Annotated in this window: 60 protein-coding genes and 1 pseudogene (2 of these 61 running past the window's edge); 34 read left to right on the top strand and 27 right to left on the bottom strand. The window is 71.6% G+C overall.

All coding sequences use genetic code 11. The features are described from left to right. The 3 genes from S1361_RS07590 to S1361_RS07580 all read right to left on the bottom strand — a co-directional run. Positions 1–1,920 carry the 5' portion of an APC family permease gene (locus S1361_RS07590; RefSeq protein ID WP_208031077.1) on the bottom strand. 39 nt of this gene lie to the left of the window's left edge, so only the first 1,920 of its 1,959 coding nucleotides appear in the window; it begins with the start codon at positions 1,918–1,920; the stop codon falls past the left edge of the window. 241 nt (positions 1,921–2,161) lie between these two features. Beyond that, a complete protein-coding gene (locus tag S1361_RS07585; protein ID WP_208031076.1) occupies positions 2,162–2,719 on the bottom strand; it encodes a hypothetical protein in 558 nt (185 codons plus the stop codon). Between the two features lie 118 nt (positions 2,720–2,837). Continuing rightward, positions 2,838–3,368: a universal stress protein gene (locus S1361_RS07580; protein ID WP_208031075.1), complete on the bottom strand. Its 531-nt coding sequence runs from the start codon at positions 3,366–3,368 to the stop codon at positions 2,838–2,840. Positions 3,369–3,743: 375 nt separating this feature from the next. Here S1361_RS07580 and S1361_RS07575 point away from each other — a divergent pair, with 375 nt between their 5' ends. Genes S1361_RS07575 through S1361_RS07560 form a run of 4 tightly spaced genes read left to right on the top strand, consistent with a single transcriptional unit; the run spans position 3,744 to position 7,954 of the window. Next, on the top strand, positions 3,744–5,039 hold the full coding sequence (locus tag S1361_RS07575) for an extracellular solute-binding protein (RefSeq protein WP_208031074.1): 1,296 nt from the start codon (positions 3,744–3,746) through the stop codon (positions 5,037–5,039). A gap of 6 nt (positions 5,040–5,045) precedes the next feature. Continuing rightward, positions 5,046–6,044: a carbohydrate ABC transporter permease gene (locus tag S1361_RS07570; RefSeq protein ID WP_208031073.1), complete on the top strand. Its 999-nt coding sequence runs from the start codon at positions 5,046–5,048 to the stop codon at positions 6,042–6,044. Beyond that, positions 6,041–6,874, top strand: a complete 834-nt coding sequence (locus S1361_RS07565) for a carbohydrate ABC transporter permease (RefSeq protein WP_208031072.1) — start codon at positions 6,041–6,043, stop codon at positions 6,872–6,874. The genes S1361_RS07570 and S1361_RS07565 overlap by 4 nt, the downstream gene beginning before the upstream one ends. A 36-nt stretch (positions 6,875–6,910) precedes the next feature. After that, complete coding sequence (locus S1361_RS07560; RefSeq protein ID WP_208031071.1) at positions 6,911–7,954, top strand: endo-1,4-beta-xylanase; 1,044 nt, start codon at positions 6,911–6,913, stop codon at positions 7,952–7,954. A gap of 94 nt (positions 7,955–8,048) precedes the next feature. On the opposite strand, the gene S1361_RS07555 is transcribed toward S1361_RS07560, so the two are convergent. Continuing rightward, positions 8,049–8,255: a DUF5999 family protein gene (locus tag S1361_RS07555; protein WP_059248121.1), complete on the bottom strand. Its 207-nt coding sequence runs from the start codon at positions 8,253–8,255 to the stop codon at positions 8,049–8,051. A 307-nt stretch (positions 8,256–8,562) separates the two neighbouring features. Then, the gene (locus S1361_RS07550; RefSeq protein WP_208031070.1) at positions 8,563–9,162 is read right to left on the bottom strand and encodes a hypothetical protein; all 600 of its coding nucleotides are present in this window, start codon (positions 9,160–9,162) and stop codon (positions 8,563–8,565) included. 571 nt (positions 9,163–9,733) lie between these two features. Between S1361_RS07550 and S1361_RS07545 the strand changes: the two genes are divergently transcribed. Both S1361_RS07545 and S1361_RS07540 read left to right on the top strand, forming a co-directional pair. Next, on the top strand, positions 9,734–11,251 hold the full coding sequence (locus S1361_RS07545; protein WP_208031069.1) for a glutamate-cysteine ligase family protein: 1,518 nt from the start codon (positions 9,734–9,736) through the stop codon (positions 11,249–11,251). A gap of 291 nt (positions 11,252–11,542) precedes the next feature. Further along, positions 11,543–12,340, top strand: a complete 798-nt coding sequence (locus tag S1361_RS07540; RefSeq protein WP_425087987.1) for a CPBP family intramembrane glutamic endopeptidase — start codon at positions 11,543–11,545, stop codon at positions 12,338–12,340. Positions 12,341–12,347: 7 nt separating this feature from the next. On the opposite strand, the gene S1361_RS07535 is transcribed toward S1361_RS07540, so the two are convergent. Together S1361_RS07535 and S1361_RS07530 are read right to left on the bottom strand one after the other, a co-directional pair. Continuing rightward, the gene (locus S1361_RS07535) at positions 12,348–13,160 is read right to left on the bottom strand and encodes a PhzF family phenazine biosynthesis protein (RefSeq protein ID WP_208031067.1); all 813 of its coding nucleotides are present in this window, start codon (positions 13,158–13,160) and stop codon (positions 12,348–12,350) included. A 45-nt stretch (positions 13,161–13,205) separates the two neighbouring features. Continuing rightward, the gene (locus S1361_RS07530; protein WP_208031066.1) at positions 13,206–13,643 is read right to left on the bottom strand and encodes a hypothetical protein; all 438 of its coding nucleotides are present in this window, start codon (positions 13,641–13,643) and stop codon (positions 13,206–13,208) included. 92 nt (positions 13,644–13,735) lie between these two features. Here S1361_RS07530 and S1361_RS07525 point away from each other — a divergent pair, with 92 nt between their 5' ends. Then, on the top strand, positions 13,736–14,101 hold the full coding sequence (locus tag S1361_RS07525; RefSeq protein ID WP_208031065.1) for a MerR family transcriptional regulator: 366 nt from the start codon (positions 13,736–13,738) through the stop codon (positions 14,099–14,101). A 126-nt stretch (positions 14,102–14,227) separates the two neighbouring features. Continuing rightward, entirely contained in the window at positions 14,228–14,854 is a 627-nt protein-coding gene (locus tag S1361_RS07520) for a PadR family transcriptional regulator (protein WP_208031064.1), read from the top strand. 79 nt (positions 14,855–14,933) lie between these two features. Here S1361_RS07520 and S1361_RS07515 read toward each other — a convergent pair whose 3' ends face one another. After that, positions 14,934–15,362 carry a type II toxin-antitoxin system Rv0910 family toxin gene (locus S1361_RS07515; protein ID WP_208031063.1) on the bottom strand — a complete coding sequence of 143 codons (429 nt, stop codon included), beginning with the start codon at positions 15,360–15,362 and terminating at the stop codon, positions 14,934–14,936. Positions 15,363–15,606: 244 nt separating this feature from the next. Between S1361_RS07515 and S1361_RS07510 the strand changes: the two genes are divergently transcribed. From S1361_RS07510 to S1361_RS07500, 3 genes are all read left to right on the top strand, one after another. Continuing rightward, entirely contained in the window at positions 15,607–16,242 is a 636-nt protein-coding gene (locus S1361_RS07510; protein WP_243769117.1) for a Clp protease N-terminal domain-containing protein, read from the top strand. 46 nt (positions 16,243–16,288) lie between these two features. Next, positions 16,289–17,293, top strand: a complete 1,005-nt coding sequence (locus tag S1361_RS07505; protein ID WP_208031062.1) for an EamA family transporter — start codon at positions 16,289–16,291, stop codon at positions 17,291–17,293. Between the two features lie 207 nt (positions 17,294–17,500). Further along, positions 17,501–18,466, top strand: coding sequence for a DMT family transporter (locus tag S1361_RS07500; RefSeq protein ID WP_208036513.1), 966 nt, complete (start codon positions 17,501–17,503; stop codon positions 18,464–18,466). 41 nt (positions 18,467–18,507) lie between these two features. On the opposite strand, the gene S1361_RS07495 is transcribed toward S1361_RS07500, so the two are convergent. Both S1361_RS07495 and S1361_RS07490 read right to left on the bottom strand, forming a co-directional pair. Further along, on the bottom strand, positions 18,508–19,611 hold the full coding sequence (locus S1361_RS07495; RefSeq protein WP_341829288.1) for an ISAs1 family transposase: 1,104 nt from the start codon (positions 19,609–19,611) through the stop codon (positions 18,508–18,510). Positions 19,612–19,760: 149 nt separating this feature from the next. After that, positions 19,761–20,474 carry a hypothetical protein gene (locus tag S1361_RS07490; protein WP_208031060.1) on the bottom strand — a complete coding sequence of 238 codons (714 nt, stop codon included), beginning with the start codon at positions 20,472–20,474 and terminating at the stop codon, positions 19,761–19,763. Between the two features lie 354 nt (positions 20,475–20,828). On the opposite strand from S1361_RS07490, the gene S1361_RS07485 reads away from it, so the two are divergent. Further along, positions 20,829–22,361: a MauE/DoxX family redox-associated membrane protein gene (locus S1361_RS07485; RefSeq protein ID WP_208031059.1), complete on the top strand. Its 1,533-nt coding sequence runs from the start codon at positions 20,829–20,831 to the stop codon at positions 22,359–22,361. Between the two features lie 248 nt (positions 22,362–22,609). Here the strand turns inward: S1361_RS07485 and S1361_RS07480 are convergent, their stop codons facing one another. From S1361_RS07480 to S1361_RS07465, 5 genes and pseudogenes are all read right to left on the bottom strand, one after another. Continuing rightward, positions 22,610–23,515 (bottom strand): transposase, encoded by a 906-nt coding sequence (locus S1361_RS07480; protein WP_243769116.1) that lies wholly within the window; start codon positions 23,513–23,515, stop codon positions 22,610–22,612. A gap of 82 nt (positions 23,516–23,597) precedes the next feature. Next, positions 23,598–23,699 (bottom strand): annotated as a pseudogene (locus tag S1361_RS39055) (transposase family protein); the annotation flags it as partial. Positions 23,700–23,811: 112 nt separating this feature from the next. After that, positions 23,812–24,033, bottom strand: a complete 222-nt coding sequence (locus tag S1361_RS07475; RefSeq protein ID WP_208031058.1) for a helix-turn-helix domain-containing protein — start codon at positions 24,031–24,033, stop codon at positions 23,812–23,814. After that, positions 24,033–24,524, bottom strand: a complete 492-nt coding sequence (locus S1361_RS07470; protein ID WP_208031057.1) for a DUF2975 domain-containing protein — start codon at positions 24,522–24,524, stop codon at positions 24,033–24,035. Before S1361_RS07470 ends, S1361_RS07475 begins: the two co-directional genes overlap by 1 nt. Positions 24,525–24,750: 226 nt before the next feature. Next, complete coding sequence (locus S1361_RS07465; RefSeq protein ID WP_208031056.1) at positions 24,751–25,431, bottom strand: pyridoxamine 5'-phosphate oxidase family protein; 681 nt, start codon at positions 25,429–25,431, stop codon at positions 24,751–24,753. Between the two features lie 49 nt (positions 25,432–25,480). On the opposite strand from S1361_RS07465, the gene S1361_RS07460 reads away from it, so the two are divergent. Then, on the top strand, positions 25,481–26,812 hold the full coding sequence (locus tag S1361_RS07460; RefSeq protein WP_208031055.1) for an aminotransferase class I/II-fold pyridoxal phosphate-dependent enzyme: 1,332 nt from the start codon (positions 25,481–25,483) through the stop codon (positions 26,810–26,812). A 58-nt stretch (positions 26,813–26,870) separates the two neighbouring features. Here the strand turns inward: S1361_RS07460 and S1361_RS07455 are convergent, their stop codons facing one another. Next, entirely contained in the window at positions 26,871–27,806 is a 936-nt protein-coding gene (locus S1361_RS07455; protein WP_208031054.1) for a DMT family transporter, read from the bottom strand. Between the two features lie 75 nt (positions 27,807–27,881). Here S1361_RS07455 and S1361_RS07450 point away from each other — a divergent pair, with 75 nt between their 5' ends. Further along, positions 27,882–28,784, top strand: coding sequence for a LysR family transcriptional regulator (locus tag S1361_RS07450; RefSeq protein ID WP_208031053.1), 903 nt, complete (start codon positions 27,882–27,884; stop codon positions 28,782–28,784). Between the two features lie 94 nt (positions 28,785–28,878). Here S1361_RS07450 and S1361_RS07445 read toward each other — a convergent pair whose 3' ends face one another. Beyond that, positions 28,879–29,349 carry a pyridoxamine 5'-phosphate oxidase family protein gene (locus S1361_RS07445; RefSeq protein ID WP_208031052.1) on the bottom strand — a complete coding sequence of 157 codons (471 nt, stop codon included), beginning with the start codon at positions 29,347–29,349 and terminating at the stop codon, positions 28,879–28,881. 98 nt (positions 29,350–29,447) lie between these two features. Between S1361_RS07445 and S1361_RS07440 the strand changes: the two genes are divergently transcribed. After that, positions 29,448–30,092: a cysteine hydrolase family protein gene (locus S1361_RS07440; protein ID WP_208031051.1), complete on the top strand. Its 645-nt coding sequence runs from the start codon at positions 29,448–29,450 to the stop codon at positions 30,090–30,092. 6 nt (positions 30,093–30,098) lie between these two features. On the opposite strand, the gene S1361_RS07435 is transcribed toward S1361_RS07440, so the two are convergent. Next, complete coding sequence (locus tag S1361_RS07435) at positions 30,099–30,584, bottom strand: Rieske (2Fe-2S) protein (RefSeq protein WP_208031050.1); 486 nt, start codon at positions 30,582–30,584, stop codon at positions 30,099–30,101. Positions 30,585–31,128: 544 nt separating this feature from the next. On the opposite strand from S1361_RS07435, the gene S1361_RS07430 reads away from it, so the two are divergent. After that, the gene (locus S1361_RS07430; RefSeq protein ID WP_208031049.1) at positions 31,129–31,830 is read left to right on the top strand and encodes a LuxR C-terminal-related transcriptional regulator; all 702 of its coding nucleotides are present in this window, start codon (positions 31,129–31,131) and stop codon (positions 31,828–31,830) included. Positions 31,831–31,894: 64 nt separating this feature from the next. Here S1361_RS07430 and S1361_RS07425 read toward each other — a convergent pair whose 3' ends face one another. Beyond that, on the bottom strand, positions 31,895–33,265 hold the full coding sequence (locus S1361_RS07425; protein WP_208031048.1) for a TrpB-like pyridoxal phosphate-dependent enzyme: 1,371 nt from the start codon (positions 33,263–33,265) through the stop codon (positions 31,895–31,897). Positions 33,266–33,404: 139 nt separating this feature from the next. Then, the gene (locus tag S1361_RS07420) at positions 33,405–34,355 is read right to left on the bottom strand and encodes a DMT family transporter (RefSeq protein WP_208031047.1); all 951 of its coding nucleotides are present in this window, start codon (positions 34,353–34,355) and stop codon (positions 33,405–33,407) included. 243 nt (positions 34,356–34,598) lie between these two features. Here S1361_RS07420 and S1361_RS07415 point away from each other — a divergent pair, with 243 nt between their 5' ends. The 13 genes from S1361_RS07415 (at position 34,599) to S1361_RS07355 (ending at position 46,167) form a co-directional block, all read left to right on the top strand. Beyond that, complete coding sequence (locus S1361_RS07415) at positions 34,599–35,765, top strand: aminotransferase class I/II-fold pyridoxal phosphate-dependent enzyme (RefSeq protein ID WP_208031046.1); 1,167 nt, start codon at positions 34,599–34,601, stop codon at positions 35,763–35,765. After that, positions 35,755–36,336, top strand: coding sequence for a DUF6190 family protein (locus S1361_RS07410; protein WP_208031045.1), 582 nt, complete (start codon positions 35,755–35,757; stop codon positions 36,334–36,336). Before S1361_RS07415 ends, S1361_RS07410 begins: the two co-directional genes overlap by 11 nt. Continuing rightward, on the top strand, positions 36,333–37,256 hold the full coding sequence (locus S1361_RS07405) for a dihydrodipicolinate synthase family protein (RefSeq protein WP_208031044.1): 924 nt from the start codon (positions 36,333–36,335) through the stop codon (positions 37,254–37,256). Before S1361_RS07410 ends, S1361_RS07405 begins: the two co-directional genes overlap by 4 nt. Beyond that, positions 37,253–38,116 (top strand): iron-containing redox enzyme family protein, encoded by an 864-nt coding sequence (locus S1361_RS07400; protein WP_243769115.1) that lies wholly within the window; start codon positions 37,253–37,255, stop codon positions 38,114–38,116. The genes S1361_RS07405 and S1361_RS07400 overlap by 4 nt, the downstream gene beginning before the upstream one ends. Beyond that, the gene (locus tag S1361_RS07395) at positions 38,113–38,391 is read left to right on the top strand and encodes a Rieske 2Fe-2S domain-containing protein (RefSeq protein ID WP_243769114.1); all 279 of its coding nucleotides are present in this window, start codon (positions 38,113–38,115) and stop codon (positions 38,389–38,391) included. Before S1361_RS07400 ends, S1361_RS07395 begins: the two co-directional genes overlap by 4 nt. Before the next feature lie 442 nt (positions 38,392–38,833). Further along, positions 38,834–39,622, top strand: coding sequence for a HipA family kinase (locus S1361_RS07390; protein ID WP_208031043.1), 789 nt, complete (start codon positions 38,834–38,836; stop codon positions 39,620–39,622). 34 nt (positions 39,623–39,656) lie between these two features. Next, on the top strand, positions 39,657–40,106 hold the full coding sequence (locus S1361_RS07385) for a DUF3037 domain-containing protein (RefSeq protein WP_208031042.1): 450 nt from the start codon (positions 39,657–39,659) through the stop codon (positions 40,104–40,106). Positions 40,107–40,265: 159 nt separating this feature from the next. After that, a complete protein-coding gene (fabG, locus tag S1361_RS07380) occupies positions 40,266–41,027 on the top strand; it encodes a 3-oxoacyl-ACP reductase FabG (protein ID WP_208031041.1) in 762 nt (253 codons plus the stop codon). 22 nt (positions 41,028–41,049) lie between these two features. Further along, complete coding sequence (locus S1361_RS07375; protein WP_208031040.1) at positions 41,050–41,811, top strand: SDR family oxidoreductase; 762 nt, start codon at positions 41,050–41,052, stop codon at positions 41,809–41,811. 194 nt (positions 41,812–42,005) lie between these two features. Beyond that, the gene (locus tag S1361_RS07370; RefSeq protein ID WP_208031039.1) at positions 42,006–43,583 is read left to right on the top strand and encodes an ABC transporter substrate-binding protein; all 1,578 of its coding nucleotides are present in this window, start codon (positions 42,006–42,008) and stop codon (positions 43,581–43,583) included. Positions 43,584–43,689: 106 nt separating this feature from the next. Beyond that, on the top strand, positions 43,690–44,373 hold the full coding sequence (ung, locus tag S1361_RS07365) for a uracil-DNA glycosylase (protein WP_208031038.1): 684 nt from the start codon (positions 43,690–43,692) through the stop codon (positions 44,371–44,373). A gap of 184 nt (positions 44,374–44,557) precedes the next feature. Next, positions 44,558–45,070: a tetratricopeptide repeat protein gene (locus S1361_RS07360; protein WP_208031037.1), complete on the top strand. Its 513-nt coding sequence runs from the start codon at positions 44,558–44,560 to the stop codon at positions 45,068–45,070. 185 nt (positions 45,071–45,255) lie between these two features. Continuing rightward, a complete protein-coding gene (locus tag S1361_RS07355) occupies positions 45,256–46,167 on the top strand; it encodes a Gfo/Idh/MocA family protein (protein WP_208031036.1) in 912 nt (303 codons plus the stop codon). Here S1361_RS07355 and lnt read toward each other — a convergent pair. Both lnt and S1361_RS07345 read right to left on the bottom strand, forming a co-directional pair. After that, the gene (gene lnt, locus S1361_RS07350) at positions 46,085–47,659 is read right to left on the bottom strand and encodes an apolipoprotein N-acyltransferase (RefSeq protein WP_208031035.1); all 1,575 of its coding nucleotides are present in this window, start codon (positions 47,657–47,659) and stop codon (positions 46,085–46,087) included. The two genes, S1361_RS07355 and lnt, sit on opposite strands and share 83 nt — an antisense overlap. Positions 47,660–47,789: 130 nt before the next feature. Next, on the bottom strand, positions 47,790–48,266 hold the full coding sequence (locus tag S1361_RS07345; RefSeq protein ID WP_208031034.1) for a nuclear transport factor 2 family protein: 477 nt from the start codon (positions 48,264–48,266) through the stop codon (positions 47,790–47,792). A 93-nt stretch (positions 48,267–48,359) separates the two neighbouring features. Between S1361_RS07345 and S1361_RS07340 the strand changes: the two genes are divergently transcribed. Then, complete coding sequence (locus tag S1361_RS07340; RefSeq protein WP_208031033.1) at positions 48,360–48,971, top strand: DUF4291 domain-containing protein; 612 nt, start codon at positions 48,360–48,362, stop codon at positions 48,969–48,971. 126 nt (positions 48,972–49,097) lie between these two features. Here S1361_RS07340 and S1361_RS07335 read toward each other — a convergent pair whose 3' ends face one another. The 3 genes from S1361_RS07335 to S1361_RS07325 form a co-directional block, all read right to left on the bottom strand. Further along, positions 49,098–49,277, bottom strand: a complete 180-nt coding sequence (locus S1361_RS07335) for a hypothetical protein (RefSeq protein WP_208031032.1) — start codon at positions 49,275–49,277, stop codon at positions 49,098–49,100. 193 nt (positions 49,278–49,470) lie between these two features. Beyond that, on the bottom strand, positions 49,471–50,346 hold the full coding sequence (locus tag S1361_RS07330) for an undecaprenyl-diphosphate phosphatase (RefSeq protein ID WP_208031031.1): 876 nt from the start codon (positions 50,344–50,346) through the stop codon (positions 49,471–49,473). Positions 50,347–50,517: 171 nt separating this feature from the next. After that, positions 50,518–50,988 carry a winged helix-turn-helix transcriptional regulator gene (locus S1361_RS07325; RefSeq protein ID WP_208031030.1) on the bottom strand — a complete coding sequence of 157 codons (471 nt, stop codon included), beginning with the start codon at positions 50,986–50,988 and terminating at the stop codon, positions 50,518–50,520. 106 nt (positions 50,989–51,094) lie between these two features. Here S1361_RS07325 and S1361_RS07320 point away from each other — a divergent pair, with 106 nt between their 5' ends. Continuing rightward, positions 51,095–52,264, top strand: coding sequence for a thiolase family protein (locus tag S1361_RS07320; RefSeq protein WP_208031029.1), 1,170 nt, complete (start codon positions 51,095–51,097; stop codon positions 52,262–52,264). A gap of 4 nt (positions 52,265–52,268) precedes the next feature. Here the strand turns inward: S1361_RS07320 and S1361_RS07315 are convergent, their stop codons facing one another. Beyond that, positions 52,269–52,973 carry a TVP38/TMEM64 family protein gene (locus S1361_RS07315; protein ID WP_208031028.1) on the bottom strand — a complete coding sequence of 235 codons (705 nt, stop codon included), beginning with the start codon at positions 52,971–52,973 and terminating at the stop codon, positions 52,269–52,271. A 26-nt stretch (positions 52,974–52,999) separates the two neighbouring features. On the opposite strand from S1361_RS07315, the gene S1361_RS07310 reads away from it, so the two are divergent. From S1361_RS07310 to S1361_RS07300, 3 genes are all read left to right on the top strand, one after another. Beyond that, positions 53,000–53,179: a hypothetical protein gene (locus S1361_RS07310; RefSeq protein WP_208036972.1), complete on the top strand. Its 180-nt coding sequence runs from the start codon at positions 53,000–53,002 to the stop codon at positions 53,177–53,179. 100 nt (positions 53,180–53,279) lie between these two features. Continuing rightward, positions 53,280–54,449 (top strand): elongation factor Tu, encoded by a 1,170-nt coding sequence (tuf, locus tag S1361_RS07305; protein WP_208031027.1) that lies wholly within the window; start codon positions 53,280–53,282, stop codon positions 54,447–54,449. 83 nt (positions 54,450–54,532) lie between these two features. Beyond that, positions 54,533–55,378, top strand: a complete 846-nt coding sequence (locus S1361_RS07300; RefSeq protein WP_208031026.1) for a spermidine synthase — start codon at positions 54,533–54,535, stop codon at positions 55,376–55,378. Positions 55,379–55,425: 47 nt separating this feature from the next. Here S1361_RS07300 and S1361_RS07295 read toward each other — a convergent pair whose 3' ends face one another. Further along, positions 55,426–55,507 carry the end of a DUF8017 domain-containing protein gene (locus S1361_RS07295; protein WP_208031025.1) on the bottom strand. The gene runs 962 nt beyond the window's last position, so 82 of the gene's 1,044 nt are visible here — the last part of the coding sequence; its start codon lies beyond the right edge, outside the window; the stop codon is at positions 55,426–55,428.

Here is a 55,507-nt window from a genome sequence, read left to right as displayed (position 1 = left end):
TTCCGCCTCGCGCAGTACCTCACGGGTGACCGGTGCGACCTCGCCCTGGCCGAAGAGGAAGAAGCGCAGGAAGTTGGTGAACGGACTGCCCTCGGTCCACTCGAAGTAGATGTGCGGGGTGCAGCCCGTGAGGTCTCGGACGTGCAGGAGGAGCGCGGCGAGGGCGTTGGGGATGGACGCGGACTCCAGCGTCAGCACGCGGTAGCGGCCGTGCAGCACCTCGCCGCGTACGGTCAGGCCCGCCTCGAACTCGGAGGGGTCGGTGACGGTGACCTCGACGAAGACGAAGTCCTCCTGCTCCGGCATGTCGTTGTCGGCGCGGATCTGCTCGATCTTGTCCCGGTACTCGGCCTTGTCGCGGTGGCCCGGCTCGTTGGCGATGAACCGCATCTTGCGGCTGGCCATGTCCCGGATGAACCGTTCCGCCATGGGGTCGAGCGACACGCTGGTCACGCGCAGTTCGAAGGCACGGGCCAGCCGGGACAGCAGCGAGACCAGGATGATGCCGATGATGAAGCAGGCACCGATCTTCACACCGTCCGGGCGCTCGATGACGTTCACCACGGTGGTGTAGAGGAACACCGTGGAGATCATCGCGAACACGATGGTCCAGCCGCGCTGCCCCGCCTTGCGCGCGGCGATGGTCACCGCGATCGCGGCCGAGCTGATCAGCACCAGCACACCGGTGGCGTAGGCGCCGCCCTGCTTGTCGACGTTGGCGTCGAAGATCCAGGTCACCAGGAAGGCGATCAGGGTGAAGACGATCACCATCGGACGGACGGCCCGCGCCCAGTGCGGGGCCATGCCGTAGCGGGGCAGGTAGCGCGGCATCAGGTTGAGCAGGCCGGCCATGGCGGAGGCGCCGGCGAACCACAGGATGGCGATGGTCGAGACGTCGTAGACCGTGCCGAAGGCGTTGCCCAGGTACTCGTGCGCGAGGTAGGCGAGCGCGCGGCCGTTGGCCTGGCCGCCCGTCTTGAACTCCTTCTCCGGGATCAGCAGCGTGGTGATGAAGCTGGTGGCGATCAGGAAGCAGCTCATGATGAGCGCGGCGGTGGTCAGGAGCTTCTTGGTGTCCCGGATCCGGCCGGTGGGCCGCTGCTCGGTGTCGCCCGGGTCGCCCTGCACGTGCGGCATGACGGCGACACCCGTCTCGAAGCCGGACAGGCCCAGGGCGAGCTTCGGGAAGACGATGAGCGCCACGCCGACCATCACGAAGACGTTCCCGTGCTGCGCGGTCAGCGCGCTGCTCCAGTCGGTGATCACGTGGCCGGCGGTGACGACGTGCCACAGGCCGGTGACCACGACGACGAGGTTGAGGGCGAGGTACACGCCGACCAGGGCGACCGCGACCCCGATGGCCTCCAGGAAGCCCTTGAGGAAGACCGCGCCGAGCAGCGCCACGAGGACCAGCGTGATCAGCATCTGCTTGCCGTCCAGGGCTTCCGTCAGATGCGGGTTCTCCACCAGGTGGGTGGAGGCGTCGGCGGCGGAGAGCGTGATGGTGATGAGGAAGTCGGTCGCCGCGAAGCCCAGCAGGGTGAGGACGAAGAGCTTGCCCTGCCAGAACGACAGCAGGCGTTCCAGCATCGCGATCGAGCCCTCGCCGTGCGGGCTCTCCTCGGCCACCCGGCGGTAGACCGGCAGGGCGCCGGCCAGGGTCACGACGACGAGCACGATGGTCGCCACCGGGGAGAGCAGACCGGCCGCCAGGGCGGCGATGCCGGGCTGGTAGCCGAGGGTGGAGAAGTAGTCGACACCGGTCAGGCACATCACCCGCCACCAGCGCTGGCCCTGGTGCGGGGGCTCCGGCTCGGCGTGCGGTCCCGTGTGGCCACCGCCCTTGCCCATGTCGGACAGTCCTTCCAGCATCCAGGCGCGCAGGCGGCCGGTACTGGGAGGGCGCTCGGTCGTGACCATCGGAGTTGCTCCTGACGTGCGGCTCAGCTGTTCTCGGCCATCACGCGGACGGCGGCACCAGCGTAAGCAGAGCGTGATGCCTGGGCCCATGGATCAGGGCTCGGAAGGCGTCAATCTTGCGTTAAGAATGGCCCGCGAGAGGGGCCGCCACCCCGGAAAGGGGAGGCCGGGGCCGGTCTGCCGGGCTGGGGCCGGTCGGGTGGCCCACGGCGGGAGCCGGGCGTACGGCGGCCACCGAGCGTCACTCCAGGCCGGACACCCGGAACACCCCCAGGGCCGTCTCGCGGTCCACGCGGCGGGCCAGCCGGTGCAGGGCGGCCGCGCCGCACAGCAGGGTGCCGGCCGCCTCGGAGGCGCGGGCGCCCTCGTCCAGCCGGTACCACAACTGCGGGTTGCGGACGAGAACTTCGGGGTCGATCTCGACCCGGTTGCCGAGGGCGTCGCGCAGCACCAGGCGCTGGGTGACGCCGTCCAGCGGGCGTACGGCGGTCAGCAGATCGGTGCGGACGCGGCGGGTGCGCAACAGGCGGCGGCTCGCCAGCCAGCCCGGGCCGGCCGACACGCGCACGGGGAACAGGACGAGGAGCAGCAGCAGGGCCAGCAGGAGCCACAGGGCGGCGCGCCACCAGGTCAGCGAGCCGGCCGTCCGGTCCACGCCCAGCAACAGCCCGAACAGGGCACCGGCACACCGGCAGGCACTGCGCACGTCCCGGGCCCAGCTGCGGTCGTACGCCACGGCCCCGGCGCCGGACGGGTGCGAGCCGGTCGCCCGGGGGCGGATGCCGTCGCGCTGCTCCATGAGAAAGACGGTAGACCGCCGGCAGCGGGTCGCACCTCCCCTTGACGGTGCCCTGACGGCGGGGCGGAGATTCTTGACGGGACGGCAGCGGGGGCGACTGCGTGCGTCGCCGCCCCGGTCACAGCCCCCGTGTGTCGAGCCGTAGGTGCCAGGTGTTGCGGCGGTGGACGGAGAGCAGTGCCGATTCCAGCGGGGACGGGGGGACCGCCAGGACCGGGCAGCGGGCGCGGGACACGCAGTGGCGGGAGACGCGGGCCGAGAAGGCTCGCTGCAGGCCGCGTCGGCCCGTGCCGACGACCAGTACGTCGGTCTCGCGGTCGGCGGTCGCCACCAGGGCCGGGCCCGGGGCGCCGCGTACGACGACGGCGTGCACCGGTACGCCGGGACTCTCCGTGCCGAAGATCTCGTAGAGGACCGAGGCCAGCCGCTGCCTGGCCAGACGCTGCCACTCGTCGAGCAGCGGACCGTCGGCGGGGGCGCGCCGCGCGGCGGGGTCACCGCCCGGTGGCTCCCAGGCCAGTACCGGCCACAGCTCCACTCCCAGCCGGCGGGCCAGCGCCGTGGCCCGGCGCAGGGCCGTGACGCTGTTCAGGGAGCCGCTCACACCGACGACCACTCGCGCGACCGCCGAGGCGTCGTTACCGGACATGACTCCACCGTTCCGGGCAAGGTCTCGCTCCTTCCATCCCACTCCCGCCCCGGCGATTCGACCAGCCGGAGGGCCCGGTCCTCCTCGCCCCGTCCGGACCGGCCACCCGAATTCGGTGCTGGTGGCGAAACATTCGGCCCCTCTCGTGGCTCGCGCCGCCTCCGGCGGGGTCGGCTGTGCGCTCGTCACCTCGTGCACGACACCTTGACGCTCCCCACGCGCGTTCCTAGAGTCGCCGTTCGGAACGTTCGGTGGGTAACTCGAATGTTTCGGCCCGCCGTTGGCCGACGAGAGCGTCGGCGGCTCCCGGTGGTGCGTGAATTTCTCAGTCGGGACCCTCTCCGAAGCAACTCGAAAGTTTCGAAGGAGCGCATGATGGGCGACCCTGCACTGTCCCGCCGCGGCTTCCTGGCGGCCTCCGTCGCCGCCGGCCTCGGTGCGACCGCACTGAGCGGCTGCGGTGGCGACTCGGACGGAGGGTCGTCCTCGGGGACGACCACGATCGAGTGGTGGAACATCTCGACCACGCAGCCGGCCAAGACCGTGTGGGCGGCCCTGGCCAAGAAGTTCGAGGCGGACAACCCCAAGGTCAGGATAAAGATCGTCCAGCTGGAGAACGACGCCTACAAGTCGAAGATGACCGCGCTGACCGCCTCCGGGAAGCTGCCGGACATCTTCCACACCTGGGGCGGCGGCGTGCTCAGGCAGCAGGTCGACGCGGGACTGGTCGAGGACCTCACGGACCGCACCAGGACCTGGGCCGACGGACTGCTGCCGGTGGCGAAGGAGCCGTACCTCCTGGACGGCACGGCGTACGGCATCCCGTTCGACATCGGCATGATCGGCTTCTGGTACAACAAGGCGCTCTTCGAGAAGGCCGGGATCAGCACACCCCCCACCACCTGGAACGGCTTCCTGGACGCCGTAGGGAAGCTGAAGGCCGCCGGGGTCACGCCGCTCGCCCTGGCGGGCAAGGAGAAGTGGCCCGGCATGTACTACTGGGCGTACCTGGCGATGCGCACGGCCGGCGTCGACGCGCTCCGGAAGGCAGGCGAGAGCAAGGACTTCACCGGCGACGGCTTCGTGCGGGCCGGACGGCACCTGAAGGAACTGGTGGATCTCCAGCCGTTCCAGAAGGGTTTCCTCGGCGCCGCGTACTCCACCCCGACCGGCCAGGCCGCCACCGTCGGCAACGGCAAGGCGGCGATGGAACTCATGGGGCAGTGGGCCCCGGTCGTGGAGGCCGACGTCGGCAAGGGCCTCGGCGCGAACCTGGGCTTCTTCCCGTTCCCCGAGGTCGAGGGCGGCAACGGGAAGATCACCGAGGTGTTCGGCGGGGGCGGAGGCCACGCCCTGCGCCGGGGAGCGCCACAGGCCGCCGTCGACTTCCTGGAGTTCTTCGCCTCCCGGGCGACCGACCGGGAACTGGTGAGGAAGACCGGGGTGCTGCCGGTCGTCCCGGCCGCCGAGTCCGTGCTCACCGACCCCAACCTCAAGGCCGTGCAGGCCCGGTTGAAGGAGGCCACCGGCTTCCAGCTCTACCTCGACCAGGCCTACGCGCCCGCCGTCGGCCAGGAGGTCAACGACAGTGTGGCCGCGCTCATCGCCGGATCCAAGTCGGCCGAGCAGGTGGCACAGTCGATCACCACGACCGCCAAGGAAGAGCAGTAGCCGGCGATGACCTCCACCTTCCTCCCGGACAAGCGGAGCGGCCCCGCCGCGGGCCACCCGCTCCCGGCCGTCCCCCCGGGCCGTGCCCGGACCCGGCGGCGCACGCTGAACTGGCTCACCGCGGTCGGCTTCCAGCTGCCCGCGCTGGTGCTGTTCACCGGGCTGGTGCTGCTGCCGGTGCTGTTCGCGCTGTACGCCGCCTTCTTCCGCTGGGGCGGCTTCGGCATGCCCTCCGACTACGTCGCCGGCGACAACTTCACCCGCCTTCTCCAGGACGACGTCTTCCTCGGCGACCTGTGGCGCTGCCTGGTGCTGGTGGTGCTCTCGCTCGTGCTCCAGCTGCCGTTCGCCCTGGCCATGGCGGTGCTGCTGAACCAGCGGCTGCGCGGCCGGGCGGTGTACCGGATGCTGTTCTTCGCGCCGTACGTGCTGTCCGAGGCCATCACCGGCGTGCTGTTCAGCATGGTCTTCGCCCCGGACGACGGACTCGCCGACCACGTCCTGGGCGCCGTCGGCCTGGACGGCCTGGGCGGCGAGTGGTTCGCCGGCCCCTCCTCCGTCATGGCGGCCCTCTTCCTCGTCATGACCTGGAAGTACTTCGGCTTCCACATGATGCTCCACCTGGCCGGACTCCAGTCGATCCCGGCCGAGTTGACGGAGGCGGCGCTGATCGACGGCGCCGGCCCCTGGCAGCGGTTCCGCAACGTCACCCTGCCGCTGCTCGCGCCCACCCTGCGCATCAGCGTCTTCCTGTCGGTGATCGGGGCGATCCAGCTGTTCGACCTGGTGTGGGTGATCACTCAGGGCGGCCCCGACCACCACTCCGAGACGATGGCCGTGACCATGTTCCAGTACGGCTTCAAGCGCTACCAGGTCGGCTACGCCAGCGCGATCAGCGTGGTCATGTTCGGCATCTGCCTCGTCTTCGCCCTCGCCTACCAGCGGTTCGTGCTCCGCCGCGACCTCGAAGGCGCCACCACGACGATGAGGGGGGACGGCACGTGACCCGCAGAACCAGGGGCGTCCGTACGCTGCCGCTGCACCTGGTCCTCGTCGTGGTCGGCGCGGTGATGGTCGTACCGCTGCTGTACGCCGTCCTGTCCGGCTTCAAGTCCACCGACGAGCTGTCCCGCAACCCGTTCGGACTGCCCGAGCACTGGCTGACCGGCAACTACACGGGCATCCTCGGCTCGGGCGGGTTCTGGCGGCTGGTCGGCAACAGCACGCTGATCGCCGTGGGCACGACCGTGCTCGTGGTCGCCGTGTCCGCGCTCGCGGCCTTCTCCTTCGCGCGCTTCGCCTTCCGCGGGCGGGAGGTGCTGTTCACCGTCTTCACGATGGGGCTGATGTTCCCCTTCGCGGTGGCCGCCCTGCCGCTGTTCCTGCTGCTGCGCTCCCTGGGCCTGCTGGACAACCCGCTCGGTGTGATCCTCCCGCAGGCCGCGTTCGGACTGCCGATGACGATCATCATCCTGCGCGGCTTCTTCCGGCAGATCCCCGGCGAACTGGAGGAGGCCGCCACGCTCGACGGGTGCAGCGCCTTCGGGTTCTTCTGGCGGGTCCTGCTGCCCATGGCCCGGCCGGCGCTCGGCACCGTCTCGGTCCTCGCGGTGGTCACCAGCTGGAACAACTTCTTCCTGCCGCTGCTGGTGTTCACCGACAGCACCTGGTGGACCCTGCCCATCGGCGTCCAGCAGTTCCAGGGGCAGTACTCGGCGGAGTACGCCCGGGTCTTCGCCTATCTCGTCCTCGCCATGGTCCCCGCCCTCGCCTTCTACTCGGTCGCCGAACGCCAGCTCGTCGGCGGTCTGACCACCGGCGCCACCAAGGGCTGAACCGCGCCCTCCCGACACCCGGACAGGAGTCCCACCATGCGTCTGAGACTTGCCGGCGCCCTCGCGGCCGTGCTGGTCACCGCCGGACTGGCCGCGGGCCCCGCCGCGCAGGCCGCACCGGACCCGGTACGGCAGCCCACGCTCGCCGACCTCGCCGAGCGCCACGGCCGCTACTTCGGCAGCGCCACCGACAACCCCGAACTCACCGACACCGCCTACACGCGCCTCCTCGGCAGCGAGGTCGACATGATCACGCCCGGCAACGGCATGAAGTGGTACGCCACCGAGCCGCAGCAGGGCGTCTTCGACTGGACCGACGGCGACGAGATCGTCGACCTGGCCCGCAGGCACCACCAGAAGGTCCGCGCCCACACCCTCGTATGGCACAGCCAGCTGCCCGACTGGCTGACCTCCAGGCAGTGGACGGCGAGCGAACTGCGGGCCGTGCTGAAGAAGCACATCACCACCGAGGTACGGCACTACCGGGGCAAGGTGTACGCCTGGGACGTCGTCAACGAGGCCTTCGACGAGGACGGCAGCTACCGCGAGACCATCTGGTACAAGACCCTGGGCCCCGGCTACATCGCCGATGCGCTGCGCTGGGCCCACCAGGCCGACCCGCACGCCAGGCTCTACCTGAACGACTACAACATCGAGGCGACCGGCCCGAAGAGCGACGCCTACCACCGGCTGGCCAAGGACCTCAAGGCCCGGGGCGTGCCCCTCGACGGCGTCGGCTTCCAGGCCCACCTGGCCCTCCAGTACGGCTATCCGGCCACCCTGGAGGACAACCTCCGCCGCTTCTCCCGGCTGGGCCTGGACACCGCGCTCACCGAGGTCGACGTCCGGATGCAGCTGCCGGCTACCGAGGAGAAACTCGCCGAACAGGCGACGTGGTACCGGGACCTCACCGCGGCCTGTCTGGCCGTACGCCGCTGTGCGGGTGTGACCATCTGGGACTACACGGACAAGTACTCCTGGATACCGGCGTTCTTCCCGGGTGAGGGCGCGGCCCTGCCGTGGGACGAGGAGCTGCGTCCCAAGCCCGCCTACCAGGCGCTGCGGGAAGCGCTGCGCTGACACCCCGATACGCTGCGCAGCCACGGCCGGACACGCGTCGGGGCCGGTGCGCACCGGGTGCGTGCGGCCGGCCCCTCAGGTCACTGTGCCTCGCTCAGGCGGCGGTCATCACCTGATCCGCACCGAGCGGACGGTGCGGGGCGATGATGCGGCCGTCGGGCAGCAGCTCGCCGGTGTCCTCGAAGAGCAGGACGCCGTTGCACAGCAGGCTCCACCCCTGCTCCGGGTGGTGCGCCACGAGGCGGGCGGACTCCCGGTCGGCGGATTCGGCTGGCGGGCACGGCGGCTGGTGCTGGCACATGGGCGGGATCTTTCGCTCTGATGTGATCATGTCCATCCCCCGTGGTGATGAGTCGGTCGGAGTCCAGTGTTGTCCTCTGGGCGTCGTTCCGCAGGGATTTCACGGCACCGCTTCTCACAGGTTCAGGACGCGTCACCCGCGTGGACGGTTCAGCCCAACAGCACCGTCTCTTCGGGTGGTTCTCGGTGGCTCTTCGGGTGGTCCCCGGTGGCCGGATGGGACTAGTCCGGATGGCTCGGGGCGGGACAGGCCGCGGGAACGGCCGTACCCCGCTTCCCTTGCGGGGAGCGGGGTACGCGTGCGGGGGTCAGGCGGGCGAGCCGAGCACCGGCGAGCCGAGCAGCGGAAGGGGAGTCGCCCGATGGGTCAGCACCGGAAGCAACTCGGCGACCCGGAACGGACGGTGTGCCGGGATGCCGGGCGGCGCCGGTGCCAGCGGCACGAGCAGGTCGGTGGCGGCCGGATGCCCCTCGGTGCCGTCCCCGGAGCAGTCGCCGTGCAGCCACAGGGTGAGCATGTACAGACCCGGTACGGACAACAGACGTGCCTGGTAAGGCTGTTGGAGCGCCTCTGCCTGGTGCAGGGCGCGCTCGGTGGAGGCGACGTAGGGACCCTCGAAGAAATGGGAGAAGGCCCAGCCGTCGGGGGTGAGCATGGTCTCGGCCGCGGCCACCGCGCGGTCGCCGCACCGGATCAGGAAGCGCCAGCCGGTCAGCCGTGTCGCGGACAGGCCTTGGGCGGTGATCCGGTCCAGGACGTGCACGGGCAGCGGGAGTTCCGCGGTGGCGGGGCCCTGCGCGGCACGCAGGGAAGGAGTGCGGGCCTCCCGGACCGCGGTCGGGGAGCCGAGGGCGGTCAGGACGGAGCGCAGGGCAGGCGCGGGGGCAGGGGGTACGTGCAGCGGCATGTGGCTCGCCTCTCGTTCGACAGGCGCGGCGGCGCGAGGAGGGTGGGGCGGACGGCGCTGTCTGCTCACGGGGGAAGGCCGGAGAGGTGGGGGCCCGGTTCGGTGTGGAAGAGAGTGCGGCTCGGTCTGCCGCCCGTCAACAGGACGGCAGGAACACCACGGAAACCAGGACCGAGGGCGCCAACCTTCTGCCTTGTGGACAGAGTTTATACGACGCGTGTTCGGCCGTTGTTTCGGCTATTCGATTCCGGCCGTTCACACAAGGCGGAATTCAGGCGCCTTTTTGCGGAAATAATCCCGATTTCCGGTCCGGGCTCCCCGCTCTGACCTCGCCGTACGCGTCGGTAGCGGTCGGCCGAATGTCATCGGCGTTTTTCACGAGGCGTTCGGGGCACCCGGAGGTGCACGGTGCGGCATGCCGCGTGAATGTGCCGCCGGGAACATTCGTAAGAGTAGCGGGCGACGCGCCCGCGCGGGACGTTATCGATCGCTTCGGCTGGGCATCATCCCACCTGACCCGGGAGCCCGGCGGCCGGATCGTCGGCCCGCCCATCCGAGGAGGGACACTTCGATGGGGGAGAAGGTCGTGGCAGGGCAGTTCGACCTGTCCGATCGCCAGCGCTACCGAGAAAAGCTCCAGATGTGCCTGACGGGACTGGAGCGGCTGCTGCGCGAGAAGCGATTCGATCGCCCGAAGAACCTCATGGGAGTCGAGATCGAGTTGAATCTCGCGGGGTCCGACGGTATGCCGAAAATGTTGAACGGGCAGGTACTGGAGCGCATCGCGAGCCGCGACTTCCAAACAGAACTCGCCATGTTCAACCTGGAAGTCAACATCGCCCCACACCGATTGGGCGGCCGGGTATTCGACCGGCTCGCCGAGGAACTGCGCACCTCGCTCGCCTACGCCGACCGGAAGGCCGGTGAGGTGGACGCGGGCATCGTGATGATCGGCATCCTGCCCACCCTCGACCGGGACGACCTGGTCTCCTCCAACCTCTCCGAGGCCGACCGCTACACCCTGCTCAACGACCAGATCGTCGCCGCGCGCGGGGAGGACTTCCGGCTCGACATCGAGGGCGTGGAGCACCTCGTGTGCACCTCCAAGTCCATCGTGCCCGAGGCCGCGTGCACCTCCGTACAGCTGCATCTGCAGGTCACGCCGGCGCGGTTCGCCGACGTGTGGAACGCGGCGCAGGCGGCCTCCGCCGCGCAGATCGCCCTCGGCGCGAACTCACCGTTCCTCTTCGGGCACGAGCTGTGGCGCGAGTCCCGGCCCCCGCTGTTCCTCCAGTCCACCGACACCCGGCCGCCCGAGCTCCAGGCGCAGGGCGTACGGCCGCGCACCTGGTTCGGCGAGCGGTGGATCTCCTCCGCGTACGACCTGTTCGAGGAGAACCTGCGCTACTTCCCGGCCCTGCTGCCGATCTGCGACGACGAGGAGCCGCTGGAGGTCGTCGAGGCCGGCGGGGTGCCCAAGCTCGCCGAACTCGTCCTGCACAACGGCACGATCTACCGCTGGAACCGGCCGGTGTACGGCATCGCGGACGGTGTCCCGCACCTCAGGGTCGAGAACCGGGTGCTGCCGGCCGGGCCGACCATCACCGACGTGATCGCGAACGCGGCCTTCTACTACGGCCTCGTCCGCGCCCTCGCCGAGGAACCCCGGCCGGTGTGGACGCGGCTGCCGTTCGCCGCGGCCGAGGCCAACTTCGATGCGGCATGCCGGTACGGCATCGACGCCCGCTTCGTCTGGCCCCGGCGGGGACGGTACGGCGGCACGGGCGAGGTCGACGCGGTCACGCTGGTCCGCGACGAACTGCTGCCGCTCGCGGCGGCCGGGCTCGACGCGTGGGGCGTGGAGGCCGCCGACCGGGACCTCTACCTGGGTGTGATCGAGGAACGCTGCCGGCGCCGGGTGAACGGGGCGTCCTGGCAGGCGGCCACCTTCCACCGGGCGCTGGAGCAGGGGCTGTCCCGCGAGGCGGCCCTGGCGGCGACGACACGGCGGTATGCCGAGCTGATGCACGTCGGGGAGCCGGTGCACACCTGGCCGGTGGGACTGCCGGATCCGGTACCGCTGGGCTGAGACGTTCTTCCGCGGCCGAGCGGCCGAGCGGCGGGGCCGGCCACCGCACGGACCGCCGGTGCGGGCCGTACCGGGTCGGCGCGGGCGCGGTCGGGGCGAGGGGGGCTGCGGAGCAGTAACGGCTGCGGAGAAGAAGGGGTGGCCGAGAAGGAAAGGCCGTGGAGAAGAAGGGGGGCTGCGCAGAAGCAGGGGCGGTGGCGAAGAGGGGGCCGGCGGGACCGGTCCGCGGCTCGTCCGGTGCTGTCTGCGATCCTTGCCAGGCGAAGGTGGGCCAGGGGCCCGTGAGCCGAGCTGGAGGCAGGGGTGCAGGTGGAGGCTGACTCGGCGGGGGAGCGCGACCCGCGGCGGATCCTGCGGGACGAGACGCTGCTCGTCCTCGGGCTCTCGCTCGGGGCGAGCGGGGTGTCGGCGCTGATCAGCTTCATCGGCTCGGTCACCAAGCCGGGCGGTCTCAAGGACCAGGCGGCCACCCTGAACGCCTCGGCGGCGCCGGGCCGCCCCTGGCTGGACCTGGCCTGGCAGCTCTTCGGCATCGCCACCGCGCTGATCCCCGTCGCCCTCGTCGCCCACCTGCTGATGCGCGAGGGCAGGAGCCTGCGCACCCTCGGCTTCGACCGCACCCGCCCCTGGCCCGACCTGGCCCGGGGCGCGGGTGTCGCCGCCGTGATCGGCAGCACCGGCATCGCGTTCTACCTCGCCGCCCGCGGCCTGGGCTTCAACCTCACCGTCGTCCCCGAGGCGCTGCCGGACGTGTGGTGGAAGTACCCGGTGCTGGTCCTGTCCGCGCTGCAGAACGCGATCCTCGAAGAGGTCATCGTGGTCGGCTATCTGCTGCGCAGGCTGGGCCAGTTGGGCTGGACCCCGGGGACCGCGCTGGTGGCCAGCGCGGTCCTGCGCGGGTCGTACCACCTCTACCAGGGCGTCGGCGGCTTCCTCGGCAACATGGTGATGGGTGTGGTCTTCGTGTACCTCTACCGCCGCTGGGGCCGGGTCGGACCGCTGGTCGTCGCGCACTCCCTGCTCGACATCGGCGCCTTCGTCGGCTACGCCCTCCTCGTCGGCAAGGTGGGCTGGCTGCCGACCGCCTGAGCGGCTTTCAGGCGAGCAGTTCGCCCTCGATGACGGTCACCGCGCGGCCGGTGAGCAGGGTCCGCTCGCCCCGCACCCGGGTGCGGACCAGGCCGGTGCGGCGGGAGGCCTGGAGCCCGGTGAGGTCGTCGCGGCCCAGGCGGGCGGACCAGTGCGGGGCGAGCGCGGTGTGGGCGCTGCCGGTGACCGGGTCCTCGTCGATGCCGACGTTCGGGAAGAAGCACCGGGAGACGAAGTCGTAGCCCCGGGCCGGGTCGTCGGCGAGAGCGGTGGCGATGACGCCGCGGGAGGAGTGGGCGCGCAGGGCCCGGTGGTCGGGGGAGAGGCCGAGGACGGTCTTCTCGTCGGCCAGCTCCACCAGCAGGTCGCCGACGTTCGGGCCGGTGTCGAAGACGGCGACCGGCTCCGCGCCCAGCGCCTCGGCGGCCCCGGCCGGGACCTCCACCGGGGTGAGCGGGGCGGTCGGGAAGTCGAGGGTGAGCGAGCCGTCCGCGGCGGGCGTGGCGATCAGCACGCCGCTGCGGGTGGCGAACCGCACCGGGCCCTCGTGCGCGCCGGTGCTGTGCAGGACGTGGGCCGTGGCGAGGGTGGCGTGCCCGCACATCGCGACCTCGGCGACGGGCGTGAACCAGCGCAGGGCCCAGTCCGCCTCGCCGCCCTCGGGCAGCCGGTGGGTGAACGCCGTCTCGGCGTGATTGACCTCCATGGCGACGTTCTGGAGCCAGTCGTCGTCCGGGAAGACGTCGTCCAGGAGCAGGACCCCGGCCGGGTTGCCGGCGAAGGGGCGGTCGGTGAAGGCGTCCACGATTCGAATGCGCATGACGCCGACGCTAGTGGTTCCGACGGCGACCGGAACAAGGCCAATTCACGAGTGCCGGACTGATTCCCGGCCGGCCGCGCTCGCCCGCGTCCGCAGCCACGGCGCGAGCTGGACGATGCCGAACGACACCTCCACGACGAGGAAGGGCCCCAGCACCCGCGGCCCGCCGTGTGCCAGCGCGTACGCGAACCACAGCGAGAACAGCACGCGCGCGATGCCGTCGAGGAGACCGTGCAGCGGCAGCGGCCGTACGACCCGCAGGGCGGACCAGACCAGGACGACCGAGCCCATGAGGTTGGCGTACAGGGTCTGCATCGGGGTGAGCGCGGGCATGGTGCCGAGCCCGGCCGCGTCACCTCCGGCCGACAGGAGCCGGTGGACCAGCGCGTACGTCCAGGGCGTCGCGAAGCCGGCCGTGACGACCAGGTCGTACCAGCCGCTGGTCCGGACGATGCGCAGGTAGGCGGGAGCGGACGGGTTCACGGGGCCTCCTCGGGAGCGGCTTGCTCGGGCGCCGCCCACGCTAGACAGCGGAGTACGCTCCAAGGTCAAGTCGACCGAGCGGCGGGGGAGTCATGCGGATCGGAGAACTGGCCGCGCGCACCGGGGTGTCCAAGGACACGCTGCGCTTCTACGAGAGGATCGGCCTGATCGAGGGCGACCGGCTGCCCAACGGCTACCGTGACTTCCCGCCTGAGGCGGTGACCTGGCTGGAGTACGTGCGCACCGCGCAGGCGCTCGGGTTCACGCTGGCCGAGATCGCCCGGCACGGCGCGGAACTGCGGGACGCGCCGGACAGCGCCGAGGCCCTGTCCGCCCTGTTCGAGGACAAGATCCGGATCGTCGACGCACGCATGGCCGCGCTGGCGGCCCTCCGCGCCGATCTCACCGCCCGCGTCGGCACCGGCTGCCCCCTGCGGGCGGCCGAGCGGACCGGCTGACCGGCCGCACGCCTCCCCGCCCGGAGAAGGGGATTGTCATGCGATCGGTTCCGATATATCGTTGAGGCATCGCGAACGATACGCGATACGAACATGACAGATCAGCGATGGAGTGGAGTGATCGCCATGCGTACCCACGGATTCGAGCGTGGACATCGGCACGAGGGCCCCGGCCGGCGGGGCATGGGTGGTTTCGAGGGGCGGCGGGCCGCCTTCGGTCCCTTCGGGCCGGGCGGCCCGGGGTTCGGGCCCGGCGGGCCCGGCTTCGGACCGGGGCCCTGGGGACCGCGCGGCCGGGGCGGCCCGCGAGGACGGGCACGGCGGGGTGACGTACGCGCCTCGATCCTGGCCCTGCTCAAGGAACGGCCCATGCACGGCTACGAGATGATCCAGGAGATCGCCGAACGCAGCGGCGGCGCCTGGAAGCCCAGCCCCGGCTCGGTCTACCCGACCCTCCAACTGCTGGAGGACGAGGGCCTGATCGCCAGCGAGAGCGAGGGCGGAAAGAAGCTGTTCTCCCTCACCGGCAGTGGACGCGCCGCCGCCGAGGAGGGCGCCGACGCGCCCTGGGAGGAGGCTTCGCGCGGAGTCGACTGGGAGGCCCTCGCCGAGATCCGCCAGGCCGGCTTCGGGCTGATGGAGGCCTTCGGCCAGGTCTGGAAGACCGGCAGCAAGGAACAGCGGGAGAAGGCGCTGGCCGTCATCAACGACGCCCGCAAGAAGCTGTACCTCATCCTCGCCGACGAGCACTGAGCCGTGGGCGGGCGCCGTCCCTCCGTACGACGGCGGGCGCCCCGCGTGACCACCGCGCGGGGCGCCCCGTGTGTCCGGCTCAGCTCACCAAACCGCCCAGCTTGCGCAGCGACTCGTTCAGCGCGGCCGTCGCCGAGTCCTTGAGCCTGCCCGCCATCAGCGACACCGCGGCGCCGGTGAACTCGCCGTCGATCCGGACCGTCGTGGCGTCCCCGTGCGGGGTCAGCGTGTAGCGGGTGGCGACGGTCACCGCCATCGGGCCCTTGCCGCGGATGGCGAACACCCGGGCCGGCTCCAGCTCCTCGATGGTCCAGTCGACCTCCGCCGGGAAGCCCATCAGCTTCATGTTCTCCTGGAACGTCCCGCCCACGGCCAGCGCCTCGGGACCGCCCTGGGGGAAGCTGGTGTGGGTCGCGTTCCACGCCCCGTAGGACGGCCAGTCGGTGAGCTGCGCCCACACCTTCTCGGCCGGCGCCTGGATGCGTGCCTCCGCGCTGACTTCGGCCATGCGACCACCCCTCCGGATCGGGCGTATCGGGCTACGGTGCCGCGGAACGTAGCCGCAGGGGCGCGAACATTCAATACTGATGAACCGTCAGAATCGGTCGCGGTGTGCGCGCTCTTGCGCGGGTTCGGCCCGGATCTCCTCCGCAAGGATGAGATCCGGGCCGGCGATGTCCACTCCCCGTGGGACGCGAAAATGGTTCCCCTCGTGGATGCCCCGTCCCGTCGAGGCTGATGAGGTAGGGGATGTGCAACCCCGTACAGCCCCCCGGGCCGCCCACGACGGAGTGGTTCCGCATCCGGACGGCGCTGCCGGGCTCGGTGCCGAGCTGGCGGCGGTGGTCGCCGCTGCCCGCCGCCGGGCCGTCCGGGACCGGGACCGGCAGACCGACACCGCCCATCTGCTCCACGCCCTGCTGGAACACGATCCCGAGGCCCGTGCCGCCGTCGGCGGCCCGCGGCTCGCCCGGCTCCTCGGCTACCTGGTGCAGCGCAGCATCGGCTACGGACTGCGCTGGCAGGACCGCGTGGAGGACTCCGGCGCGATCCCCCTCGTACCATCACCCGCCCGGCCGGCCGGGCACGGCGCACGGTGCGTCGCGACCGCCGGCCGGGACGTTGCGGCACGGGACTCCGAGGGCTGGTCCCCCGCCGCGTCCGCCGCACTCGCGGGCGCCCGGGAGCGGGCCCGCCGGCGGGGTGCCCCGCGCGTCGGCGGCACCGACCTGCTCGCGGCGCTCGCCGCGGACCCGGCGTGCCGGGCCGTCGAGGTCCTGGAGCACGCGGGCGTCCCCGCCCGCGAGCTGTCGGCGCGGATCGAGGCCGGAACCGCCGGTCAGGCCGACGAGCCCGGCCCGCCGCCCGCCGTGCCGTCCATCAACTGAGACAGGTGTCATCGGGAGTGACGCTCCTGTCGGCGCCTGGCATCATGTGCCGGTGCATACGTCTGTGAGCAGTCACCACAGCCCCGGCAAGGGAGCCGGGCTCGGCCTCGCACTCGCCTCGGCGCTGGCCTTCGGCGGGTCCGGAGTGGCCGCCAAGCCGCTGATCGAGGCGGGCCTGGACCCGCTGCACGTGGTGTGGCTGCGGGTCGCGGGCGCCGCCCTGGTGATGCTGCCCGTCGCGGTACGGCACCGGGCCCTGCCGCGCCGCCGGCCCGCCCTGCTTGCCGGGTTCGGCCTGCTCGCCGTCGCCGGCGTGCAGGCCTGCTACTTCGCCGCGCTCTCCCGGATCCCGGTCGGCGTGGCCCTGCTCGTCGAGTACCTGGCTCCCGCCCTGGTGCTCGGCTGGGTTCGGTTCGTGCAGCGGCGGCCCGTCACGCGTGCCGCCGCCCTCGGCGTGGTCCTCGCGGCCGGCGGCCTCGCCTGCGTGGTCGAGGTCTGGTCCGGGCTCGGCTTCGACGCGCTCGGCCTGGTGCTCGCCCTCGGCGCGGCCTGCTGTCAGGTCGGCTACTTCGTCCTGTCCGACCAGGGCGGCGACGCGGGCGAGGCGGCACCGGACCCGCTCGGCGTCATCGCCTACGGCCTGCTCGTCGGTGCCGCCGTGCTGACCGTCCTGGCCCGCCCGTGGAACCTGGACTGGCCGGTGCTGGCGGGCTCCGCACGGCTCAATGGCACCGCCGTCCCGGCCGTCGCCCTGCTCGCCTGGATCGTCCTGGTCGCCACGGTGATCGCGTACGTCACCGGTGTGCTGTCGGTGCGCCGGCTGTCGCCGCAGGTCGCCGGAGTGGTCGCCTGCCTGGAGGCGGTCATCGCGACCGTGCTGGCCTGGGTGCTGCTCGGCGAGCACCTGAGTGCGCCGCAGATCGCCGGTGGCGCGGTCGTCCTGGCCGGCGCGTTCACAGCCCAGTCCGCCACCCCGGCCGCGGGCTCCCCGGAGCCGGTCGCCTCCGGCGGTCCGGAAAGGGAGTTGTCCGCCCGGGGCACCGCCGCCTAGAGTCCTGACCATGCCGCACCACGCACTCGTCCTTCCGCCCCCGGCCGCCTGAGGCGGGCCTCCGGGTCATCGCCCGGCGCACACGCGCCGGGCTGGACGGTGCTGCCCGCAGAAGAAGTCCGTGCGTCCCGCCGAAGCGGTGACGCCCCCGAACTTCCGCACGTACGCGTGCGCTTCTGCGGAGAGATTCCCTTGTCGACGTCGACCTTGTCGCACCCTGCGTCCGGCCTGCCCGTCGGGCGCGGACTGCTGTATCTGATCGTCACCGGTGCCGCCTGGGGCACCGCGGGCGCCGCCGCCTCGCTGGTGTACCGAGCCAGTGACCTGGGCGCCTTCTCCCTTTCCTTCTGGCGCTGCGCGCTGGGGCTGGTCCTCCTCACGGCCGGCCGGCTGCTGCGCCCGCGCGCCCGCCGTACGGCCACGGTCCCGGCGACGGCCACCGCCGGGTCCGCGTGCCGCAGGATCACCCGGGCCCTGGTCACCGGACTCGGTCTCGCCGTCTTCCAGACCGCGTACTTCGCGGCCGTGGCCTCGACCGGGCTGGCCGTGGCCACCGTCGTGACCCTCGGGGCGGGTCCCGTGCTCATCGCGCTCGGTGCCCGGCTGCTGCTCGGAGAGCGGCTCGGCGCGGGCGGTGGCACGGCGGTCGCCGGTGCGCTCGCCGGGCTGGCCGTGCTCACCCTCGGCGGCTCGGCCGCGACCGTCCGTCCGGCGGGTGTGCTGCTGGGCCTGGCCTCGGCGGCGGGCTACGCCGTCATGACCCTGCTCACCCGCTGGTGGGGGAGGGACAGCGGTACGGACACCGGGGGCTCCACGGTGAGGACCTTCGCGGTGACCAGCCTGTGCCTGCTGCCGTTCGCGGTGCACGAGGGGCTGCTGCCGCACACCGCCCACCCGGCCCGGCTGCTGTGGCTGCTGCTCTACGTCGCCGCCGTGCCCACGGCCCTCGCGTACGCCCTCTACTTCGCCGGAGCCGCCGTGGTCCGGTCCGCCACCGTCTCTGTGATCATGCTGCTGGAGCCGGTGACCGCGACCGTGCTCGCCGTCGTCCTGCTCGGCGAGCGGCTCACGGCGACCACCGTGACCGGCACCCTGCTGCTGCTCGGTGCCGTCGCGGGCCTCGCCGTGAGCGAGGCCCGCGGGGCCGGCCGGCCGCAGCCGGTCCCGGTGTGACCCCAGGGCTTCGGCGTAGTCGGCGGGCGCCCGTTTTGTGATCACGCGAGGCCGAGGAGTGCGAGGGGGCGGCGGGCGTCGCGTGCGTTGCGACGGAGGCCGGCGGCGATGTTCTTGACGCCGCTCAGCCGGAGGGCGCCGACGGCGAGGTTGCGCCAGGTCGCCATCGCACGGGGTGCGTTGCCGGTCCGCATCTGGGAGGCGTCCTCGGCGAAGGTGGTGTCGCGGACGTGGTGTAGGGCCTCGATCTTCCAGTGGTCGCGGATCAGTCTCGCGAGTTGGACGGGGGTGGTCTGCTCGGCGGTCAGGCTGGTGACCGCGTAGACGGTCGTGATGGTGGTCTTGCCGGTCTTGCGGTCGGTGCGGCGGCGCTTGATCTGGACGGCCTGGCGGGCGCCGGGGAAGAGCAAGTTGTTCACGGTGGCTACCTTGATCCGGCGGATCTCCGCGCGACCGTGGCCGGTACCCCGGGTCCGACCCTGGAACGGGATGTCCTTCCAGGGAAGGGACTTCAGCTGCTTGCACAGCTTCTTCTGGTTGCCCTTGACGATCGCGATGTAATGGGCCCCGCGGCCCAGGAGGTAGGTGGCGTGCTCGCGTTGCGTATGGAGCGCATCGCTGGTGACCACGGTTGCGGCCAGGTCGGCGACGGTGTCGAGCAGCGGCTGGAAGCGGGTGACCTCACCGGTCTTCTCGCCGACGTCGAGCTGGGCCAGGACCAGCCCGGTGGTGTGCTCCACCGCGGCGAGCAGGTGGATCCTCCGCCCCTGGGCCTTCGCCGCACCGCGCAGGGACTTACCGTCCACGGACAGTCCGCGCAGCCCGGTGCTCTCGGGTCGGCGGTCGGCAAGCCATCCGCCCACCGCCCGGTCCAGGGCATCACCGTCGATGCGGGCGAGCAGCCGACGGACCGTCGCCTCCGAGGGCACCAGCCTCCGGGGCAATACTGGATCGGGGCGCACGCCGAGTCGCTCCAGCACGTGCGGCGGCGCGTCCGCGATCCACTCGCCGACCGCCAGCAGCGAGGTCGCGCCGGTCAGCACCGCGCACGCGGTCAGCGTGAGTACGACGGCCAGGGCATGGCGCACGCCGCGCGAATCGCGCGGATCCGGCACCTGGGCCAGCCACTCCAGCAGGGCGGGCACCTCCCCGGGCCCGACCTCGGACTGCTCACGAAGCCGGTCAAGGGCAGGCTGAATCAGGGGTGATGCGTCGGCAGGCACGGTCTTCCAGGCAGGTCACGGGGCGTAGAGCACTCCATGATCACGGGAACCTTCCCTGCATCGTCCCCCGGTCACAGCAACGTCGCAGCCTCGCCTGCCACCCAGGTCTGCCAGACACGACGGGTGTTCGGCAGGTCAGGGCGGTCAAGGAGCCAGAGCACATACCCGGCGTGGCACCGGGCCCACGGACTGTCGGAATCGGCTGCCCGATCGAGCCTGTCCCGTAGGTCAGCGCTGTCGACAGCCCGGGCAACCCGCACGTATTCGCGATCCTTGCAGCGATACGCCCGGTGGACGACGATCTCGACCAGGTCGGTGAGCTTCGCTTTGATCGCCTCGTCCTGGCGAGCACGGGCCACCTTCCGGATCAGGCTCTCCTTCGTACCCCACGCCTTCGCGTGCTGCGTCCACTCCAGCGGGTACCTCGCTTCCCACTCCAGGAAGAGCAACACATAGGGCAGCCCCGGCCACGTCGCCAGATCCCCGTCCGCAGGACCACCCCGCACCCCATCAGGCAGCGAACGCCTCTGAGCTTGCTGATGCGTCCGGCGCGCCTGCAGAAAGGCCGGCTCCCCGTACTGCTCGTCCGCTCCGAGGTGCCGCGTCAGCAGCCACATCTCGTTGGACCGGGCGAGCGCGTCCGTGACCTTCCTCTGGGCCTCCGCCAGATGGACGAGCGCTGCACCTCTCGCAGCCGGATCCTCCGCTATAAGTCCGAACGCCCAACCCAGTCGCTCGCCCCATGCACAAGCGTCGTCCGCATCTGTATTTGTCTCTTCAGCCACGCACGGGATCATCTCCTAGCGCAGTCGGCTCGCTGCACCCGATGGTGCGAGGGAGACGCAAGGGCTCCGAGGCGCAACGGACGTGAGCAGGAACCGCCCGCTCTCCCTCTCCTCATCTCAAGTGATCACGAAACGGACGCCCGCCGACTACGCCGAAGCCCGGGCCGAGGACCTTCAATGGACGCCATTGATGTCGATCGGCCACCAGGCTCACGGCCGTCTGGGTGAGTCTGACCTGTGGAGTGTTGTTCGCGGCCTCGCAAGGCGGTACGAGTCGTTCGGGGCGCCGTGCTATGTGTGCGTGATGCCTGCGCTCCGTCCGGAGGGCGTCCAGACCGATTGGAGTGAGCGGGCATGGTCCTCGCAGCACGGCTGGTGTTGGCTGCGGTCTTCGGGGTCGCGGGGATCGCCAAACTCATGGACCGCGAGGGATTGCCTCGCGCAATCGGAAGTTTCGGCCTGCCAGCTCGAACGTGGAAGCCGCTTGGATACCTTCTCGTCTCCTGCGAGTTCGTCACAGCCCTGGCCCTTACCGTCAACCCATGGGCAGGAATCGGTGCGCTTGGAGCGCTCGGACTGTTGTTGTCGTTCTGCCTGGCCATCGTGGTGAGCATCGCACGCGGCCGGACCCCGGAGTGCCACTGCTTCGGAGGGCTACGCGCCACGCCTGTCGGGTGGGCCACGCTCGCACGCAACGGGCTCCTCGCGGCTACGGCGGGATTTGTCGCAACCGACGGGCGTGCCCCATGGTTCTTCACGGGCCTAGGGACCATCGCAGCGACGTGTTGGGTGGTGCTGAGACTCAAGCGATCCGGGAAAGTACGACCGGGCATGGCCACGCCGGGCTTTTCACTGCCTGACACAACCGGACGAGTATGGACTCTCGACAAACTGCTTGCCGCTGCGCATCAGCCACTCCTGCTTCTCTTCACTGATCACGCGTGCGGCGCGTGCGACGCACTGCTGCCACAGGTGGCCCGGTGGCAACAGACCTATGCAGAACGGTTGACCATCGCAATCGTGAACGGCGGTCCCCCCGCAGACAGCGTTGCCTTCTCGCGTGAGCACGGACTGCGGAACCTACTGGTGGACGAAGACCGAATGCTGCTCACCACTTACGGTCTGACCGCCACGCCCAGCGCAATGCTGATCGACACTGACCGGATCCTCGCCGCCGTGCCAGCAGCTGGGTCAGCAGAGATCGCCGACCTGGTGACCAGGGCACTCCAACCGCGTAGTAGATCAACGATCGCGCGACGCGCGCTGTTGTTCGCCTCGGCCACGATGGTACCCACCTTCATCTCCACCCGCGCGATGGCCCGCGGCGTTACCTGGGTGAACTGGCGCCCAAAGCAAGTGAAGTTCGCTGGGGGATGGCTCTGCAAACAGAGCTACGCGCTGTGTACCAAAGCTGCCTGCAAACCCTCGCCGAGTGACCCGAACGTCCTCATCTGTCGTTGCGTGGTGGAATACGGCTACTCTTACGGCTATAAGTCGTGTGCAGAACGGGCACCGGTCGGCAATCGATTGGTATCGACATTCTCGACGCAAAACACGAACCCCCATACCCGCACCATGACCTGCACATCCCGAGCGCAATGGGCAAACTGTCTGGACGTGGACTGCGAAATCGACCCGCGCAACCCAAGACACGCTGTGTGCCGCTGCAAGTCTGTGGAGAGCGGCGACTTTTTCACATTCGGGGGAAACTGCGACACCAGCACCTGCACCTCCGTGATCTGGTCAGCGGCAACACCACCCGGAGTCCCCTTCCAAGCCGCGATGGAGAGCATCGGCCTATCAGTCACGCTCCCCAAAGCATGCCCGACAGGCACGGACGACGATGACCTTCCGCCTAACAGGCTGGAGTTGCTTTGGGGTGAGTGATCACGGCTCCTTAAGATTCCAGCGAGCCAAGCGGTTTGTGGACCTGCCCGTTGCAGCACGACGTTGGGGCCATGGGTTTAGGCCGGAACCGCCGGCATCGTTGGCAGGACCTAAATTGATCGTTCTACGCGGCAAGGCCGGGGACTCCATGCCGAGCGGTCTTCCCGACGGCCGCGGAGAAGTTCAACGCCTTTCTGGCCGTGGGAGGTCCAGGGCTTCGGCGCAGTCGTGTGACGTCGGTTTCGTGATCAGGTGAGTCCGAGGAGGGCGAGCGGTCGAATGGCGTTGCGGGCGTTGCGGGCGTTGCGCCGGAGGCCGGTGGCGATGCTGCTCCTTCCGGCGAGGCGAAGGGCGCCGATGGCGAGGTTGCGCCAGGTAGCCATGGCGCGAGGTGCGGAGCCGGTTCGCAGTTGGGAGGCGTCCTCGGCGAACGTCACGTCTCGGACGTGATGCAGGGCTTCGATCTTCCAGTGGCTGCGGATCAGCCGGGAGAGCTCGGCGGGTGTGGCCTGTTCCGCAGTGAGGCTGGTGACCGCATAGACGGTCTTGATGCTGACCTTGCCGGTCTTGCGGTCCATTCGGCGGCGCTTGTGCTGGATGGCCTGGCGGGCGCGCGGGCGCCGGGAAAGAGCAGGCTGTTCACCGTGCACACCTTGATGCGGCGGATCTCGCCGCGGCCGTGGTCGGCGTCGCGGGTGCGGCCCTGCAGCGGGATGCACTTCCAGGGAAGGGATTTGAGCTGCTTGTGGAGCTTCTTCCGGTTCCCTTTCGCGATCACGATGTAGTGCGCGCTCCGGCCGAGCAGGTAGCTGGCGTGCTCGCGCTGGGTGTGCATGGCGTCGCTGGTCACGACCACGCCCCAGATCGGCGAGGCTTTCCAGCAGAGGCTGGAAGCAGGTGATCTCGTTGGTCTTCTCGCCAACGTCGAGTTGGGCCAGGAGCAAACCGGAGAGGTGGTCGCAGGCAGCGAGCAGATGGATCTTGTGGCCCGTGGCCCTGGCCGCTCCGCGCAGGGTCTTGCCGTCGACCGCCACTGCGTGCAGCTGACCGTCGGCCCCAGCGCGCCGGTCGGCCAGCCAGCGGCCCACCGCCCGGTCCAACGCGTCGCCGTCGATGCGGGCCGGCAGCCGCCGCACCGACGCCTCTGCTGGCACGCACCGCTGGGAACAGCGGATCGGGCTGTACGCCAAGGCGCTCCAGGACGGACGGCGGGGCGTCGTTGATCCACTCACCCACCGCCGGCAGGGAGGTCGCTCCGGCCAGAACCGCGCACGCGGTCAGCGCAAGCACCGCGACCAGAGCGTGCCGTACGCCGCGCGGATCGCGAGGGTCTGGCACCTCGGCCAGTCGCTCCAGCAGGCCCGGGGAACTCCTCAGGCACGGCCCCGGGATGCTCGCGGAGTTGGTCAAAGGCAAGCGGGATCGGCGATGACGCGTCGACAGGCACGGTTCATTCGCCCGCGGTGTCCTCGGTCTCCCAGCGCAGCAGGTCGCCTGGCTGGCATTTGAGCACCTCGCAGAGGGCGGCGAGCGTGGTGAAGCGCACCGCCTTGGCGCGGCCGTTCTTGAGTACCGCCAGGTTGGCGGGCGTGATCCCTACGCGGTCCGCGAGGTCGCCCACGGACATCTTCCGCCTGGCCAGCATCACGTCGATGTCGACGACGATCGGCATCAGATCACCTCGTCCAACTCGGCCTGCATCTGCGCCGCTTCGACGTCGCGCGCGACGGCCTGGGCGAGCAGCATCCGCAGCACAAGCACGATGAGCGCGACCCCCAGGACGGCCACGCCTACCCCGCCCATGATGAGGGTGACGCCCGGGTCGTCCCGCTGGCCCGGAGCATTGAGTGCCGTGACCGCGAACCACACGAGGGCAGCCGCGACGATCGCGCCGATCACGATGTCCACGTACCGGAAGGCGGCGTGGGAGAACACGGTTCCGCGTCGCACCATCGACACCAGCCGCCATACGCAGACCACGGCGACCTGGACCGAGACCATGCCCAGGATCGTGATCACGCGCAGCGGGGTCAGCGGAAGCGCCCCGTCCTCCGGATCGCTCCCGGTGACCAAGGCCCACACCATCCCGGCCTGTACGAACACGGTGCCGGCGAGCATCACCACGAGCACGGTGCGCAGCGCACCCACTGTCAGCTTTCCCACGGCCCATCCTTCCATCGAGTTGCGATGGGAATCTATCGAATATCGATAGGTGAAGCAAGGGCTGAGAGGGAGGGGGCGGCGGTCTCGCACCATGGCGGGGTACCGCCGCCCCCTCCCATGGCATGGCGTGCACACGAAGGTTCTTGCTCTGTCGAAGTTGGCCTCGCTCAGCCACAAATCGGACGCCATCCGACTACGCCGAAGCCTTGGGTGTGACCCGGTGCCGTCACAGCGCCGCCAGGTACTCCGGCAGCTCGATGCCGGGCGCCAGGTCGGCGTTGCGGACCGGCGCGTCGTAGCCCTTGCGGAGCGGGACGACCCCGGCCCAGTGCGGCAGGGAGAGGTCCTCCGGCTCGTCGTTGGCGCCGCCGGTGCGGACCTTGGCGGAGACCTCCTCCAGGTCCAGGCGGATGACCGCGGTGGCGGCCAGCTCCTTCTTGTCCGCGGGCCGGGAGTCGGCGGAGCGGCCCGGGACGACGTGGTCGACCAGCGCGTCCAGGGCGATGCGCCGCTCCTCGGGGTCGGTGACCTCGTGCGCGACGCCGTGCACCACGACCGAGCGGTAGTTGACCGAGTGGTGGAAGGCCGAGCGGGCCAGCACCAGCCCGTCGACATGGGTGACCGTCAGGCACACCGGCAGGCCCGGGTCGGTGGCGCCGGCCATCCGCAGCGGCCGGGAGCCGGTCGAGCCGTGGACGTAGAGCCGCTCGCCGACCCGGCCGTACAGCGTCGGCAGCACCACCGGAGCGCCGTCGCGGACGAAGCCGAGGTGGCAGACGTACCCCTCGTCCAATATCGCGTGCACCAGCTCCCTGTCGTACGACGCCCGGTCCGCCGAGCGCGTGGGCACGGTCCGGTCGGTCGGGGCGTAGGCGGCGGTCCGGGTGTCCTCGGTCGGGTGCTGCACGGCGGTCCCTCCATTGCGGCGAGTTTTGTACTAGTGCATAATGTGTTTTGTGCTAGGAGAGTATCGGATCGAAGGGCGGGGCGCAGCCGAGATTGCGGCCGGTGTCGAGCGGGCGGTGGGCTCCGGTGAGCTTCAACCGGGCCAACCACTGCCTCCCATACGGGAGTTGGCGGGTCAGCTCGGCGTGAACCCGAACACGGTGGCCGCCGCCTATCGCATCCTGCGGGAGCGCGGGGTGATCGAGACGGCCGGCCGCCGTGGCAGCCGTGTCCGCCCCAAGCCGGCCACGACCGGCCGCGAAGAACTGCGGGTGCAGGTGCCGCCGGGAGGCCGTGACCTGTCCACGGGCAACCCCGACCCGGCCCTGCTGCCCCGCCTGGCCCCGGCCCTCGCCGCGGCGGCCGAGCAGGGCGACCGCCGGCCCGTCCGCTACGGCGACGACCCGGTGGACGCGGACCTCGCCCGCGTCGCCCGCGCCGAACTCGACGCCGACGGGGTCCCCGTGGGCCCGCTGACCGTGACCTCCGGCTCCCTCGACGCCATCGAACGCGTCCTCGCCGCGCACCTCAGACCCGGTGACACGGTCGCTGTCGAGGACCCCGGCTGGGGCAGCCTCCTGGACCTCGTCCCCGCCCTGGGGCTGCACACGGCCCCGGTCGGCGTGGACGACGACGGACCGCGCGCCGACGACCTGCGCCGGGCCCTGGAGGCCGGCGCCCGCGCCCTGATCGTCACCGCCCGGGCGCAGAACCCGACCGGCGCCTCGGTGACCGCCACCCGCGCGCGTGCCCTGCGTGCGGCGCTGCGCGACCACCCGGAGACCCTGCTCATCGAGGACGATCACGGCCACGGCATCGTCGAGCTGCCCCTGCACCCCCTGGCGGGTGTCACCCGGCACTGGGTCTTCGTCCGCTCCGCCGCCAAGGCCTACGGCCCCGACCTGCGCCTCGCCGTCCTCGCCGGCGACCCCGTCACCGTCGACCGGGTCCATGGGCGGCTGGGTCTGGGCCCCGGCTGGGTGAGCCTCCTGCTGCAGCGGACCGTGGCCCACCTGTGGACGCACGGCGCGGTGGACCGGGCGGAAGTGGCGCGGTCGTACCGTGCCCGCAGGACCGGGCTGGTCGACGCGCTGGCGGAGCGAGGCGTCACGGCCCACGGCCGCAGCGGCATGAACGTCTGGGTGCCGGTGCCCGACGAGACGGGCGCGATCGCCCGCCTGCTCCAGCGGGGCTGGGCGGTGGCCCCGGGGGCGCGCTTCCGCCTGGCCTCCCGGCAGGCGGTCCGCATCACCGTCTCACCGCTGGGCGAGGAGGACATCACGCCGCTGGCCGACGCGGTGGCAGCGGCGGTACGGCCGTCGCCGGCCCGCGTCTACGGCTGACGGCGGCTGAGAGGGGTGGCGGGGGCGCGGGAAACCACGACTCGCGCCCCCACCCCCTTCAGGCGCCCTTGCCCCGCACCTGGGTGAGCGCGGCGCCCGCCAGTACGACCACCGCGCCCACCGGCGTCGTCCACCGGAGCGACTCCCCGAGAATCGCCACCCCCGCAGCCGTGGCGATGACGGGAATGAAGTACGTGACCATCTGGGCGGTGGTGGGCCCGACCTCGGCGACCAGCCCGTACTGGATCAGCACCGCCAGCCCCGTCCCCAGCACCCCCAGCCCGGCGACGGCCAGCAGCGGAACGAGGGCGAAGTGCTCGGGCACGCTGGTGAACAGGGGCGTGACCAGAGCGAGCTGCACCGTGGCGAGCAGCAACTGGCCGCCCGTCATCGACAGATGGGAGTTGCCGGTGCCGGCCAGCGTCCGCCGGACGTAGATCCACCCCACCGGATAGCTCAGCGAGGCCAGCAGCGCCATCGCCGTCCCGGTCGCGTCCAGCCCGTGGAAGCCCTGCCAGGCCCCCAGCACGGTGAGGACGCCCAGGAATCCCAGCCCCAGCCCGGCGACCCGCACCCGGGTCGGCCGGTCCTCGGACAGGGCGACCAGGGACAGGGCCATGCCCCACAGGGGAGAGGTCGCGTTGCAGATGCCGGCCAGGGTGGACGGGATCGTCAGCTCGGAATAGGCGAACAAGGAGAACGGCAGGGCGTTCAGCAGGAACGCGGCGACCGCCATGTGCCCCCACAGCCGGGCCCCGCGCGGCAGCCGCTCCCGCTTGACCGCCATCGCCGTCACCAGGACCGCCGTACCGAACACCAGCCGCCCGAGGGTGACCTGGAAGGGCGCGTACCCCTCGGTCCCCACTTTGATCAGCAGGAAGCTGAAGCCCCAGATCAGGGACAGGGCGCCGAAGCGGAGCCGCCAGTCGAGGCGCGCGCGGGGGCGGGCGGGTGCGGGGGGCCGGGTGCGGGAGGAGGTGGTGACCGTGCTCATGCCCTCCACTGTGCGGGAGTCGAACCTCGTAGCGCAATCGAGATTTCTCGCCTGGTACCTCTTAGAATCACTTACATGTTGAATCTGGAGCGCCTGCGCACCCTCGACGCACTGGCCCGGCACGGCTCGGTCAGCGCCGCCGCCGAAGCGCTGCACGTCACCACGTCCGCGGTCTCGCAGCAGCTCGGCAAGCTGGAGCGGGAGATCGGCCAGCAGCTCCTGGCCAAGAACGGCCGGGGCGTACGGCTCACGGACGCCGGCCGGCTGCTGTCCGAGCACGCGGCACGCATCCTGTCGCAGGTCGAGCTGGCCGAGTCCGACCTGGAGGCGCACCGTGGCCAGGTCGTCGGCGAACTCCGGCTCTCGGCGTTCCCGACCGCCGCCCGCGGCCTCTTCCCCGCCGCGCTCGGCGCGCTGCGCACCGAGCACCCGGGGCTGCGCGTGCGCTCCAGCGAGCTGGAGCCGGAGAACGGCATCGCCGGTGTCGTCCGCGGTGATCTCGACCTCGCGGTGGTCCTGGACTGGTACAACAAGCCGATGCCCGTGCCCGACGGTCTCGTCAAGGCGCCCCTGCTCGACGACCCGGCCGATGTCGCCCTGCCCGCCGGGCACCGGCTCGCGGACCGGGACGAGGTGGACCTCACCGAGTTCGCCGAGGACGAGTGGATCACCTGGGGCGAGGGCGAGTTCTGCCACGAGTGGCTGATGTTCACCCTGCGGTCCAAGGGCGTCGAGCCGATCGTCGGCCACCGCGCGGGCGAGACCCACACCCAACTCGGTCTGGTGGCGGCCGGACTGGGTGTGTGCATCGTGCCGCTGCTGGGCCGGCACCCGGTACCCGAGGGCGTGGTCCTGGTACCGCTCAGACCGCGCGTGCGACGCCACGTGTACGTGGTCTGGCGGGCGGACGCGGACCGCCGGCCCTCGATCCGCGCGGCGGTGGAGGCGCTGCGCACCGCTGCGCGGAAGCTGGGCTGAGGTCAGCGGTCCGCGCCCGGGCCCGTCTGACGCTTCGCGTCGCGCAGAAAGGGCGGCCGTGCGTCGCACGGCAGACGGCAGTGGTCGGACAGGCCTAGGCCCCGCCCAGCTTCCGGAAGTCCCACGAGACGATCGTGTCCGGGGTCAGCCGGGCCCAGGCGTGCCGGCCGTCGTGCGGCATCTCGTCCAGGCCGAAGTTCTTGCGGGCGAACAGCGTCTCGGCCGTGTCGAGTTCGGCGCACAGCTCGCCCCGGCGCGGGACCTCGCCCACGAACTCCACCCGGCCGGACAGCTCGACCCCGCGCAGCTGGTCGTACTCCTCGCCGGAGTCGACCACGACGGCCACCCGCGGGTCGCGGCTCAGCTGGGCCCAGCGCCGGCTGCGCACCACCGAGTACAGCCACAGCGAGGTGCCGTCCCAGGCGAACCACAGCGCGCTGACGTGCGGTGTGCCGTCGCCGGACACGGTCGCCACCCGGCAGGTGCGCTGGGTGGTCAGGAACTCGTCCAGCTCGCCGGGCGTCATCATGATCTTCCGGCCCCTGCGCTGCTGAGTGACGGACATGCGGCCCCCTCTTCTCCCACGTCGTGTCAGAAAACTATCGTGATCCTCTGACATCACGTCAGAAAAGAGAAGCCGTCGTCTTCAAGGGGGCACATGTCATGCCGTCGTACGAGCGACTCGGCGAACTCCTCGACCCGGCGAGCACCGTCCTGCTCACGGTGGAGTGCCAGCGGGGGGTCGTCGGACCCGACAGCGCCCTGCCCGAACTCGCCCGCGAGGCACGCTCCTCGGGCGCCCTGCGCAACGTGGCCCGGCTGGTCGCCGCCGCCCACGAGAGCGGGGTGCAGGTCATCCACGCGGTCGCCGAGCGCCGCCCGGACGGCCGGGGCGCGAACCGCAACGCCCGCCTGTTCCGGGCCGCCGAACGGCTTCCCGTGCACCAGCTGAGCGGCAGCACGGCGGTCCGGGTCGCGCCCCCGATCGAGGTCACCGAGGAGGACTTCGTCGTACGGCGGCTGCACGGGCTGTCCCCGCTCCACGGCACCGACGTCGACGCCCTGCTGCGCAACCTCGGCTGCCGCACGCTGGTCGTCACCGGGGTGTCGGCGAACGTCGCCGTCCCCAACGCGGTGTTCGACGCGGTCAACCTCGGCTACACCGCCGTCGTCCCGGCCGACGCCATCGCGGGGGTGCCCGCCGAGTACACCCCCGCGATGATCCGCCACACCCTCGCGCTGGTCGCCACCATCGTGACCACCGACGAGGTGCTCGGCTGCCTCACCCGCGCGCGGGAGCGGCGCTGAGCCCCCTCAGGCCAGCTTGATCTCGTCACCGGAGACGGTGATCTTCGCCGCGGCCAGCGCCTGCGTGGCGGGCCCCTTCTTCACGCTGCCGTCCGCCGCCGAGAACTCGCTGTTGTGGCACGGGCACAGGATCACACCGTTCGCCACGCTGCCCACCGAACAGCCGCGGTGGGTGCACTTGGCGGAGAACGCCTTGTAGGTGCCCGCCGTCGGCTGGGTGACCACGACACCCTGTTCCTTGAAGATCTTGCCGCCGCCCTCGGGGATGTCCGCGGTCTTGGCGAGCGCGGTGCCACCGGCCGCGGCGCCACCGGCCGCGGAGCCGCCGTCCTGCGTGGACCCGGTGGAGGCGTTGGATCCCGACCCGGTGTCCGAGGAGTCGTCGCCCGAACCGCAGGCGGTCAGCGCGGCGGCGAGCCCGGCCGCTCCGGCCGCCGCCACGACGGTACGGCGGCCCGGTCCGGCCGCGGGGTGGAGCGATGCGCTGGTCATGTGGGGATTCCCTTCCGCGAAGCTTCTCCTGGTCCGTCATGGGGTACGGCCGGGGGAGCGCGGCCGTTCAGACGGGCACCCGGATCCTTCCCGGCCGAGCACCGCCACAGGCCACCGCGTGACCCGGACGGCCGCCAGGGACTCGTGACGATCTTCGCCGTGGGTCGGCGCGACTGGATTTCCGCCAGATTTCGCCTGTGTTCCGGACAAGGTGGCGCACAGGCTCGGGGCAGGTCGCGCTCCGGCCGCCGCGACTGAGGTGGCCGCGTTCCGGTTCCGGTGCGGGGAGGCGCCGCGCGTGGCCGTGTACGGAGCCGTCGAGCACGGTCCGCATCTTCGCGTTTGCGGGCCTCGCATTTTTCGCGCGGCCATTACGAGTAAACCCGCTGCACGCGGAGTGTTCGGCACCGTTTACCGCCTCACCGGTGGGAGTCGGCGGCTTGTCGTCTATCCTTCGACCTCGGGGTTCCGGCACCAATGCGCTTTCGACCGCGTTCGTACAGGTGAAGATCCACTTCTTCGGAAAAGACGGGGGAATCGGCACGTGGAGAACTTAAAGTCGCAACAATCTCCGGAGATCACTGTTATTCGCGTCCTCATTCTGGACGCGTCGCCGATCACGCGCAGCGGCCTGGGGGCGGTACTGCGCTGCAAGTCGGGTATCGACGTCGTGGCCGAGGCCTGCGACCACCACGAGGCGGTGACGCTGATGGCCGAGACCAAGCCGCACGTCGTCGTCCACACCGTCGAGAGCCCCAACGGCTGCTCGGCGACGCTGCGGCAGGCCAAGGGCTGGCAGGGCAAGGTGCTGGCACTGGTCAGCGACTCCCTGTGCGACTCCGCGGCACTCGGCCTCATCGGGAAGGAAGCCGACGGAACGCTGCTGCGCAGCGCGCAGGTCGACGACCTGGTGGCCGCGCTGCACATGCTCGTGGCCGGCTACTCCCTCTTCCCGGCACCGGTCGCCGCGGCCGGGCCGGCCGAGCGCCGGCTCCCGCCGGCGGCCCTCTCCCCTTCCGCGTTGCCGAGGCCGAACTCGGCCTCCACGCCCTGCTCGCTGACGCCCCGAGAGCACGACGTGCTGCGCCTGCTCGGCCGGGGCCGCACCAACGCCGAGATCTCCGCGCAGCTCACGCTCAGCGAAAGCACCGTGAAGTCCCATGTGCAGAACCTGCTGGCGAAACTGGGGCTGCGCAACCGCGTGGAGGCGGCGCTGTACGCCGTCGAGGCCGGGCTGGTCGACTGACCGCGGTCGGCGCCGGGCCATCGGGCCGCGCACCTGTGGACGGGTGCGCGGCCGGAGCCCCGCCTCAGACCGGGATCTTCGCCGAGGGCAGCTCACCGAGGGCCCGCTCGATCTGCGCCTGGTCCGGCTCGTGGTCGGTCAACGTGTGGGCCAGGTAGGAGTCGTAGGCCGCCATGTCGAAGTTGCCGTGCCCGGAGACGTGGACGAGGATCGCCCGCGCCTCGCCCGCCTCCCGTGCGGCCAGCGCCTCGTCGATCGCCCCGCGCACGCCGTGGGCGGACTCCGGAGCCATCACGAAGCCCTCGTTGCGTGCGAAGAGCACGGCCGCGCTGAAGATGTCGGTCTGCGAGACCGAGCGCGCCTGCACGTGGCCGTGCTGCACCAGCGTCCCCATGGTCGGGGAGCTGCCGTGGTGGCGCAGGCCCCCGGCGTGGATGGGGGCGGGCATGAAGTTGTGCCCGAGGGTGAACATCGGCAGCACCGGGCCGAGCGAGGCGGTGTCGGGATAGTCGTAGGCGTAGGTGCCCCGGGTGAGGCTGGGGCAGGCGTCCGGCTCGACCGCGACGAAGCGGGTGCCGGAGCGCTTGCCGGTCAGGGTGTCGTACAGGAACGGGTAGGACAGGCCGGCGTAGCCGGAGCCGCCCCCGACGCAGCCCACCACCACGTCGGGGTAGTCGTCGGCGATCTCCAGCTGCTTCTTGGCCTCCAGGCCGATCACCGACTGGTGGATCAGTACGTTGTTGGAGATCGAGCCGAGCGCGAAGCGGGTGTCCTCGCGGCTGAGCGCGTCCTGCACGGCCTCGCTGATGGCGATGCCGATCGATCCCGGGGAGTCGGGGGCCTCCGCCAGCACCGCGCGCCCGGCCTCCGTGAGCGGACTGGGCGACGGGTGCACCTCGGCACCCCAGGTCTCCATCAGGATGCGCCGGTAGGGCTTCTGCTGGAAGGAGGAGCGGACCATGTAGACGGTGACGTCCAGACCGAACAGCGAGCCCGCGAAGGACAGCGCCGAGCCCCACTGCCCGGCCCCGGTCTCGCTGGTCAGCCGGCGTACACCGTCCTCGGCCGCGTAGAACGCCTGGGCGATGGCGGTGTTGGGCTTGTGGGACCCCGCGGGTGAGACGCCCTCGTACTTGAAGTAGATCCGGGCCGGGGTGTCCAGCGCGCGCTCCAGCCGCGTCGCCCGGTGCAGCGGGGAGGGCCGCCAGATCTGGTACAGCTCGCGCACCCGGTCCGGGATCTCGATCCAGCGCTCCTCGGAGAACTCCTGCTCGATGACGCCCTGGGGCAGCAGCCCTGAGAGGTCCTCAGGACGCAGCGGCTCCAGCGTCTGCGGATGCAGCGCGGGCGGCGGACTCGCCGGCAGGTCGGGAACGATGTTGTACCAGTGGTCCGGAAGGTCTGCGGCGCTCAGGACGACATGCGTGACAGTCATGGATTTCGCATCCTCACGGGAGGGGGAACGAGATGCGGCGCGGTGGCGCCGAAATGCCGGATGGGGTCCTGCGGGGGACCTGGCCCCCTCATGCTAGAAATGCGGATCCTGGCCCACCACCAGGCGAAATAACGAAAGTTCAGCCGTCGTCATCCGCCGTCGGTACCGGCACTTTCGGATCTGCCGGACCGGGTTCCGGTCCTTGCGACGCGGGCGCCCCGGCCGCCTGTCCGGCGTCTCGGGCCGGCGCGGACAAGCCCGCGCTGAGCCCCGTACCGACCAGAATGCTGCCGGTGACCTGGGCCGCGCCGAGCGTGCCACTGCCGACGATCGGTGCGGTGAACGCCGCCGCGACCGGGATGAGCCCGGCGAACAGGCTGGTCGCCTCCGGGCCGAGGGTGCGCAGGCCGAGGTAGTAGAAGATGAACGCGGCGGCGGTCACCGCCACCGCCAGGTAGCACAGGGCGCCCAGTTCGCGCGCGTCCGGCCAGCGCAGGTCCCCGCCGGGCAGTTCGACCGCCGCGGTCAGGACACCCATCTCGACCGTGGCCAGGACGCAGACGTAGGTCGCCACGGGGATCGCCCCCAGCCGGGGCAGCAGGGGCACCGCCAGCAAGGTGAAGGAGACCTCGCCCAGCAGGGCCAGCAGGGAGAACCCGAAGCCGCCCGCGGTGCTCCGCCCGAAGCCGATGAGCAGCGCGGCACCGGCGACCACCAGGGCGGCCGAGGCGATCAGACGCCCCGATATCCGGCGCCGGCTCAGCAGGGGACCGGCGATCGCCACCAGCAGCGGGGTCGCACCGACGATCACGCCGAGTACGGCGGGCTCGGCGGAACCCAGTGCGGCGAGGCAGGCCAGATTGAAGCCGACCAGGCCCGTCCCGGCCAGCAGCGCCAGCAGCGCCCACTCGGTTCTCGTCGGCCGCGGCCAGGGCACGCGCCCGACGAGGGACAGCAGCGACAGGCTCAGAGCGCCCAGAGCGAAGCGCAGGGTCTGGCCGCTCAGGAACGGATAGTGCGTCAGCAGGCTCGTGGCCACGAAGGAGGTGCCTGCCAGCGCGGTGCCGAGCGCCGCGTAAAGCGCCCCCACGGTCCGAGAAGGCGCCGTTCCCGCCGCCGGCCGTCCGGCCCCGCCCGATTCACTTGAGGTCATGCGGGCAGGTTATTGGCGGAATAAGCTATTCCACCAGCGTACTTTCGGATAGTCCGCCGTTTGACTCCGCCAATGGTTCCTCATCATTTCTGGCGTGGTCCCGGCCGCTCGCGCTCCCTACCATTCCAGGCGTCATCAGCGTCATCAGCATACGAATGCCGTCCTGTGCGAGGAGCGGATATGTCAGCCCAGGATTTGATCGACCTCACCCAGCACGAGATCAAGGCACTGCGCACTCGGTACAACCTGGCCGACGCGCATACGCATCAGCGGCAGTCCGGCAGCCAGGACAAGATCGTCTCCCGGCTGCCCGCGCTGTGGTACGAGTCGGAGGAACGGCAGCAGGCGCATTTCGAGCGGCAGTTCACCGAGGCGTTCTTCCGCTTGCACGGCCAGACGACCGCGCCCGGCCTGGGCCGCACCCTGCTGTCGTATGCGGCCAGCGTCTCCACCATGGTCGCGGCGATGTACCTGCGCCGGCACGACTACACCGTCTCCCTGGTGGAACCCTGCTTCGACAACCTGGTGGACCTCCTCAAGTACCTGGGGACGCCGCCCGCCGCCCTGCCCGAGGAAGCGCTGGCGGACCCGGACACCGTGTACACGGAGCTGACCCGCCTGGTCCGGACGGACGCGCTGTACCTGGTCGACCCCAACAACCCCACCGGCTTCACGCTGTTCACCGACGGCGGCCGGGGGTTCGAGGAGGTCCTGAGGTTCTGCCGCGACCAGCGCAAGCTGCTCGTACTGGACTTCTGCTTCGCCTCCTTCGCCCTGCACAACGGCCTGGCCCAGCGCCCCGACGTGTACCGGATGCTGGAGGAGTCCGGCGCCAGCTACCTCGCCATCGAGGACACGGGGAAGACGTGGCCGGTCCAGGACGCCAAGTGCGCCCTGCTGACAGCGAGCGCGGACATCTACGAGGAGGTGTACAACCTGCACACCTCCGTGCTGCTCAACGTCTCCCCGTTCGTGCTGAACTTCCTCACCCACTACGTCGAGGACTCCGTCGCGGACTCCTTCGCCTCGGTGCGCGAGGTGATCGACACCAACCGGGCCACGCTGCGGCGCGAACTGCCCGGCTCGGTCCTGGAACTGCTGGACGCGCGGGTGGACACCAGCGTCGCCTGGCTGCGCATCCTGCCCTCCGGCCTCACCGCGAAGGACGTCCACGCGCGGCTTCTCCAGGCCGAGGTCTATGTGCTGCCGGGGAACTACTTCTACTGGGACAACCCGGGGCGGGGTGAGCGCTACGTGAGGATCGCGCTGGCGCGCCCGCCCGAGCAGTTCGCGGCCGCCGTACGGGTCATCCGCGAGACCCTGGGCTCCGCCTCCCATGAGCGGTGAGGCGGGCGCCCCGCTCCCGGGGGCCGTCCCGGGCCTCGGGACGCTCATCGATGCTTCGCTGTTCATGGGCATGCACAGCACCGACGACAGGGTCAGGACCGCCTGCAAGAACTTCTTCGTCCGGCAACTGGCGGCGCACCGCCCGCTGGCCATGACGCTGGAACAGGTGGGACTGTGCGACGACCTGATCTGGCGGCGGCCGCGCGCGGTGCAGGACGCCTACTACCCCTTCATGGACAACCTGCACAGCGAACTGCGGATCGCCCGCTTCGGCCTGCGGCGGGGCGACGTGCGCACCGCGCTGGAGGCCGCCGCGCTCAGGGACGTGCCGATCGCCGACGCTCTGCTGCTGGCTCCGGCCGTGCACCGGGGCGGCCGGCTGCACAGCGTGTCGCCGCGTCTGCGGCGACGTCCCGGTGCCGGAGCGCTCCTGAGCGCGCCCCCGGACGGTCCGGAGGAGGCGTTCCCTCCTCGGCTGGAGGAGTTGTACCGCCAGTCGCTGGCACTGCGCGTCGACCTGGCCGCGCTGGACCGCATTTCCTGTCCCGACGACGATGTGGACGCACCATGACGAACGCTGAGACCCCGCAGACGTCCCCGGTGCGGCCGGGCACCGGCGTCGCCCTGGAGGCCGGTGCGGCGCGCGCCGCCTCCGGCCGCCCGCACACCGCGGCCCCCCTCTCCGGCGTGGTCGTGCCGCTGGTCACTCCGCTCGACCGGCAGGGCCGGGTCCGCGCGGACGACGTGGCACGGCTGGTCGACTCGGTCCGCGCCGAGGTGACTGCTCTGATGCCGACCCTCAGCTCGGGCGAGGGCTGGCTGCTGACCGAGGCGCAGTGGCGCGACATGGTGGCGGCCACCGTGCGCTGCGCCGGCGGCCTGCCGGTCATCGCCGGCGTCCAACTGCCGGACACCGGCGCCGTGGTGGCCCGGACCCGGCTCGCCGCCGAACTGGGCGCCGACGCGGTGGCGGTCACCACGCCCTTCGGTGCGGGTGTCGGCCAGGAGGACATCGTCACCCACTATGAGCGGGTGCTCGACGCAGGGTCGCCGGTGGTCGTGTACAACGAGGAGGCCCTGTCCGGGAACCGCATCGAGGCCGGGACGCTGGCACGCGTCTGCCGGCTCCCGGGTGTGATCGGGGTGAAGGAGTCCAGCGGCGACCCGGCGTTCACCCGGCAGTTGGTGGCGGCCGGCCTGGGCGTGCCGGTCTTCGAGGGCTGGGAGAACCTGCTGTCCCAGGTCCCCGGCGTGGCAGGGTTCATCGGCCCGCTGGCCAATCTGGAGCCGGCGCTGTGCACGGCACTGCTGCGAGACCCGACGCCGGCGCTCCAGGCCGAGGTCGACGCGGCGTGCGAGACGTACGGCATCCTGCGCGACGACTGGTACCTGCACGTCAAACGCGCCCTGGTGGCGCGAGGCGTCATCGGCACGGACACCACGGCCCAGGACGCTCGCGCGGCCGCCGCGGCGGCGGAGGCGGCGCCGTGATCGCGAGGACGGGCGGGGCCCCCGCGCTGCCGCGGTCGGCCACCGTGCAACAACGGCTGTACTGGCACAACCGCACCGTCCCCGACGCCGCGGGGTATGCCGAACTGCTCGCGCTGGAGGCGGCTTGGCCGCGCGCCGAGGCGGACGCGCTGGCGGACGCGGCGCCCGCCTTCGGCTCGCTGGACGACCTCCTCGACGCACTGGAGCAGCGCCTGCGCGGCGAGGAGAACGATCCCTCGCCCAGCGAGCGGTACCTGGCCGAGCACGCGACGGCGGCCGAGTTCACCTGTGTCGCCGGGCAGTTCGCCGTGGACGGGCTGGTGGAGTCGCAGTCGCACCTGGGCGTGCTGCCGCGGCTGACGCCCCGGGCCCGCATGGCGGTGATGCGGGTGCTCATCGACGAGTTCGGGTGCGGCAACGAGGCGCAGGAGCACGCCCGGCTGTACGAGCGGCTGATGGTGGAGCTGGGACTGTCCACCGACCCCTTCCACCACGCCGCCAGGGCCTGCGAGGAGACGCTCGCCTACGTCAACCTCTTCCACTGGCTGGCCTCCCGGGCGCCCACCCCCGACTATTTCCTCGGCGCCTACGCCTACTTCGAGTCCAGCGTGCTCTACGGCTTCCGCTGCTACGCCGCGGCCTGCGCCCGATTGGGCATCGCCAACGGCCAGTACTACGAGGAGCACCTGCACATCGACGCGTTCCACAGCCGCGAGATGCTGACCGCGCTGCGCGCCTGGGACCGGGAGCACGGCGCGGACCTGGACAGGGTCTGGGCCGGGATCGAACTGACCAGTGCGACCATCGCCCGCGCCACCGAGGCGGCAGTGAGCCGGGCCCGCGCCGAGGCCGGCCGGTGAGCGGCTCGGAGAGGGCGGCCGGGCGGCCCCGGCTGCGCCAGGTGGACGCCGACACGGTGGCCGTGGAGTGGCAGGGCCCCGATGGCCGGGACGGCGTCCTCGTCGACGCGCGCTGCCCGCACCGGGGCGGCCTGCTGCGGCACGCCCACGTGAACGCCGCGGCGACCCGCCTGGTGTGCCCCCTGCACCACTCGGCCTTCGACCTGACCGACGACGGCACCCAGACCTCCGGTCCGGCATGCCGCGCACTGCGCGTCCGCCCTCTGCCGCAGTGAGCCGGGCGGCGGGCCCCGGTGCGGTCGGATCACCGGGTCACGTCTTCCACGGGGCCGAGGGGACAGCCGGGACCGGGACCGTCAGCCGCACCTGCGCCGCCGAAGGGTGCCGCCGCCTCGCAAACGTCCCGCGCGGCCGTCCCCCCCCGGCCCGGCCCGGGCGAGACGGTCGTGCGGACCCCGCGGCGGTGGGCGGCGGCCCCGGAGGACGGCTCCCACGTGCCGCGCCACCCCTTGGCGCGTCGGCTCGGTACTCGTCACCAGTGATCACCCTCGGTTACTATGCTCACTTCATGCCCGAGGCCGGAACCAAGGGGCGGACGGCCAGGGACGGTCCGCTCCCCGGAGACCGACAGGGCCGTTGACGGGTGAGTCCTGCTGCTGCGCCCCGTCGGGATCGATCTTGCATGTGCAAGGCTGAAGAGATGGACGGCCCGGAAGAATGCTGAAAGAGGTCACCGCGACCCGCTACATCACGCCACTGCGTGAGGGGGGCTCGCTGCCGGGCCTCGTCGAGGCCGACGACTTCGGGACCTACGTCATGAAGTTCACCGGCGCCGGACAGGGCCGCAAGACCCTGGTCGCCGAGGTGGTGTGCGGCGAACTCGCCCGGCGCCTCGGACTGCGCGTGCCCCGGCTGGTCACCATGCGGCTGGACCCCGTCCTCGGGCTGGGCGAGCCCGAGCAGCAGGTGCAGGACCTGCTGCGGGCCAGCGGCGGCACCAACCTCGGCATGGACTTCCTGTCCGGCGCCCTCGGCTACGACCCGCTCGCCTTCCCGGTGAGCGCGGCGGAGGCCGGCCGGATCGTCTGGTTCGACGCACTGATCAACAACGTCGACCGCTCCTGGCGCAACCCCAACCTGCTGGTGCACCAGGGCGAGCTGTGGCTCATCGACCACGGCGCCACCATGATCTGGCACCACAACTGGCCCGCCGCCGCCGGCTCGGCCGCGCGTCCCTACGACGCCTCCGACCACGCCCTCGCCCGCTTCTCCCCGGACGTGCCCGCCGCCGCGGCCGAGCTGGCACCCCGGGTCACCGAGGACCTGCTCGCCGAGGTCACCGCCGAGATCCCCGAGGCCTGGCTCGCCGACGAGCCCGGCTTCGACACCGCCGACGAGCTACGCCGGGCCTACGCACGGCCGCTGCTCGCACGCGCGGCCGTCATCGCCGAGCGGATCACCGGCATCGGCACCGGCAACGGTTCCGGAACCCAGGAGGGCAAGTGAGCGAGCGGTTCGGCGAGCGGTTCCAGGAGGGCAAGTGAGCGAGCGCCACATCCACATGGCCGGTCATGTGACCGAGCGGCACATCACCCGGGCGGGCCAGGGCGGCGACCGGGACGTGTTCGAGTACGCCCTGCTGCGGGTCGTACCCCGGGTGGAGCGCGGGGAGTGCATCAACGCGGGCGTGGTCGTGTACTGCCGCGCCCGGGGCTACGTCGGCGCCCTCACCCACCTGGACGAGGCCCGGCTGCTCGCGCTGGACCCGGCCGCCGACGTGGCCGGGGTGCGTGCCGCGCTCGGCGCGATCGAGCGGCACTGCGCGGGCGGCGAGCAGGCCGGGCAGGCGGCCGGCGACGATGCGGGGCGGCGCTACCGCTGGCTGGTCGCGCCGCGCTCCACGGTGGTCCAGCCCGGTCCCGTGCACACCGGCCTGACCGCCGACCCGGCCGCCGAGACGGAGCGGTTGCTCGACCTCCTGGTGAGGTAATGGATCACACCGGCCGGGTGTGCCGTTGACACCGGGTGCCAGGGCTTCTAGCGTCACGGGTGCTGAAGGTACTAAGCGGTCGCTCACCGCACCAGGGGCCCTCTCCGGGCCCCGACAGGTTCTCTCAAGAGGTTCTCTCAAGGGCGAGGAGAAGCACCAATGTCCACCACTGAACAGCGGGTCGCGGTCGTCACCGGCGCGGCGCGCGGTATCGGCGCCGCCACCGCAGTACGACTGGCTGCCGAAGGCCGCGCGGTCGCCGTGATCGACCTGGACGAGGCCGCCTGCAAGGACACCGTCGAGAAGATCACCGCGGCCGGCGGCAAGGCCGTCGCGATCGGCGCGGACGTCTCCGACGAGGCGCAGGTCGAGGCCGCCGTCGCCCGGATCGTCGAGGAGCTGGGCGCCCCGACGATCCTCGTCAACAACGCCGGCGTGCTGCGCGACAACCTGCTGTTCAAGATGAGCGTCTCCGACTGGGACACCGTCATGAACGTGCACCTGCGCGGCTCGTTCCTGATGACCAAGGCCGTGCAGAAGCACATGGTGGACGCGGGCTTCGGCCGGGTGGTCAACCTCTCCTCCTCCTCGGCTCTCGGCAACCGCGGCCAGGCCAACTACTCCGCCGCCAAGGCCGGTCTCCAGGGCTTCACCAAGACCCTCGCCATCGAGCTGGGCAAGTTCGGCATCACGGCCAACGCGGTCGCCCCCGGCTTCATCGCCACCGAGATGACCAAGGCCACCGCCGACCGCGTCGGCATGGGCTTCGAGGACTTCAAGAAGGCCGCCGCCACCCAGATCCCGGTGCAGCGCGTCGGCGAGCCCGAGGACATCGCCAACGCCGTCGCTTTCTTCACCGGCGAGGCGGCCGGCTTCGTCTCCGGCCAGGTGCTGTACGTCGCCGGCGGACCGCTCAACTAAGGGACTCAGAGGTAACACGGACATGACTGAACTCCCGGAGCTGTCCGGCAGGGTCGCGATCGTCACCGGCGCCAGCCGCGGCATCGGCTACGGCGTCGCCGAGGCGCTGGTCGCCCGCGGCGACCGCGTGTGCATCACCGGCCGGGGCGAGGACGCCCTGAAGGAAGCCGTCGAGCAGCTCGGCACCGAGCGCGTCATCGGCGTCGCCGGCAAGGCGCACGACCTGGACCACCAGACCGAGGTCGTCGAGCGCACCATGGAGGCCTTCGGCCGGGTCGACTTCCTGGTCAACAACGCGGGAACCAACCCGGTGTTCGGCCCGATCGCGGACCTCGACCTGGGCGTCGCCCGCAAGGTCTTCGAGACCAACGTGATCTCCGCGCTCGGCTTCGCCCAGAAGACCTGGCACGCCTGGCAGAAGGACAACGGCGGCGCGATCGTCAACATCGCCTCGGTCGCCGGCCTCGCACCCTCGCCGTTCATCGGCGCGTACGGCGTCAGCAAGGCCGCGATGATCAACCTGACCCAGCAGCTGGCGCACGAGTTCGCGCCGAAGGTACGGGTCAACGCCATCGCCCCGGCCGTGGTCAAGACCAAGTTCGCGCAGGCCCTGTACGAGGGCCGGGAGGAGGAGGCGGCCGCCTCCTACCCGCTCGGCCGGCTCGGTGTGCCCTCCGACATCGGCGGGGCCGCCGCGTTCCTCACCTCCGAGCAGTCCGACTGGATCACCGGTCAGACCCTCGTCGTGGACGGCGGCATCTTCCTCAACGCCGGCGCCGGCTGAGGCGGAGCATCTCTTCCGGGCGCCGATTTTCGGACGGATCGGCGCCCGGAAGGCCGTAGGGAGTCCGCAGAGCGGAATGACAACGTCGTCATGGTTCAGGCGATCAAGAACGCTGGTGACGGGGGAGGTCCACGGCTCCGGACGCTGCGGTATGGTCTGCCGACCCTTGGTATGGCAGATCGAGGAGCGTGCGCGTGTTCAACCGGAACCGATTTCTGCGGAGAGTCGCGGCGATCGCGTCCCTGGCGTTGGTGGCCGGATGCAGTCTGTTGTCCGACGACGACCCCGACAGCCAGGGGCCTATCGTCGTGGGCACCACCAGTGCCCCCAGCACGCTGGACCCGGCCGGCGCCTGGGACGGCTCCTGGGAGCTGTACCGGAACATCTTCCAGACGCTCCTCGCCTACCCGAGCGGTGCCACCACCCCCCAGCCCGACGCCGCGGAGAGCTGCTCCTTCACCGACTCCACGAGCCGCACCTACCGCTGCAAGCTGCGCGACGGCCTGAAGTTCGCCGACGGCGACCCGCTGACCGCCGAGGCCGTCCGGCACTCGATCGACCGCATCCGCACGATCAACGCCCCCGGCGGCCCCGCCGGACTGCTCGGCAGCCTGGACCGCGTCGAGACCTCCGGCGACCGCGAGGTCGTCTTCCACCTCAACCAGCCCGACGCCACCTTCCCGTTCGTGCTGGCCACGCCTGCCATGTCGATCGTCGACCCCGACGACTACCCGACCAACTCCCTGCGCAAGGACACCTCGGTGCACGGCTCCGGGCCGTACAAGCTGGAGTCCTACGAGGAGGGCTCCGAGGCCGTCCTGGTCCGCAACGGCAACTACCAGGGCTTCGCCAAGCTCCAGAACGACGCGGTGACCATCCGCTACTTCAAGGACTCCGCCGGGATGGTCAAGGCGCTCAAGGACAAGCAGATCGACGTCACCTACCGGGGCCTGGCCGCCGACGACATCCTCGCTCTGCAGGAGCACGACAACGAGGACCTGCAACTGGTCGACGGCGCCGGCACCGACATCAGCTACCTGGTGTTCAACCCCAAGGACCCCTGGGCCAAGCAGCCCGCCGTGCGCAAGGCCGTCGCCCAGATCGTGGACCGGGGAGCGATCGCCCACAAGGTCTACAAGGACACCGTCGACCCGCTGTACTCGATGGTCCCCAAGGGACTGACCGGCCACGCCACCGGCTTCTTCGACGACTACGGCAACCCGAGCGTCAGCAAGGCCCGCAAGATCCTCACCGACGCCGGCATCACCCAGCCCATCCCGCTGACCTTCTGGTACACCACCGACCGCTACGGCTCCGAGACGGCCCTGATGTTCCAGGAGCTGAAGCGGCAGCTGGACGCCTCCGGCCTGTTCACCATCACCCTCAAGAGCCGCCCCTGGAAGACCTATGTGGTCGGCTACCAGAAGGGCGAGTACCCGGTGTTCGGACGCGGCTGGTTCCCGGACTTCCCGGACGCGGACAACTTCATCGCCCCGTTCGTCGGCGAGCACAACGCGCTCGGCACGCCCTACCCGGCCAAGGAGATCACCGGCAGGCTGCTGCCCCATGCGCGCGCGGAGAGCGACCGCGCGCGGACCGTCAAGGACGTCGAGGCGGCCCAGCAGATCATGGTCGACGACGCCCGGCTGATCCCGCTCTGGCAGGGCCGGCAGTTCGTGGGGGCCAGCGTCGACATCTCCGGCGGCGAGCAGGCCCTCGACCCGTCGACGATCATGATGATGTGGACCCTGCACCGCAAGACCAGCTGGTGAGACCGGCGAACGGCCCTCGCGGCACCGGTTGTCAGTGGTCGCCTGTAGGTTCTGGAACCTGGAAGTGACCGCACGCCGTAGCCGATCGAATCGTGAGGACGTTGACGTGACCGACATCGCCATGCTGCCCGAGTCCTGGCGCGGGGTTCTGGGCGACGAACTGCAGCAGCCCTACTTCAAGGAGCTGACCGAGTTCGTCGAGGAGGAGCGGGCGAAGGGTCCCGTCTACCCGCCGCGCGAGGAGGTCTTCGCCGCGCTGGACGCGACGCCGTACGAGCAGGTGAAGGTCCTCATCCTCGGCCAGGACCCGTACCACGGCGAGGGCCAGGGCCACGGCCTGTGCTTCTCGGTCCGTCCGGGTGTGAAGACCCCGCCCTCGCTGCGGAACATCTACAAGGAGATGCAGCAGGAGCTGGGCCTGCCCGTTCCGGACAACGGCTATCTCATGCCGTGGGCCCGGCAGGGCGTGCTGCTGCTCAACGCGGTCCTCACCGTCCGCGCCGGCGAGGCCAACTCGCACAAGGGCAAGGGCTGGGAGAAGTTCACGGACGCGGTGATCCGCGCGGTGGCCTCCCGCCCCGACCCGGCGGTCTTCGTCCTGTGGGGCAACTACGCGCAGAAGAAGCTCCCGCTGATCGACGAGACACGGCACGTGGTGGTCAAGGGCGCGCACCCCTCGCCGCTCTCCGCGAAGAAGTTCTTCGGTTCGCGTCCGTTCACGCAGATCAACGAGGCGATCGCCGCGCAGGGGCACGAGCCGGTCGACTGGCGGATCCCGAACCTCGGCTGACCGTCGCCGGGGCCGGGGGGACTCTCCGAAGGAGCGCGGGGCCGTAGCGGTATGCGGCTGGGCCGCGTGGGCGCGACCAGCCACAACGGACCCGCAGTTGCCCACCGGCCCAGCCTGGCCCGGAATCCTCGCGGCGCCGGTTAGCGTCGGGAGCGGACCATTGCCGACGGCCCGGAGGTCACCCGTGGCGGAGCGACAGGAACAGGCGGCGCCGGACGCCGTGCTGACGCGGATCGGACAGGTCGTGATGCTGCACCACGGTGGCGACCGCGAGGAGGCGCGCAGCCGCTTCCTTGACCTGTGGGCGGAGATCGGCGAGGAGGGTGACCCGCTGCACCGGTGCACCCTGGCCCACTACCTCGCCGACACCCAGGACGACCCGGCGGACGAACTCGCCTGGGACCTGCGGGCCCTGTCGGCGGCGGAGGAGCTGGCCGACGGCCGGGCGGGCGGCGATCCGTCGAGCGTCCAGGGCTTCTTCCCCTCCCTCCACCTCAACCTGGCCGCCGACTACGTCAAACTGGGCCGCGCCGAGGCCGCCCGAAGCCATCTGCACCGGGCGCGCAGCGCCGCGGGGGTGCTCGCCGACGACGGCTACGGCGCGGGGGTGCGGTCGGCGATCAGCCGGCTGGCGTTCCGACTGGGGGAGGACGGCGGTCCGGGGGGCGAGGGCTGGACGCCGCCGCGCCAGCGGTAGCGCCCCGCTGGGGCGGCCGAGTTCGCCCTGTCGGGTGCCGGCTGCGGCGTCGTCGTGGTTGCTCGCGCCCACGCGGCGGCGCCGTATGTGGGTGCAGCCCCGCACCCCTTCGGGGCGCGTCGGTGACCGTGGACCCCCGTATGCTTCCGGCAGGCATCAGGCAGGCAAGCCGTGGAGGAGCGCACGTGAAGGTCGGCTGCATCGGACTCGGGGACATCGCGCAGAAGGCCTATCTGCCGGTGCTCGGCACGCAGCCGGGAATCGACCTGCACCTGCAGACCCGCACACCCGCCACGCTGGACCGGGTCGGGGACGCGCTGCACCTGCCCCGGGAGCAGCGGCACACCACCCTGGACTCGCTGCTCGCCGCCGGCCTCGACGCGGCCTTCGTGCACGCGCCGACCGCCGTCCACCCCGAGATCGTCGCCCGGCTGCTGGAGGCCGGCGTTGCGACGTACGTCGACAAGCCGCTCGCCTATCGGCTCGCCGACTCCGAGCGGCTGGTCGCCCTGGCCGAGCGGCGGGGCGTCTCGCTGTTCGTCGGCTTCAACCGCCGGTACGCCCCCGGGTACACCCAGTGCCGGGACCACCCGCGCGAACTGATCCTCATGCAGAAGAACCGGATCGGGCTGCCCGAGGAACCCCGTTCGATGGTCCTGGACGACTTCATCCACGTCGTCGACACCCTGCGCTTCCTGGTGCCCGGCCCGGTCGACGACGTGACCGTCCGCGCCCGCGTCGAGGACGGCCTGGTCCACCACGTCGTGCTCCAGCTCGGCGGGGACGGCTTCACGGCCCTCGGGCTGATGAACCGGCTGAGCGGCTCCACCGAGGAGATCCTGGAGGTGTCCGGGCAGGACACCAAGCGCCAGGTGGTCAACCTCGCCGAGGTGATCGACCACAAGGGGCAGCCGACCGTGCGCCGGCGCGGCGACTGGGTGCCGGTGGCCCGGCAGCGCGGCATCGAGCAGGCGGTCCTCGCGTTCCTCGACGCCGTACGGGAGGGGAAGGTGCTCAGCGCCCGGGACGCGCTGGCGACTCATGAACTGTGCGAGCGGGTGGTCCGAGCGGTTCAGGACCGCTGCGGCGCAGCCTGAACGCCCGCACCCCGTCCGTCACGCCCAGCGCAGCCAGCGCCAGCAGCGCGCCGTACACCGGCCAGTCGCCGTGGCGGACGTACGGCGTGATGCCGTGCGCGAGCGGTACGTCGTACACGCGCGCGGTGCTCGCGTCGGTGCCGAGCCACGGGCCGAGGCGCTGACCGCCCGGGCCGTACACCGCCGAGACGCCGGTGAGCGTGGCGTGCACCATCGGGCGGCCGGTCTCGGCGGCGCGCAGCGCGGCCAGCGAGGCGTGCTGCTCCGGCGCCCAGCTGCGCTGGAAGGACGAGGTGGACGACTGGCCGAGGAGGACGTCCGTGCCGCCCTCGGCGAGATGCCGGCTCATGTCGGGGAACGCGGTCTCGAAGCAGATCAGCGGGCCGATGCGCAGCCCGTGCCCGACGTTCATCACGGTCTGTGCGGTGCCGCGCTGCCGGTCCTCGCCCGCGGCCCGGCCCACCGAGGTGGCCCAGCCGAGCAGCGAACGGGCGGGTATGTACTCGCCGAAGGGGACCAGCCGCATCTTGTCGTACCGGTCGCCGGTCAGGCCGTGCGGACCGACCAGCACCGAACTCTTGTAGATGCCGGGCCGGTCGGAGCGGCGGGCGTCCACGTTCACCAGCAGGTCAGCGCCGGTCTCGCGGGACAGGACGGCCAGCCGCCGGGCCAGGTCGGGGCGGTCGTCCAGGTCGAAGCCGACGCTGGACTCGCCCCACACCACCAGGTCGGCGCCCTGCCCGGCGAGCCGCCGGGTCAGCTGCTCCTCCCGGGCGAACCGCTTGTCGCCGCTGTCCTGCCCGGCCACGATGCCCGGCTGGACCACGGCGATCCGCACCTGTCCGTCGACGGCGGGGCGTGGCGCCCACGCCCAGGCGGCCGAGGCCGCGGCGGCCGTGGCGACCAGCGAGGCCACGGCCGGCACCCGCGACTCGCGCACGGCGAGCAGCATGGCCACCGCCACGTTGACGGCCACCACCAGGAAGCTGAGCAGCCACACCCCGCCGACCGAGGCCAGCCGCAGCGCCGGGCCCACCTGCCACTGGCTGGCGCCCAGCATCCCCCACGGCCCGCCGAGGCCCTGCCAGGACCGGACCAGCTCCACCGCCAGCCAGGCCGACGGCAGCACCAGCAGGGCGGCGGCACACCGGCCCGGCGTCGGCACCCCGCCCAGCAACCGGCGCACCAGCCGGCCCCAGGGCATCCAGAGCAGGCCCAGCAGCGCGGCTATGAGGAAGATGAACACGTGCAGGCTCGGCAGCAGCCAGTGGTGGACGGCCACCAGGAAGCCGATGCCGCCCCACCAGCCGTCGTAGCCGGCCCGCCGCCCGGTCGGCGCGGAGCGGGCCAGCAGGATCCACGGCACCAGGGCGACGTACGCGAACCACCACAGGGACGGCGCCGGGAACGCGAGCACGGGAAGGGCGCCGGCGAGGGCGGCGGCGGCCGAGCGACGCCACGGGGAGGCCGGCCAGTGGTTGATCATCCTCATAAGGACCCTCCCTACCCACCGATGGCTCCAGTGTGCGTGGTGAGTGTGCGGCGGTGCGCGGTCGGCCCGGGTGAGGAGGGCGTACGGCGGGCCCGGACCGGCGGGAGCCGGTCGCAGCTCGCCGCGCCCCCTAGAGCCCGTGCGCCCCGGGGGCGCCGCCTCTGCGCCACTTCTCGTGTACGACGACCTCGTTCAGGCGCCAGCCGTCCGGGGTGCGCAGCACCCCGAAGTCGTACCGGCCGCCGCACACCAGGTCCGGCGCGGCCGAGCCGTCGGCCTCGGCGAAGCGCAGCGGGTTGACGTAGTCGGCACGGACGCGGGCGGTGTCACCGGTGTCCTGATCGAGGGCGCCGAAGCGCACCTGCCGGTTGACGATCAGGTGCTGGCACATGCCGAACAGGGCCAGGCTCTCGGCGAGCCAGGCGGCGATCTCGTCCGCGTCGCCCTCGATGCCGCCCGCCGAGCGGTAGTCGGCGCGTCCGTCCGCCGTGAACAGATCTCGGTAGGCCGCCCAGTCACCGTCGTCCACCGCCACCGCGTACGCGGTGACGAGGTCGTCCACGGCCAGCCGGTCCCTTACGGTCGCGAACTCCGCACGCTGCGTCATCGGCTCAGTCTTGGGCACGCGGGGCGCGGAGCCAAGTGGTACGCGGTGAATATTCGGTGGTGCGGGACGCGTGCGACGGCCGAGTCTGTTGCCGTGCATGAGGAAAAGACCGTCACCGAGCCGAAGTTCCGTATCCGCGCCCGGCACACGGAGACCACGGTCACCGTCTACCAGGCCTACCGCCCGGCGATCGGCCGTCCGGCCGCCCGCACCGGGCGGTTCCCGTCCGCCTGGAAGCGGGACCGGATGACCTGGATCAAACCGTCCTTCCTGTGGATGATGTACCGCTGCGGCTGGGGCACCAAGGAGGGGCAGGAGACCGTCCTCGCCATCGACATCAGCCGCGAGGGCTTCGAGTGGGCCCTGCGCCACGCCTGTCTGTCCCACTACGTGCCCGCCCTGCACGCGGACCAGGCCGCCTGGAAGCGGGAGCTGGCGAGCAGCCCGGCCCGCGTGCAGTGGGACCCGGAGCGGGACCTGCACCTGAACCCGCTGCCGTACCGGTCCCTGCAGCTCGGCCTCGCCGGGCAGGCGGCGGCGCGGTACGCCGACGACTGGATCGTGGGCATCGAGGACGTCACCCCGCTGGCCACGGAGATCCACGCGCTGGCGCGGGCGGGCGAACGGGAGCGGGCGAGCGCGCTGCTGCCGGTGGAGCCGCCGTACCCGGTGGCCGACGAGGTGCTCGCGCACCTGCGGGCGTAAGGGCTGCGACGGGGTGCCCGCCGGGCCGGGGGAGCCGGGGCTGCGGCGGGAGCCCGTCCGGGCTTCGGGGCCGGGGCGGGAGTCCCTCTGGGCTTCGGGGCCGGGGGCGGGGCGCCCGTTCGGGTGTCAGGCCGCCTCGATGACCCGTGCGCGGATCGCCTCCGCCCACTCGATCACCAGCAGCTCGTACTCCGCGCGCTCCTGGGCCGACAGGGTGCCGCCCGCACGCAGCCACAGCGCCCGGATCTGCTCGTTCACCTCGGCAGCAGACCGCACGGAACCAGGGGGCGGGGATTCGGGGGACATGCGCAACAGCCTAGGGCCAAGCACTGACGGTGCGCTACCGCATGGCTACACAGAAGGTATGCGGTTGGTCACCGGCGCCGCCCGGTCGTCCGTCCGTAGCGGCGAACTGCCGTGCGGCCCCGTGAAGTTGCCCAGGTCATAGGCGGGCCGCCGGGGCGCGGAAGATGTCCGAAACCCGGGTGGTGGGCGGCCCTCAGCCGGCCGACTCCGCCGCGTGCGGGCTGAGCGCACCCGCGCCGACCAGGGCGATGATCACGATGCCGAGGGCGATGCGGTACCAGACGAACGGCATGAAGCTCTTGTTGGAGATCCACTTCATGAACCACGCGATGACCGCGTATCCGGAGGCGAACGCGATCACCGTCGCGAACAGGGTCGGCGGCCAGTCCACATGGCCCTCGCCCAGCGAGTCCTTCACCTCGAAGGCTCCGGAGGCGAGGACGGCCGGGATGGCGAGCAGGAACGAGTAGCGGGCCGCGGCCTCGCGCCTGTACCCCATGAACAGTCCGCCGCTGATGGTGGCGCCGGAGCGGGAGACACCGGGGATGAGGGCGCAGGCCTGGCAGAGGCCGAAGATCAGGCCGTCCTTGACCCCGAGGTTCTCCAGCGTCTTGCGCTGCTTGGGCGCCCGGTGCCGGCCGCCGGTCTCGTCGCGGGCCGCCATCCGGTCGGCGATGCCGATGACCAGGCCGACCACGATGAGCATGGTGGCGGTGACCCGCAGGTCGCGGAACGGCCCCTCGATCTGGTCCTTCAGCGTCACGCCCAGCACCCCGATCGGGATGGACCCGACGATCACCAGCCAGCCCATCTGCGCCTCGTGGTCGTGCCGCATCGTCCTGTCGAACAGCGAGCGGAACCAGGAGGAGATGATCCGGCCGATGTCCTTGCGGAAGTAGATGAGAACCGCGGTCTCCGTGCCGATCTGGGTGATCGCCGTGAAGGCCGCGCCCGGGTCCTTCCAGCCCGAGAACGCCGCGGTCAGCCGCAGGTGCGCACTGGAGGAGACGGGCAGGAACTCGGTCAGCCCCTGGACGAGTCCGAGGACGAGGGATTCAAACCAAGACATGAAGGTGTGGCGTCCAAGCGCTGTTCGGAGATGAGGTGATCATGTGACGGACGAAGCGTAGCGGGCTCGGCCGGCAGGGCGGCACCAGGGGCCGTACGGCCGGCGGGCGGCTGCCGGGGGGCGTACGGGCGAGGGTCGTGCGAGCGAGGTCCGTGCGGGCCGGGGCTCCGGTTATGCGGCCGTCGGCCCGGTCAGGGTCCAGCCCGGGCTCTGCGGGTGGGCCGTCAGATCCTCGTGGCGCACCGGCTCGCCGCAGGCCCGGCAGGTGACCACCGGCACCAGTTCGTGGCCACAGGTGTGCTCGACGACCATCGGCAGGTCGGCGCCCTTGCGCAGGTGGCGGTCGCCCCACTCCTTGAGGGTCATCAGGACCGGCTCCAGCTCCAGGCCCGCCTGCGTGGGCCGGTACTCGAAGCGCTGGGGGCGCTCGCTGTAGAGGCGCTTGGTGAGGATGCCGGCCTCCACGAGCCGGCGCAGCCGGGCGGACAGGATGTCGCGCGGGGCGCCGGTGTTGCGCACGAGCTGGTCGAAGCGGCCGTTGCCCAGGCACACCTCGCGCAGGACGAGCAGGGAGTACTTCTCCCCGACCACCGTGAGTGCGTCGGCGATGGAGCAGGGGCGCGGGTCCTTCGTGGCGGCCATGCGGCCCAGTCTAAAGGAGGGTTTGATTTTCCAACTTAAAGGGCTATGGTGAGTCCGGATTTCCTACTCACCGGTAGCCCTCGCGATCACGTTGGAGGCCCACCCCATGCGAGACGCAGTCATCGTCGAAGCCGTACGCACCCCGATCGGCAAGGGCAGGCCGAACGGCTCCCTCGCCCACGTCCACCCCGTGCAGCTCCTCGCCCACACCCTGCGCACCCTGGTCGAGCGCTCCGGCGTCGACCCGGCGCTGATCGACGACGTGATCGGCGGCGCCGTCGACCAGGTCGGCGAGCAGGCCATGAACACCACCCGGTACGCCGCCCTCGCCGCCGGCCTGCCCGAGTCGGTTCCGGCGACCACCGTGGACCGCCAGTGCGGCTCCTCCCAGCAGGCCGTGCACTTCGCCGCGCAGGGCGTGATGTCCGGTGCGTACGACCTCGTCGTGGCCTGCGGTGTGGAGTCGATGAGCCGGGTGCCGATGTGGTCCAACGTGCCCGCGGGGAAGGACCCGTTCGGGCCCGGCGTCGCCGAGCGCTACCCGGAAGGCATGGTCCCGCAGGGGATCAGCGCCGAACTCATCGCCGCCAAGTGGTCCCTCACGCGCGCGCGGATGGACGAGTTCGCCGTCTCCTCCCACCGCAAGGCCGCGGCCGCGTGGCGCGACGGGCTCTTCGACGCCGAGGTCGCGCCGCTCGACGGCGTCGCCCGCGACGAGTGCGTCCGCCCGGACACCACCCCGGAGATCCTCGCCGGTCTCAAGCCCGCCTACCACGACCCCGGCTTCGCCGAGCGGTTCCCGCAGATCGAGTGGAACGTCACCGCGGGCAACGCCAGCCCTGTCAACGACGGCGCCTCCGCCGTCCTCATCACCTCCGGCGACACCGCGGCCCGGCTCGGCCTGCGCCCGCTGGCCCGCCTGCACAGCTTCGCCGTGACCGGCTCCGACCCGCTGCTGATGCTCACCGGGGTGATCCCGGCGACGGAAAAGGTGCTGCGCCGGGCGGGCCTGAAGCTGGGCGACATCGACCTTTTCGAGGTGAACGAGGCCTTCTCCAGCGTGGTCCTCGCCTGGCAGCAGGAGACCGGCGCCGACCTCGCCAAGGTCAACGTGCACGGCGGCGCGATCGCCCTCGGTCACCCGCTCGGCGCGAGCGGCACCCGGCTGACCACGACCCTGGTCCACGCCATGCGGGAACGCGGCGCCCGCTACGCCCTCCAGACCATGTGCGAGGCGGGCGGACTCGCGAACGCGATGATTCTGGAAGGCGTCTGATCCTTCACCGGCCGCGCAGCCGGTGGCGCTTGCGCCAGGCCAGCACCGTGCCCGCAAGCGCCGGTACGGCGATGCAGGCCATCGCGATCAGGAAGGCGGGGGAGGCCGGCGCCGAGGCGCGGGCGCCGGCGACCGCGTAGGCGGCCGTGTTCGGGATCGACCCCAGCCCCGTCGCCAGCAGGAACGGCAGCCAGCCCATGCGGGAGACGGCCGCGCAGTAGTTCGCCGCCGAGAACGGCACGCCGGGGAAGAGCCGGACGGCCAGCATGGACCGGAACCCGTGCCGGCTGAGCTGCCCGTCGGCCGCCTTCAGCCAGCGGCCCCGCAGCAGCGGGCGCAACGCGCCCTGCCCGAGCGTCCGGCCCAGGCCGAACGCCATCCCGGCCCCGAGCACCGTGCCCGCGAGCGCCGTCGCCAGCCCCAGCTGGGCGCCGAACAGCGCGCCCGCGGCCAGGTTCAGCAAGGGGCGCGGTACGAACGCCACCGTGCACAGCCCGTACGCCGCCGCGAACACGGCGGCCGCCGCGGCCCCGCCGAGCTGCGGCGGCACGCCGTGCGTCAGCAGCCGCTGCGGCTCGAACAGCAGCACGCAGACGGCGGCGCCCGCGAGCAGCGCGAGCAGCAGCGACAGCCGGGCGTAGGGGGACAGCAGGGTGGCGGCGGCCCGGGGAGAGGCCGTGGCGGTGCCAGAGCGGTCGGCATCGAGCATCCGGCGACCCTAACCGACGATCCCGGGTGAGCGCCGTGAGCCCGAACTCACCCCGCCGCGAAAACCATTCGACGCCGGACGGACCGTCGGCGATGATCGACCACATGTTCCGGTACGCCTTCCTCCTCGCAGCATCCGCCGTCGCGGATGCGCCGAAGGCTGCCGTCCTGATCCTCGTGGCCGCTGCCGACGGCGCCCGAAGCTGACCCTCTCCGGATCGTCCGGCGGACCCCGCAGGGGGAGGGTCGGCGAGTCCCCGGGGTCCCGCGTTCTTCCGTCACGGCTGAGAGGCTTCGAGGTACAGCCATGTCCAAAACGGCCTACGTGCGCACCAAGCCGCACCTGAACATCGGCACCATGGGTCACGTCGACCACGGCAAGACGACCCTGACCGCCGCCATCACCAAGGTCCTCGCCGAGCGCGGCACCGGCACCTTCGTGCCGTTCGACCGCATCGACCGGGCCCCGGAGGAGGCCGCCCGCGGCATCACCATCAACATCGCCCACGTCGAGTACGAGACCGACACCCGGCACTACGCCCACGTCGACATGCCGGGCCACGCCGACTACGTCAAGAACATGGTCACCGGCGCCGCCCAGCTCGACGGGGCCGTCCTCGTCGTCTCGGCGCTCGACGGGATCATGCCGCAGACCGCCGAACACGTGCTGCTCGCCCGGCAGGTGGGCGTCGACCACATCGTGGTCGCGCTGAACAAGGCCGACGCCGGGGACGAGGAGCTGACCGACCTGGTCGAGCTGGAGGTCCGCGACCTGCTCACCGCCCAGGGCTACCCGGGCGACGCCGTCCCCGTCGTACGCGTCTCCGGACTGAGGGCCCTGGAGGGCGACCCGCGCTGGACGGCGTCCGTGGAGGCGCTGCTCGACGCGGTGGACACCTACGTGCCCATGCCGGAGCGGTATCTCGACGCGTCGTTCCTGCTGCCCGTCGAGAACGTGCTCACCATCACCGGGCGGGGGACCGTCGTGACCGGTGCCGTCGAGAGAGGGGCGGTCCGGGTGGGCGACCGGGTCGACGTGCTCGGCGCGGACGTCCAGACGGTCGTGACCGGCCTGGAGACCTTCGGCAAGCCGATGGAGGAGGCGCAGGCCGGGGACAACGTGGCGCTGCTGCTGCGGGGCGTGCCCCGGGACGCCGTACGGCGCGGGCACGTGGTCGCGGCACCGGGGAGCGTGGTGCCGAGCCGCCGCTTCACGGCGCGGGTGTACGTGCTGTCCGGGCGCGAAGGGGGTCGTACGACGCCGGTCTCCACCGGCTACCGGCCGCAGTTCTACATCAGGACGGCGGACGTCGTCGGGGACGTGGACCTCGGCGAGCGGGCGGTCGCCCGGCCCGGGGAGACGGTGGAGATGACCGTCGAGCTGGGGCGGGAGGTGCCGTTGGAGCCGGGGCTCGGGTTCGCCGTCCGTGAGGGCGGGCGCACCGTGGGAGCGGGGACCGTGACCACGGTGGAGTGAGGCCGAGGTGTGTGGGGGACCGCGGGGCCGTCCCGGCCGGCCGCGCGGTCCCCCGCGCCGCGTGCGCGCGTCACAATGAACAGGTGACCGAGCAGATACCCGTTTCCCGCACCACCGACCACGGCACCGCCAAGCTGATGCCCGACGTCGATCGGGAGCGGGCCTGGCTGCTCACCGTCGACGGGGCGCCGCAGTCGTACGTCGATCTCGACGACCCGGCGTATCTGGAGTTCGAGTACGCGCGGCGGCTGGGGTTCGTGCTGGACGCCGTCTCCGCCCAGGGGGTGCCGCTGGACGTGGTGCACCTCGGCGGGGGCGCGCTGACGCTGCCCCGCTACGTGGCCGCCACCCGGCCCGGGTCCCGGCAGGACGTGGTCGAGGCCGACCGGGGGCTGCTGGAACTGGTCACCGAGCAGTTGCCGCTGCCGGCGGGCTCGGGCGTCGCCCTGCACGCGGCGGATGCCCGGGCCTGGCTGGAGGAGGCGCCGGACGACCACGCCGACGTGCTGGTCGCCGACGTGTTCGGGGGGTCCCGGGTGCCGGCGCATCTGACCACGCTGCCGTACGTCCGCCAGGCCGAGCGGGTGCTGCGGCCCGGCGGGGTCTATGCGGCGAACCTCGCGGACGCGGCGCCGTTCGGCTTCCTCCGCTCCCAACTGGCCAACCTGGCCGCCGTGTTCGAGGAGACGGCGCTGATCGCCGAGCCGGCGGTGCTGCGCGGTCGGCGGTTCGGCAACGCGGTGGTCGTGGCCTCGCACCGACCGCTGGACGTCGCCGCGGTCGCCCGCCGCGCCGCGGCGGACGCCTTTCCGGCGCGGGTCGAACACGGGCCGGCGGTAGAGGAGTTCATCGGCTCGGCCCGCCCGGTCGAGGACACCGGAGCGGTGCCCTCGCCCGAGCCCCCCGACGGGGCGTTCGGCATCGGCTGACGCCGCCGGGCGGACGACGACCGCCCGCGCGGCGGTCCCGGGGCCGGTCAGTCCGCGATCGGGTCGCCGTGCAGGCGTACCGTGGTCAGGATCTTGTCGATGGTCGCGTCGGGCAGTTCGTCCTTGACG

The organism is Streptomyces cyanogenus (assembly GCF_017526105.1).
In the GTDB taxonomy this organism is placed as follows: Bacteria; Actinomycetota; Actinomycetes; order Streptomycetales; family Streptomycetaceae; genus Streptomyces; species Streptomyces cyanogenus.
Note: the sequence above shows the minus strand (reverse complement) of the source record. Positions and strands in the feature narration are given on the sequence as shown.

Coding starts and splice junctions, on each gene's coding strand:
- S1361_RS07585 (WP_208031076.1), bottom strand. CDS start 2,719: ATGGAGCAGCGCGACGGCATCCGCCCCCGGGCGACCGGCTCGCACCCG.
- S1361_RS07580 (WP_208031075.1), bottom strand. CDS start 3,368: ATGTCCGGTAACGACGCCTCGGCGGTCGCGCGAGTGGTCGTCGGTGTG.
- S1361_RS07575 (WP_208031074.1), top strand. CDS start 3,744: ATGGGCGACCCTGCACTGTCCCGCCGCGGCTTCCTGGCGGCCTCCGTC.
- S1361_RS07570 (WP_208031073.1), top strand. CDS start 5,046: ATGACCTCCACCTTCCTCCCGGACAAGCGGAGCGGCCCCGCCGCGGGC.
- S1361_RS07560 (WP_208031071.1), top strand. CDS start 6,911: ATGCGTCTGAGACTTGCCGGCGCCCTCGCGGCCGTGCTGGTCACCGCC.
- S1361_RS07555 (WP_059248121.1), bottom strand. CDS start 8,255: ATGTGCCAGCACCAGCCGCCGTGCCCGCCAGCCGAATCCGCCGACCGG.
- S1361_RS07550 (WP_208031070.1), bottom strand. CDS start 9,162: ATGCCGCTGCACGTACCCCCTGCCCCCGCGCCTGCCCTGCGCTCCGTC.
- S1361_RS07545 (WP_208031069.1), top strand. CDS start 9,734: ATGGGGGAGAAGGTCGTGGCAGGGCAGTTCGACCTGTCCGATCGCCAG.
- S1361_RS07535 (WP_208031067.1), bottom strand. CDS start 13,160: ATGCGCATTCGAATCGTGGACGCCTTCACCGACCGCCCCTTCGCCGGC.
- S1361_RS07525 (WP_208031065.1), top strand. CDS start 13,736: ATGCGGATCGGAGAACTGGCCGCGCGCACCGGGGTGTCCAAGGACACG.
- S1361_RS07520 (WP_208031064.1), top strand. CDS start 14,228: ATGCGTACCCACGGATTCGAGCGTGGACATCGGCACGAGGGCCCCGGC.
- S1361_RS07515 (WP_208031063.1), bottom strand. CDS start 15,362: ATGGCCGAAGTCAGCGCGGAGGCACGCATCCAGGCGCCGGCCGAGAAG.
- S1361_RS07485 (WP_208031059.1), top strand. CDS start 20,829: ATGGTCCTCGCAGCACGGCTGGTGTTGGCTGCGGTCTTCGGGGTCGCG.
- S1361_RS07475 (WP_208031058.1), bottom strand. CDS start 24,033: ATGCCGATCGTCGTCGACATCGACGTGATGCTGGCCAGGCGGAAGATG.
- S1361_RS07455 (WP_208031054.1), bottom strand. CDS start 27,806: ATGAGCACGGTCACCACCTCCTCCCGCACCCGGCCCCCCGCACCCGCC.
- S1361_RS07450 (WP_208031053.1), top strand. CDS start 27,882: ATGTTGAATCTGGAGCGCCTGCGCACCCTCGACGCACTGGCCCGGCAC.
- S1361_RS07445 (WP_208031052.1), bottom strand. CDS start 29,349: ATGTCCGTCACTCAGCAGCGCAGGGGCCGGAAGATCATGATGACGCCC.
- S1361_RS07440 (WP_208031051.1), top strand. CDS start 29,448: ATGCCGTCGTACGAGCGACTCGGCGAACTCCTCGACCCGGCGAGCACC.
- S1361_RS07435 (WP_208031050.1), bottom strand. CDS start 30,584: ATGACCAGCGCATCGCTCCACCCCGCGGCCGGACCGGGCCGCCGTACC.
- S1361_RS07425 (WP_208031048.1), bottom strand. CDS start 33,265: ATGACTGTCACGCATGTCGTCCTGAGCGCCGCAGACCTTCCGGACCAC.
- S1361_RS07415 (WP_208031046.1), top strand. CDS start 34,599: ATGTCAGCCCAGGATTTGATCGACCTCACCCAGCACGAGATCAAGGCA.
- S1361_RS07410 (WP_208031045.1), top strand. CDS start 35,755: ATGAGCGGTGAGGCGGGCGCCCCGCTCCCGGGGGCCGTCCCGGGCCTC.
- S1361_RS07405 (WP_208031044.1), top strand. CDS start 36,333: ATGACGAACGCTGAGACCCCGCAGACGTCCCCGGTGCGGCCGGGCACC.
- S1361_RS07390 (WP_208031043.1), top strand. CDS start 38,834: ATGCTGAAAGAGGTCACCGCGACCCGCTACATCACGCCACTGCGTGAG.
- fabG (WP_208031041.1), top strand. CDS start 40,266: ATGTCCACCACTGAACAGCGGGTCGCGGTCGTCACCGGCGCGGCGCGC.
- S1361_RS07375 (WP_208031040.1), top strand. CDS start 41,050: ATGACTGAACTCCCGGAGCTGTCCGGCAGGGTCGCGATCGTCACCGGC.
- lnt (WP_208031035.1), bottom strand. CDS start 47,659: ATGAGGATGATCAACCACTGGCCGGCCTCCCCGTGGCGTCGCTCGGCC.
- S1361_RS07345 (WP_208031034.1), bottom strand. CDS start 48,266: ATGACGCAGCGTGCGGAGTTCGCGACCGTAAGGGACCGGCTGGCCGTG.
- S1361_RS07335 (WP_208031032.1), bottom strand. CDS start 49,277: ATGTCCCCCGAATCCCCGCCCCCTGGTTCCGTGCGGTCTGCTGCCGAG.
- S1361_RS07330 (WP_208031031.1), bottom strand. CDS start 50,346: ATGTCTTGGTTTGAATCCCTCGTCCTCGGACTCGTCCAGGGGCTGACC.
- S1361_RS07325 (WP_208031030.1), bottom strand. CDS start 50,988: ATGGCCGCCACGAAGGACCCGCGCCCCTGCTCCATCGCCGACGCACTC.
- S1361_RS07320 (WP_208031029.1), top strand. CDS start 51,095: ATGCGAGACGCAGTCATCGTCGAAGCCGTACGCACCCCGATCGGCAAG.
- S1361_RS07315 (WP_208031028.1), bottom strand. CDS start 52,973: ATGCTCGATGCCGACCGCTCTGGCACCGCCACGGCCTCTCCCCGGGCC.
- tuf (WP_208031027.1), top strand. CDS start 53,280: ATGTCCAAAACGGCCTACGTGCGCACCAAGCCGCACCTGAACATCGGC.